The organism is Arthrobacter sp. B2I5 (genome assembly GCF_030816735.1).
Taxonomy (GTDB): Bacteria; Actinomycetota; Actinomycetes; order Actinomycetales; family Micrococcaceae; genus Arthrobacter.
Genome location: NZ_JAUSYF010000001.1, coordinates 2443238 through 2500908, shown reverse-complemented (window position 1 = coordinate 2500908; position 57671 = coordinate 2443238). Strand labels below are relative to the sequence as shown.

Genomic DNA, 57671 nt, shown 5'->3' with positions numbered 1-57671 from the left:
AGCTTCCCATCGTCCTCACGGGGGTTTCCTCCGGCATTGGTGCCCGGACTGCACAGGTCCTGGCCGCCCGGGGTGTGCCGCTGATTGGCATTGACCGCAACGCGCCCGCCGGCTTCTGCGGCACTTTCATCCAGGCTGATCTTTCCAGCCGGGCGGGCATCGACGCAGCGGCCGCTGCAGTCGCCGCCGCAGCGCCGCAGGGCCTCGCGGGACTCGCCAACATCGCGGGTGTCCCTGGTACGGCCCCGTGGCGCACAGTGTTGTCCGTCAACGTTTTTGGTGTCCGGGAACTGGTGCGGGCCCTCGCGCCGCTGCTCGGCGAGGGAACCACCGTCGTAAACCTTGCTTCGAGCGTTGCCGTTAACTGGCGTGAAGTGAAAGGCAAGTGTGCCGCTTTCGCGCTTGCCGCCGATCCGGCCGCCGCGCTGGATTCAGTCTTCGGGGATGAGGACATCACCGGGGAGTCCTACCTTTTCTCCAAGCAGTGCGTCCGCTTCCTCACGGAGCACCTGGCCGCGGAACTGCTGCCGCAGCGCATCCGGGTGAACAGTGTGAGCCCCGGGCCGGTTGCTACGCCGATCCTTGAGGACTTCAAGAAAGACCACGGCCGGGACAAGGTGGAGGGGGCAGGCGCGCTGCTGGGCCGTTTTGGCGAACCTGACGATATTGCCAGCGTCATCGACTTCCTGCTCCGCCCCGAGGCTGGCTGGGTCAACGGCTCAGATATCCGTGTGGACGGCGGACTGGGCGCCTACAGGGGTTCAAGCCTGGCCACCGCCACCAGCTAAAAATCTCGTTCAAGATTCGACGCCGGACCCTCCTTGCCCCTGCGGGGCGGGGCCTGCGTCGGCTTAAAATGGTGGTGCGGCATAGCGTCAATGATGCGCTGCTGCTTCCAGCGCTCAGAAGGGTGATCCATGGCTAACGCTGCCCCAAGCGGCCGGGCCGCCCGCCCCGCGTCTGCGGCCGCCAGGCCCAAGGCATCCAAGACTGCCGGGGGCGCTGCTTCCGCGCAGCAGGCAGCGAGTGTCACCTCACGGGCGCTGGCCCTGCTGGGCACCTTCGACGCCGAACATTCAGTCCAAAGCCTGAGCGCAATGGCGCGGCGCGCGGGCCTGCCGGTGACCACCGCCCACCGGTTGGCCGGTGAACTGGTGGCGTGGGGCGGGCTGGAGAAGGCCAACGGCGAATACCGCGTAGGGCAGAGGATTTGGCGCCTTGGCCTGCTCGCTCCTGCGCAGCAAAACATCGCTGAAGTTGCGGCCCCGTTCATGCAGGATGTCCTCTTCGTCACCCACAATGTGGTGAACCTGTTCATTTTGGACGGGCAGGAGGTCCTGTTGGTGGAACGGATGTCCGGTACGGGAGCAGGCCAGCCTTTCCGGCGGGTGGGTGCACGCCTGCCGCTTCATGCCAGCGCTGCAGGGAAGATCATGCTGGCCTACGGGGCCAAGGAGCTGTTTACCGCAGCCAGCCAGCGGCTGGAGCCGCATACTCCGCGCACCATCACCAGCTCCGCTGCGCTCGCTGCTGAAGTTGAGCGCGTCCGGGCAAGCGGTTATGCCACCACCGAGGAGGAAGCGGGGCCGGACAACTATGGCCTGGCCGTCCCGGTGTTTCTGCCCAACAAACAGGTGGTGGCCGCTTTGGGCATCGTCACCCGGAGCCGTCCGGCGCCGGTCGGCAGTGTGGTTCCTGTGCTCAATATTGCTGCCCGGGGTATCGCCCGGAGGCTTGGCGTGGAGCATCTGCCGCAGTGAGGGGCCGTCATGCCGTTTCTCCCTGGTCTTTCCGTTGGACGGAAAAGGGTGCCCCGGCTGTGGCCTGGAACACCTAATCTCAATTAAGCCGTAATTCAGGCCGGATCCCCGGCCCCAGGGGCCGCCGTCCAGGCGGGCCATCCCAAAGGAAGTGAAGACCTCATGACTGCATCTGCAGGAGCCACCATCGACGTTGTGGTCGATAAGGCGGACATTGTGGCGGACCGGGTGGTTTCCCTGGTCCTGCGGCGGGCAGATGGTCTGCCGTTCGAGCCCTGGCAGCCAGGCGCGCATATTGACGTCCACGTGGGGGACGGCCTAGTGCGCCAATACTCGCTGTGTTCCTCCCCCCAAGAGTTGGACCATCTGCGGATTGGCGTGCTGCACGTACCCGATTCGCGCGGCGGGTCCAAGGCTGTCCACGCCCTGCTGCAGGGAACGCCGCTGGCCATCTCGGAACCCCGCAACAACTTCCCTCTTCGCGAATCCCGCCGTTACCTTTTCATCGCCGGGGGCATCGGCATCACGCCGCTTATTCCCATGCTTGAAGCGGCGGATGCTGCCGGTAAGGACTGGACGCTGGTCTATGGCGGCAGGAGCCGGAACACCATGGCCTTCGCCCAGCAGTTGGAGGACCGGTACGGCGCTGACCGGGTCCGCATCGTTGCCGAAGACGAGGTTGGCAGGCTGGATTTGGACAAGATCCTGGGCATGCCCCGCGCTCACATGCTGGTCTATGCCTGCGGCCCCGGTGGGCTGCTGGGTGCCGTGGAAGAACGGTGCATGGGCTGGCCTCCCGGTGCCCTTCACACCGAACGCTTCGTTGCCTCCACCCTCGGTGCCGCAGCGGCCAATGCGCCCTTTGAAGTGGAGTTGGCCCGGACCGGAACCACCGTGACCGTACCCAACGACAAAACCATCCTCGAAGCAGTGGAAGAGGTGGGCGTACGGGTTCTATCCTCCTGCCGGCACGGGTTGTGTGGCACGTGCGAAACCCAGGTCATCTCCGGCGAACCCGAACATCGCGACGCCGTCCTGACCGAAGAGGACCGTGAGGCAGGGGAAATCATGCTGGTCTGCGTCTCCCGCGCCGCCGCGGGCTGTCCCCGCCTGGTCCTGGATCTCTAAACCAATCCCACAACGCCCCGCCGCCACTATTTACTTCGTTCGGCCCACGGGCCCACCACGTTTCGCCACCAGGAGAGCTCTAATGACCGTTACAACCCACGAAGCAAACGTCTTGGGTGAGGACCCTTTTGAAACCGCGAACCTCCTCGATCCCTACCCCTTCCTCGGCAGGCTCCGGGACGCAGGCGCAGTGTCCTACCTTGAAAGCACCGGCAGCTATGCCGTGGCCGGGTACCGGGAGGTGTACGAAGTCCTCACGGATTTCGAGACCTATATCTCTTCGGGTGGGCTTGGCCCCCGTGACATCCGGAAGGACGCGGGGTGGCGGCCGCCCAGCATCCTTGAATCCGATCCGCCCATCCACACTCTGATGCGCCGTGCGCTGACGGGAGTCATCAACCCCGGCACCGTCCGCGCCCTCCGGGAGCCGTTCACGCCGCCGGCCGAGGAACTGACCGAACAGCTGGCGGGCCGCGAGCGGTTCGATGCCATCACTGACCTCGCCGAGAAGTATCCGTTGCGGGTCTTCCCTGACGCGGTGGGGATTCCCGACGTCGGCCGTGAGCATCTGCTGCCCTACGGGAACATGGTATTCAACGCCTTCGGGCCGGAAAACTACATTTTCAAACAGGCTTTCGCCCAGGGCGATGAACACGCTGCCGCGGTGATGCGGAACTGCCAGCGCGAAAACCTGGACGACACTGGTTTCGGCGCCCAGATCTGGAAGCGTGTGGAGGACGGCCTCATCACCGAGCAGCAGGCCACGCTGCTGGTCCGGGCGCTGCTGTCCGCGGGCGTGGACACCACGATTTTTGGGATCGGAAATACTCTGTCTGTCCTGGCTCGGTATCCGGAAGCCTGGGCACGTTTGCGGGAGAATCCCAAGATGGCGAAGTTTGCGGTGGACGAGGCGTTGCGGTTGGAGTCCCCGTTCCAGAAGTTCCACCGGACCGTTGTAGTGGATACTGTCCTCGGCGGCGTGCACCTGCCGGCCGGGGCGAAGGTGCTGGTGTTCCTGGGCGCTGCCAACAGGGATCAGCGCAAGTGGGGAGACAACGCTGACGAATTCGATCTGGACCGCAATGCCTCCGGGCATGTGGCCTTCGGTATGGGCCTGCACCAGTGTGTGGGCCAACCTATCGCCCGGCTCGAAATGGAAATTGTGCTGCAGCAACTGCTTCAGAGGGTAGTGACCATCGAACCCGACGGAGCCCCGGTACCGATCCTCCACAACGTGCTGCGTGGCTTTGAGTCCCTGCCGGTGAGGATTACTGCCGGTTAGCCCTCTAAAAAGGGCTTTGTCCAGCCTTCCAGAAGACAGTGCGCCACGCGTTGAAGGAAGCCCAAGCTGAGCGCCTCCAGCGACGCGGACAAACAGACGGGAACAAACGCAGGCCACTCGAGTAGCGGGCTGTCCTTGCAAGACTGGCCCCAGACCCAGATCGACCTGGGGATGCTGATTTTCCTTGGATAACGGAGCTGGAGGGTCCGCCGGGTAACGGCAATCAGCACTGTGGCTGGTGTGGACTGGCGGGAGGCAGGTGACCTTTGACGGTATTTGGTTTCTCACGGTTCATGGTTTCCGGTGCTGGTGTTGACCCCGGGCTCCCCGCCGGCCTGGGCTTCGCGTGACGACTCTCCCTGGAATCCAGGACCGCGCTGGTTGGCTGCCTGCCAACGGTCGCCGATGTCCAGTGCACGGGCATCATAGTTTCATCTCCGGTCTGGCCGTTGCCGGGACTGTTTCCTTGTGGGCTACTGCTTGTGGTCACGTCATCCGGGTCAGGTTCAAGAGTTCCCGAAGGGCGGGGCGGGCTTCGAGTCGCAGCTGGACGGAGGCTGGCAGCCCATCGACAGTAATGGAGTTCTGGCTGATGTTGATGGCGATCCTGTTTCCTGCTAGGGGGACGTTGTCTATTCGGAATTGCCCGAAGCCTTTTGGCAGTTCCGGTGCCAGCCACAGCTCATTCCACGGGAGAGCAGGGTCGAACCGCATGAGCATACGGATCAGATGAATGGGAGCGGCTGCGGCCCAGGCCTGGGGTGAGCACGCCGCGGGGTATGGTACCGGCGTTGGGAATCTTGCCCGGTCAAGTCCGCAGAAGAGCTCGGGAAGCCGGCCGCCGAAGTAGTCCGCCGCTTCGAAGAGTCCGTACGCAATTCTTTGGGCGTCCTCGATGAAGCCGTATCTCATCAGACCATGGGCCACCAATGTACTGTCGTGGGGCCAGACCGATCCGTTGTGGTAGCTGAGGGGGTTGTAGGCTCCCATGGTGCTGGCCAGGGTGCGGATACCCCAGCCGGTGAACATTTCCGGGGACATCAGCCGCTCGGCTACCTGTGCTGCTTTGTCGGTGTCCACGATGCCCATCCAAAGACAATGACCCATGTTGGAGGCCAAAGCGTCTACAGGTTTCTTGTCCCCGTCCAGGGCGATGGCGAAATATCCACGGTCCGGCAGCCAGAAGCGTTCGTTAAAGGCCTCTTTCAGGCGGACCGCCTTGGCGGTCCAGAGATCCGCGGTCTCGGTGTCCCCGGCGTGGAGCGCCATGAGTGCACGCCCTACATAGGCCCCGTACGTATACCCTTGGACTTCGCAGAGCGCTATCGGCCCATGGGCCAGGGAACCATCAGCGAAATTGATGCCGTCCCACGAATCTTTCCAGCCCTGGTTGATTAGCCCGTGTTCGGTTCGCCGCTGGTACTCGACGAATCCGTCGCCATCGCGGTCGCCATAGTTCTCGATCCAGGCCAATGCTCGGTCTGCAGCTGGCAGCAGCGCTTGGACTGCATCCGTTTCCAGCCCCCACCGCCCCAGTTCACTGAGGATGGCGACGAACAAAGGGGTCGCATCAGCGGTTCCGTAGTAGACACTGCGGCCACCCAACACCGACTCCGCGCCCGTGCCCAGACGCACTTCATGGAGTATCCGGCCGGGCTCCTCTTCCGTGTCAGGATTCACCTCCTTACCCTGGTGATCCGCCAGCGTCTGCAGCGTGCCAAGCGCCAGGGAGGGGTCCAACAGGAGCGACATGAGGGAGGAAAGCAGGCTGTCACGCCCGAACAAAGCCATGAACCATGGGGCTCCGGCGGCAGCAACGACCCGGTCCGGGTGGTCCGGGTCAAAGATCCGGAGTGAACCCAGATCCTCCTGGCTCCGCAGGATCGTCTCCTGGACCGCCGCGTCGTTCAGATTGGGGATGGGCATGGACATCCGCCAGGAGAGAAGGCGCTGCTGGGCCTGAGACCAATCTCCCTGGGTGCCATATGCCCCTGAAGAAATCACCTCCTGCCCATTCAAATACGGCAGGGCGGTCAAGGTCACCGTCCATGTCCCCTGGGCGGGAATTGTCTGAGAAAAGATGAACCGGCCGCCCTCGAAAACAGCGCCTACCGCCCGGATGGCAAGTCCGTAGCGCCGGCCTGCGCGTTCAGATTCAAGGAGGAAATTGTCACCCGCGACGTTGAACTGCTGCTTTCCCGGGCTGGCAGGTCTGCCGTTCTTGACCTCGAATAGATCCGCGAAATCGGCGTTCACGGTCAGGGCGAGCGTGCAGTTCTTGGGTACGGCCAGGTGGTTTTCGACAGTGATGGTTTCAGTGAGCCCGGCGCCAATGGACCTTTCCCGTTCAATGAGCAACGGAATATCAGCCCTTTCGACCGGGCCGCACGCCCTGCAGACAAGCAAGGCCCGGAAGGGGTCCTGGACGGTTGAAGCAAGTACTTCGAGGGGAAGATCGTCGATGGTGAGGTTCCATGTAGATATGTAGCGCGTGTCATGAAAGAACGCGCCGTGGGGACTTCCAGAGATCATGTCTCCGTTGGGCGCCGTAATGCAAAACGACGAGCCGTCAAGGATTGTCAGGGCCCGGGCGCCTGCCGGGCCTGCCGCATTGTCGGTGTTCCAACCCGACATCAGGCGCACCTCCTCGCTAAAACCAGCACAGCCACTCGACAGATATTTCGGCCCGACTCCGGTATCAGAACTATGATCCCTGCCCTCAAAGGAAACAAGCCCTCAGATCCAATCCTGTCAGATCCATGTTGGGCCGCAGGAGGATCGCCTGTGTGCCTGCGGATGAAGTGGGCCTGCTAGGGATCAGCGATTTACTTCAACGGGCGTGATGCCACCCGGCGTCCGTCGGCATGGGAGTTCCGACGTCCGGCTGCGGCCTCCAGTTTCCGGTCGCCGCTTGAAGCCATAGCTAGTCGAGAGGGAGGGTGACCGCGAGGCGGAAGCCGTTGCCGGGGCTGGAATCGATAGTGATGGTGCCGCCGGCTTCATGCACGGCGATGGACATCAGACGGAGCCCGAACCCGCGGGTCCGATTGCTGGTTGCCGTGCTGTCGAAGCCGTTGCCGTTGTCGGCGATGGTCAGGCGGATGCCGTGGTAGACGGCGGCGAGCCGGATGGTGATTTCGGAGGCCTGTGCGTACTTAAGGGCGTTACTGAGTGCTTCCTGGGCTGCGTGGTAGAGCAGGGCCGCGGAGGTCGCCGTTATTTCGATGCCGTGATGTGGTGTGTCCCATCGGATCGCGGTTCCCCGTTGGCGGAGGGGGTCCGTTAGTCGGTCAATGCAGCCGGCGACGCCCAGGGCATGGAGGTCCAGGGCGCGGTGATCGGTGATGATGCCGCCGATGACAGATACTTCATCCAGGGCTGGTGTTTGAGACATAGCCGTTCCTGCTTCCACTGCTTTTTCCGTTGTCGGTGCGGCCATGACCTGTCTGGGTGCCGTGGCCTGGCTGTTGTGTCGATAGTGCAGGGTCAGCATCAAGGGTTCCGGTGCTTTTCCATAGCTCCAGTGCAGGGTTTGGGCAGGATTTAACAAGACTGCCCGACGACTTATTTCGTATTATCGGGTGTCCATTATTCGAGCGGATACCGGATGGCCTTGGCGCAAGGGAAGCTGGCTCGGTGGGCACTTGGCGACGCTATCTCGTTCCTTACCGAACGGATGGTGGATCGCTGCTCCAAGGCTGGTCGTCCCGGACGGTTGGCCCGGGATTCGTTGCTTGATATCAGTCCGCTTGCTTTACTTGTTCACCCCATAACAGAAATTCGATTCTTTCTGGTTGTATTCTTTGTTCAGGCTGACGCTGCGCTTTTCGAATTATTGAAGCGAATCGCGGTTTAGGCCTGGGTGCCGGGCTCAGCCGGCGCTTCCAGTCAAAAAAGGAATAGCCGATGTCTAGGGATGATTTTTCTCTCCCGGCGGTCACCGGCGCAGAGGTCACACCGGGTCTGGGGGGACCTGCTTTTCCGCCCCAGGCGGTGGGGGGTACTTCTCTGCGGTCCCAGGTGATGGAGCTGATCAACGATGTCCTCTCTGACCCTGCTCCCGAGACTGAATGGGCCAGAAGTCAGCTGCGGACACTTCTGGCCTCATATCCGGATAATCCCGAGCGGGCGTTTCTTGAGCATCTGATTGGGACACGGAAGCAGGCCGGGCAGCGCCTCCCCGTGAACGGCGAGGGGAGTACTCCAGCAGGTCGCCCTGTTTCGCAGGGCGCTCAGGACAGCGGAGCGACGAAGAGGATCAAGTCCGTACTGGGCAGCAGGCTGTTGCTGACGGCGTTCCAGCCAGTCCATAGATTGCCGGAAGGAGGAGTCGCCGGGGTCGAAGCCCTTACGCGTTTTGTCAGCAGCGATGGCGCCGACGCGGACACCTGGTTCCGGGAAGCGGAGAGCGTGGGTCTTGGCGTCGAGCTGGAGATCGCGGCATTGGAGTGCGCTGTATCCGCGGCGGGGAAGATCCCTTCGCATCTCTTCGTCGCATTCAACCTGACTCCCACGGCGGTGACGGAGAGCCGCACCCAGGGCCTGCTGCAGAACTCCGGGCTGGCGATGGACAGGATTGTTGTCGAACTCCGGGGCCAAACAGATGACACGCAATGGGAAAGGGTCATCCGGTCGCTGAAACCGCTCCGCAGAAGCGGGTTGCGGGTAGCGGTCGATGGGTCCGGCCCAAGCTTCACCCCGGTCGACCGGATTCTTGCCCTTCGACCGGACATCATCAAACTCGACCGGACATTTATTGATGGAATCCTCGAAGGGCCAGAGCCTGATGAGCCGGTCGTGATAGGTCTGGCCCGGGAGGTTGGAGCGGTCCTGGCGGCCGAAGGCATCGAAACAGAAACGGAGCTTGCAGCGGTCATTGATGCTGGCTTGACTGCAGGGCAGGGTTATCTGATGGGACGGCCGTCCGTGCATCCGCTGGATTGGTCGTCATGGATTATTCAACCGACTGTGGGGGTCACCGTTGAGCCATAGCAGCAGCCCAGCGCGCCCCTGCATCAGTGATTGGCTGGAACTGGCCGCGGCCGGGGAAACCCGGCTCGTCAGATACGTCAACAGCTGAAGCAGGGAACGGGTGGGCCGGATCGAGGACAAACTCGGGGGGATCAATGGAGGGGCAAGGACGGGATGACCTGCTGACGCAGTCGCTGCTGCTCGATGAGATCGGCCAGTCTGTGATCGGGATGGACAGCCGGTGGCGGGTCACTTACTGGAACCGCGCCTCCGAGCGTTTGTACGGTTTTGCTGCCTCCGAGGTGCTGGGGAAGACGCCCATTGATCTGGGCATCATCGGTCATTTCCAGACACTGGAGCCGGGGCCGACGGGGGAGGAGATCGCCGGGCAAATCGCCAGTGGCAAGGACTGGTCCGGGGAATTCTGGGTACGGGACCGGGCTGGCAGGGAGTTCCCGGTCCATGGGACGATCAGCTCGATCAGGGCCCGGCACACTGTGCCGGTGGACATCGTGGCCATTTCCAAGGACATCACCGACCGGAAACACACCGAGGCTGTCCTGCGCCGCCTCTCGGCGATGGTGGAGTCCTCCGGAGACGCCATTATCAGTGCGGATATGGATGGAAAGATCACCAGCTGGAACGCGGGCGCTGTCAGGATGCTGGGCTGGAGTGCGGCAGAAGCCATCGGGCGGGCCCCGGACCTTTTCACAACCCGCGCGCCGGAGGATACCAACGACCGAGTGGCTGAACGGATCCGCAGCGGCGCTTTCGTCCCCGGCCTGGAAGCGCGGTGGCGGCGGAAGGATGGGTCGGTCATCGACGTCGAGCTGACGGTGTCACCGGTCTACGGCCAGGATGGGAAGCTGGCCGGAGCCTCCGGAATCGCCCGGGACGTCACCGAAATCAAACGGTTGCAGTCAGAAGCTGCCGCGGAACGCCGCCGGCTGCTGGCTGCCCAGGAGATGGCCCATGTGGGAAGCCTCGAGTACTCGCCCGCCACAGGAGCGACGTGGCATTCGGAGGAGTTCGCCCGCATCGTGGGCCTGGGGTCGGGTGAATCCCCATCGTGGGAATGGATGCTGGAGCGGACGCACCCGGAGGATCGGGACGGGGTCCGGCAGATGTGGCGGAGACTGTACTCGGGTTCGGGTTTCGAGGACATCGAATACCGGCTCCTCCTGCCCGACGGCGGGCAGCGATGGCTGCATTCGAGAATCCGAAGCGTGAACGGTCCGGACGGGAAACCCTTGCAGTTCCTTGACACGGTGCTGGACGTTACCGAGCGTAAGAACGCCGAACAGGTCCTGGAGTGGCAGGCCCGCCACGACGCCCTGACGGGCCTGCCTAACAGGTACCTGATCACCGAGGTACTGCAGGGTTTCCTGGACCGCGGGTCCCGGCCGGTGGTGATGTTCGTTGACATCGACCGGTTCAAGCTGGTCAACGACGGCATCGGTCATGGTGGTGGGGACAGGATCCTGATGCTCCTGAGTGAACGCCTGCTCGGGGCTGTCAGGGCCGGGGACACCGTAGGCCGCTTCGGCGGCGATGAATTCATCATCGTCTGCGAGAACATGGGCATGCGGGCCGCCAAAATCCTCGCCGGGCGGGTTCGTGAATGCATCAGGGCGCCGTTCGAGGTCGAGGAGCGGCAGATTTTCCTGAACGTCAGTGTCGGCATCGCGCTGGCGGGATCTGAGGACACGGCACAGTCCATGCTCGGGGGCGCGGACACCGCAATGTACCGGGCGAAATCGGCCGGTGGGGACGCCTCCGTGGTGTACCACGAGAGGATGACCCGACGGGCCAGCGGGCGGTTGGACCTGGAATCGGATCTGCGGCTGGCCCTGGACAGGGGAGAGATGTGCCTGCACTACCAGCCGATCATGGACCTGGACGCGGGGGCGCCGCTTGGGTTCGAGGCGCTTCTGCGGTGGAAGCACCCCGACCACGGCGTCATACCCCCGGAAACGTTCATCCCCATCGCCGAGGAGACTGGCCTGATCATTCCGATTGGAGCCTGGGTCCTTCAGGAATCCCTGCGCCAGGTCCAGCAATGGCATCACCAGGTGGAGGGGGCAGAAGACCTCACGGCAGCGGTGAACATTTCCGGACGCCAGCTGGTAGCCAAGGATTTCCCGGACGTCGTCGAGGCAGCAATCCAGGCATCCGGCATTGATCCGGAAGCTGTTCATTTGGAGATCACGGAAACAGTCCTCATGGACGAACCGGACCTGCCCAGGGAAAGCCTGCAACGTCTTTCCCGCCTGGGAGTTGGCCTTTCCATCGATGACTTCGGCACGGGCTACTCCTCCCTGAGCTACCTGAAATGGCTCACAGCGAAGACGTTAAAAATCGACCGCATATTCATTCGTGAACTGGGACTGGACCCGCACAGCGGCACCGTCATCGAACTCGTCCTGGGCATGGCGAAGAGCCTCAAACTCGACGTCATCGCCGAAGGCGTTGAAACCCCCCGACCAGCTCAACGAACTCCGGCGGCTGGGCGTCACCCGGGCCCAAGGGTACCTTTGGAGCAAACCCATTCCCTCAGAACGCGTCCCCGCCTGGTTAAACGGCAGGCTGCGTAAACCGGCCCAACAGCCGCGATGACTGCCAATTTGGCACGTCAATGAAGAGGAGCAAATCGCCTTGACGATCCCCCGGCCGCCCCTGGCGGTCCTGCCCGATACACCCGATACGAGATTGCTGGTTGACCTGACCAGCTATGCCAGCGACGTGTCGGAAGCCTCCCACGCCCTTGACTGCGCATTGGGCGCCGGTGAGGGGTCGGAGTTATGGATGCCCCTTACCTCCCATGCCGTGACCTCCTACGTCCGGCCCTTCATCCTCTCCAAGGTCCGGAAGCGTCTTGATGAAATGCCGGGCATTGCGCCGATGCCGGCCGCTCTCCACCCCATTCACCGCGTCATCCGGGAGTATCGAAACACGACCATCGCGCATTCCCAATCGAATTTGAGCCTGCCGCTGCCCGTGGCATTTCTGGACAGCCAGGGAAAAGGCGTTGATGTCGCGGGTTGGTCCCTCATTCATCCGATGCCATTGGCCCTGGCTGAGCAGTTCGCGGACCTCATCGCCGCGGTCGAAGACATGCTCGACCTGGCAACGCAACCGGTTCTGGAGCGTCTTCGTTCCTGGTTGAAGGATCAAACGCCGGAAAAAATCAACGGCTGGGCGTTTCCCGAATTTCTTCACGCTGCCGACAAGGATTTCACGGCCTCAGAGCGAAGACGACGAACACCGCGCTTCACAACCTATTGGCGCAGTGAACAGCAACGTGACGAGGACCCGGCCTGCAAAAACCCGTTGCCCTGACCATCCGCCGTGGCCGGCAACCACCGACCATCGGCAACGGAGTTTTCCGTGCCGGAGAATTCCACTGGAGAAGCCCGCCGATGGGGGATCGACGGGCTTCCCAATAGCACAGTAGGACCGCTTCATTTGGCTGTCGAATAGACAATCAAAAAGGAGAAACGGCGGCAAAAGGAACGAATGTTCCACAGTGCGATTGAAGTGCGGCGTCTGCTCAACGGCGCCTTAATTCCAATCCTTGCGTGTGTAGCTCAAGTTTTTATCAAGATGCGCGCAGGAAGGCACGAGGGTTGGAATTTCATCATCCTGGAAATGTCGCCGGCGGGAATTTGAGGGCTCTTTTTTAGCTGGAGAATCCTGACGCCCAAGCGCTGATGTCAGCGTCTGTGAAGGTGATGACCGGCAGCTGTGCCTGGAGTGCCGCCCTTAGCCGGGCTTCAACAACAAACCGCGGCATCCCCTCCGTCGCGCGCCGGACATCTTCGATGACCCGTTCGAGGCGGAGCAGAAGACTGTTCAGCATCGCATTGGCGGCATCATCATCGGGGGCAGCGCGGGGAAGCTCTGCTTCCATGATCGGCTCCTTCCGGATGTGGCAGCAGACCGTGGGTCCGAGACCGGGGGTCCGGACCCACGGGGGAGGCCCGTGAGAATATGGTAGCGGCCGGACGGCAGCCGCCGGCAGGGGCGTGCCCGCGTGCCGTCCCGTGACTGTTGGGAATAAAGGGTGTGGCATTGGTTAATGACGTGGAGGCTTGGCGGCTGGATCCTGCCACCCTTCGTGAAGTTGTTCTGGACCGGGCCGTGATCGAGGGCCGGCTTGAGGGTTGCCCGGCACTTGAACGGGTGTGGATTTTGTCCGTGCTGGGACGTGATCAGGAAGCCGTGGCTGAAGGCAGGCTTTTGTTGGCTCATTCCCGGGACCGGTTCAGGCCGCTGCTGGTTCTCGCGCATGCCTACCAGCGGCAGTACAGGTGGCATAAGGCCGCGAAGCTGTACGAAGAAGCGCTGCGGATGGCCGGCACTGCCCCGCGTGAAGCCCTGGTGCGTCATCAGATCGGGCGGCGGCTCTTCGACGAGGCGAGATACCGGGACGCCGCAGCGGAGTTCGAGTGGGGTCATGACCTCTACCGAACCACGGGGCGGACACGGCTGGCAGAGGCCTCGCGCCAAGCGATGCTCCGGGCCCGCCAGCTTGCCCAACAGTCCTGACCCAAAGGCCATGTCCTGGGCCTCGGGGAGGCTGCGGCTGCGGCGGCGGCGGGGCCAGCGGGTCATTGTTGGTTTGCTTTTAGCTGCGCAGTCCCCGCCTGGCGGTCCGGACCTGCCGGCGGATTGGAGAGGTTTCCTTCCGGGCGACCTGGAGGTATGGGAGGAGGCCGGCACGCAACTGATCCGCGTGGGTGCTGCTGAGGTCGATTTCGTACGAGCGGCCATCGAGGCTGAACTGCACGGTCTCGGCTGCCTCACTGCCATCGAGATCGTCTACAAGGCTGCTGATGATTCTGGTTGCCACCGGCAAGACCCTACCAGCGATGCCGGCACGAAACGGTGGTGGCTGAGTTTGGCAGCGCAGGCCGGGGCCGCAGCCGTGGTCAGCTCCGGTCCTCATCCGCAGTCCTTACCGCCCCGGGCGGGGTTTCCTTGGGCGTGGGGCCTTCTTCTGGTCCTGTCCGGGCTGCACGGCGGCGCTGGCGTGCTGACCGGCCGGTTCGGTCAACCAAGTGAGGGCTTCATTGATGGAGCTGAAGAACCTGGTGGGGGTGGCAGGTTTGTGCCGGGCGGTGTAGAAGACGACGATGACCTCATCGACCGGGGAGTCCCCCAACGATTGCTGTTCTGCCGTGGGGCCATTCGGTGGCGAAGACAGAACCGGCCTGGGGAGTGAGGCCTTTGATCCCGGTCATTTCGACGAGGATCGGCAGTCCCTGCCCGTTGGTGAGTTCACGCGCCCGGGTGAGCGTTGCCCTGGCAGCAGCCTCACTGATCAGGATTCCCGGGGTCCAGCGGACCCGCAGGACCCTCCCATACAGGTCCACGGCACCGAGGTGGTCATCGTGCAGGCCTTGTCTCATCTATCTCCCCTTAGGGACCGCCAGGCGCGTGACGGACGGGCGGGCAATGCCGGTTCTGGAAGCGGGCAAAGGATGGGTATGAAAAACCCGCCCACGGGGGGACGGGCGGGTTCCTCGAGAACTTTAGACAGACCGGCGGCAAATAGCGAAACGACGGCACTCTTTCCCTCGAACAATCCGGGACTGACCCATCGAATTGCCGATCGGTCAGGGATGGCTGCCGCCATCGCCGGGTGGTCCTTCCCGCCAGCCTGCCCAGTCAGAGGGGTGCAGTGTTGGGCGCCCGAGGAGGTATCCCTGGGCTGAGGTGATGCCGGCCTGGGTGACCGTAAGGAGTTCGGCGATGGTTTCAATTCCTTCGGCCAGGACCTGGGCGCCGGTTTGTTGGGCGAAACTGACCATGGCCGCGCCCAGGGCACGTTGTCCCTGGTCCCTATCTATCCCGGCGATCAGTGTCCGGTCGAGCTTGATGATGTCCGGGCTCAGCTGCAGGATATGGCGCATTGAAGCGAACCCTGATCCTGCGTCATCTACCGCTATCCGCACCCCGTCCCTGCGCAGGGGCGCCAGCGACGCCAGGAGTTGCGCGTAGTCGGTGACGGCGTGCCGCTCGGTCAGTTCGAGCACTATACGTTCAAGGGCCACGCCCGAGCGGCGCAGCAACGCCGGCAGCCGCGGATCCATGCACGTCTCGGGGGCGACGTTGAATGAAACGTAGAGGTGGCCGGGAAGCGTGGCGCTCTTGCATAGGGCTGCGGCCAGTGCGGCGAGTTCAAGATCCGCGCCGAGTCCGACGCTGGCCGCTTCACTGAACCAATGCTCCGGGCTTCTGCCGTCGTCGCTGGGGAACCGGGCCAGCGCTTCAACCCCGGCCATGGCCCCGCTGGTCAGGTCATGGATGGGCTGGAACGCGGTGAGGATCAACCCCTCGGCGACAGTGCCGATGCGTTCCCGCAGCCGCTGCGCCACGTGCGCTTCCGCGTCCGGGGCGGGCAGCAGGCGGCTGGTCCCTTCGAAGCGCTGACCGGTTCCTTCCCGGGACGGGCAGGACTTGCCGGACATCTTCATGAGGACCGGGGTGCCGTTGCGGTGCCTGCAGCAAACGGTGACGGCGGACCAGACCGGACTGTCGTTAAGGGCGCTGGCGACTGCTTCACGTGCCGTGGACAAGTGGTCGTCGGTGATGATCAGGCTGAAAGGCCTTCCGAGAAGTTCGGATGGTTCGTAGCCGAGCAGGGCGGCGCTGGCCCTGCTGCAGAACGTGAAGATGCCGCCCGCGTCCACGGCCCACAGCCATTCCTGGCTCGTGTCCAGCACGGTGTTCATCAGGCTTGAGGTGAGGTTGTTCCGGTCCCGTTCCTCACGGTGCGCGCGGGCGCTGCGCGCGGCGGCCCAGCAGGCGGCCAGGATCATGCCCGCGGCCAGGGAGGCGAGCACGCCTGTCAGGACCGCAGGCTCCTGGACGCGGGGAACCAGGACATGCAGCCACGCCGTGAGGGCCAGAACGAAGGCTGCCTGCGCGGCGAGCACACACAGCAGAAGGCGGCTGCCAATGAATACCCGAAGGCCTGACCTGCCCCCTGCCCGTCCGCTGTCCCACTCCCGCTCCGAAGCCCGGGACCTGCTGCGGCCTTCGGGTGCCGGTGATGGAACAGTGGTCACGAGGCCACAATGTGCGGCCTTTCCGGAGACGGTGGTCATGCCTGCGAGTCCGCCGGCTCGGGCTGCGGTTCGACCTGGGCAGGCTCTGAGCCTGCCCGGTAACGGTAGGTGATGTTCTCGTCCTGGACCACGAAGGTTTCCACCCCGCTGCGGGACCAGTGAAGGACCAACAGGCCATAGCGTTCTGCCAGTTTGGCCAGGGTCGGGAACGTCGTGACATCGATGACGGGCCTGCCCTGGGGTGCCGGCATCGGGTGGACCCGCACCAGCAACGCTGCGTAGCGGCGGCGGATCGCCGCCGCCTCGTCCGCGGGGGTGCTCCGACGGGCGAAAACCAGAATGATGATTCCCGTGGCCAGGGCAGCGAGCAGGAACACGGCCGAGATGACGCGGGCGGCGGCCGCGGTAACCGTGAGCCCACTGACACCGACCATGCGGGGCACCAGGGCGGTGTGCTCCTGGGTGGCCGAATCCGTGACGGCCAAGCTGCCCGGACCGCCCGGGAGGGTGAGCTGGAGGGGTGTGAGCTCGAGTTTGAGCTCCGGCCGGAATTCTGCGCCCGCTGCTGTCCTAACGGCCGGGGTCAGGGCGACGGAGACCGGCCCGGCCGGAAGACCAGTGACCGCTGACGCGGCCTGGGCTTTGGCGTCGAGGCTTGCCAGGTCCAACCGGACACTGCCCTCATAGTCGCTGCCGTCAATCGTGACCGGACCGCTTAGAGGGAGCGTGGAATGCCAGCCTCCCGGGGTGGAGAGCTCCGCTGTCACGGTCACGGTTCCTGGCTCGCCATGATAGCTGTATCCGACATCGACAGTCCTGGCGAGTTTCCGGAAGACCGGGCCCGGTGACTTGGCCGTGGTCCCGTCGTAGGCCGCGCTTTGGCCGACGTCCGCGGTGTAGGAGAAGTTCATCCGTGTGCCGCTCTTGACCTGTGAGCTGGCTGTTTCCTCCAGGGGGCCGGACCAGGCCAGGGCGCCGAGGATAACTCCGGCGACGCCGAAGACCGCGGCCAGGGCGGTAGGGATGCGCAGTGAGGGCGGCAGGCCGCCCAAGCCCTGCCGGGCCGGGGGGCGGGTGCTGATGTGGCGGGACATGGATGCTCTCCTTCGTTTGCGGCGATGCCGTGTCGTTGCTGCGCCCCCGCCGGCCAGCAGCGCGAAGGCCAGCAGCCCCAGGATCGGGGGACTGGTCAGGGTTTCCAGCCACAACCCGCCCTGCGGGATATGAACCAGGGAACGCCCGACCAGGTCAGCCGCGGGCGGGGTGATGGGGTCAACGGATTGGTTATTGTCGCCCTTGAAAACGAAGGCTGCGTCGTTGCCGCCGATAATGCGGTGCAGCGCCACCTCGTCCCGGCCCGGCAGGTTATACGCGGCGATGTCGCCGACTGTATAGGAGGAGGCCCGGGCGATGATGACCAGGTCGCCCTGGTGGTAGAGCGGATTCATGCTGACGCCGTGGGTGATGACGATCCCGGCCTGGCCGGTGGCCAGAACAACCCCCACACACGCCCCAAGAACCGCGACCACTGCGAGGACGGCGGTGCGGAGGCGGTACGTCAGCCGCTGTGCCAAGGCCAAACCCCTCTCTGGAACGCGCCGAACTGGTTCTTGGAAAATTCTTGAGAAAAGGGTGAGTGGCCGGCCCCCAGCGGGCCGGCCACTCACGCTCCTTGTTAGACGGCGTCCGCGACGGTGACGGATGCGCCGTCGACGTCGCTTTGGCTCGTGCCCGTAGCGGCGTCACAGATGGAGAGGCCGTCAATGTCGATGGCGGTGCAGCTGAAGGCGGCGGGAGTGGCGCCACCGGCCAGGGACACATTGACCGTCTTGCCCTCAGCGCCCGGTGCGAAGGTCAGGGTGACCTTGTTGACGGCGGTCTTGGTGCCATCGGTGAAACCATATTGGAGGTTGGTCAGAGTCGCGCCGGTGACGGTCTGGTTGACCGTGCCGCCCACGAACTGGCTCGGACCTGCGGCGTTGACGAGGCCGGCACCGGTGAAGGCGGAGCCGGCAGCGAGGGCCAGGCCGGTAACGGACAGGGCGGTGACGATCTTTGCAGAAGTGCGCATGATTTCTCTTTCAGGTAGGAAGCCCGGCAGCCCCTGAGCGGGCTCCGCGGCGGTTGCAACCCCCAGGTACAACTGGATGCCGCTGCCAACGGACACGGACCGAAACATCGTCTGCATCACATCGACATCTCGAAGCTAACAGCGGCGAAACCTTAAAAATCCGTTCCTTGGATTAACTTCGGGGAACCTTTGGAAAGCTGGGAAAAAACAAGGAAATACGGCTGCAATGCACAAAAGCTGAGGAAAACCCCGGTGGCCGCCGGTGTCCCCGCAACTGGATCGGCTCAGCGAGATCCATGCACTCTCGGCCGGCTGCCACTCAAGGTGGCGCCAAGGTTTGCACAGGATCGGCCGAGGATAAGGCGTTGGGATCATGAGGGGACGTAGCCTTTAAGGCATGGCCATTTCAGCATCACCACAGGGACCGCCAGGCGGTGAAAAATCAACAGCGGCGATAACTGACGCGTGGACAGCCGCCCAGCCTGTGCATGACAACGACACCCACACGGTGCCGCTTGTGGATCCCGTGGTGCTGCAGGATCTCGAAGACGAGCTCGGGCAGCCGGAGCTGGTCACGAATTTCGCGAAGGACTATGTGCGGTTGTGGGAGACGCGGGAGCGCCGGCTCACCACATCACTTGCAAATCAGGATCGTGCCGCAGCCTTGGATGCCGTCATCAGCCTGAGAGTCTCGTCCACCATGGTGGGTGCGCTACGCCTGGCGGGCCTGGCGGTGGCTCTCGAATCCGCGGTGCGCAGGGGCGACCTTAGTGGAGGATTCTTCGGGGAGCTGATTTCAGTTCAGGGGCGGGCGACGGTCGAAGAACTCCGGGAACGGTATCTCCAGCACCGCGGATAAAGCTTGTAGAGCTGGACGGCCTCACGCTGGCGGGTTCGGAAGCCGTCGGGCCGCCAGCCGGTAACCGGCGCCGCGGACCGTTTGCAGCCACCGGGGCGATTCGGGATCGTCCCGGAGTTTCCGGCGCAGATTACCGATATGCACCTCGACAGCGCGTTCATCAGAGTCGCTGATGTAAGCGTCCTTGGGGTAGTTGTCCCCCCGGACGGCGCGAACGAGGTCAGTGCGTGAGAGGACCCCACCGGAAGCGCGGAGCATCTCATGCAAGAGATCGAATTCGCTCCGCGTCAATTGCAGTGGAGCCCCGTCCAGCATGGTGATACGGGTCCTGGGGTTCAACGTCAACCCGTTATGAGCGAGGACAGTACCCCCCGTAACAGCCAGGGCCACCGGCGGAAGCGGCTGTGGGCTCTCGTCATGCTCAACACTTCCGTTCCTTGGCCTGCGCATCATCGCCGCAACACGTGCCCGCATTTCCCGGGGCCGGAACGGCTTCGTAATGTAATCATCCGCCCCGCCTTGAAGGGCAGCCAGCAGGTCCGGCTCGTCCGTCCTCCCGGTAAGCATCACTACGTAAGCGTTGCTGAACTGGCGGATCCTGCGCAGGACCTCGAACCCGTCAATATCAGGCAGACCCACATCCAGGCTCACCACATCCGGGCGCTTCTCCCGGACCACCTCCACGCCCTGACGGCCATCGCTAGCGGTGTGCACGACAAAGCCAGATTGAAGGAACACCCCTTCCACCAGATTCCGCAGATCCAGGTCATCTTCGATGACGACAACAACACCCAGGTCGCCCACGGCCCCCCCTGTTCCGGATAAATCCCCAGCCCGCCCAGCGCCGACCGGTATTCAAACCCACTCCCTAAGCTACAAGGATTAGGTAAAAAAGCTTGATCAAGTCTTGAGGATCTTCATGGGATACCTTGAGCTTGACTGTGTATAGAGTCCCATCTCACGTTAGGATCAGCAAAAAACTGGCCTATGAAAGGTGCCTTTCTTGGATTTCGTCCGCTATCTAACCGGACTGCTGGTCTTCCTGGGGTCATCGTTTGTCATCGCTTTTATCGCCCACCTGATCCTGATGCGGCGTACAAGGCGAAAAGATGCCGCACTCTCAGGACGGGAGCAATAGGCGATGCCCTACATCGATATAAACCCACATCGACAACGCCCGAAATGGCTGGGCTATCTCATATTGGCCGTCCTGGCGGCACTGACCGCAACGGTTGTCTTCCTTGCCCTGACCCTGAACTGAGCCCGTATCGCTTCTTCAACAGACCTGGGCCCTGCTGAATCAGCAATCGCTCTCCGCGCTTATCGGCCGCCGAGGGCTGACAGCAGGTCCTTGGCCTCATGGAAGGGTACGGTTTTCAAGCCGTTAACGGTAGCCACGACGTAGGCCACCAACTAGCCGGACTTTTAGTCTTGTTAAGCTTGACTGGCCATGCCGCGCTGTTACGGGTTGGACAGCAGCGGACCGCATCTGTAGGGAGGGGCGAGATTAGTCCTACCGGCATCCACACATATGGACCCAATGGTCGTCGTCTGGCTGAAGGGACGCGACGCCCACTGCTGGACACCACGCCCATAAATAAGGCTACTTACTATTGCGGCTTGGGGTCAAAGAGTTCTCTCGTTGCTCCTGCTGCTCTCGCTGTCACCTCACATGACTCAGCAGTCGTCGACGATCTTGCCGACCACGCCTCCGATAGCGGCGCCCACAGCGGCTCCACCGGCACCGCCAAAGTAACCACCAATGACTGCACCTGCGCCGGCAAGGGTGCCTTGCCAGTTACCGCCTGACTTTTTGTAGACCACCGTAGACCCGCCGGGCTCAGTGCCGTCGCCGGACACGTAGGATCCAACGGCGCCCGAGGCGTAGGCGAGAGCAACCGGGCTCGCGTTGCCGTTGACCAGGAGTTCCTCATAGGCCTTCTTCACTTCCTGGTATGCCTTTGCTGCGTCGTGTTTTCCGCCAGTCGCCGCGTGGCCGAGCTCGCAAATATGGCTCAGCACGGGCAACTCCTTTTCCGTGATGAAATTCAGCTCATGAAGCCTGGTGAGCACAATCTTGTCGGCTTTAAGGCGGTCGCCACCGACCTCGGCCATGATGCGCTTAACTTCCCTTGACGCGGCGCTTTGCATCTCGTAGACGCCGATTCCACTAAAGGATTCTAAGCTGCTCATTGGAACGTCCTCCTGTTCGATGACCAATGCGCGGGGGACCCGCGCATTGGCAGTTTGCTCCCGTCTCGGACGCAGCGGAATACCCCAAGATTCGGGCTGCCCGAAGGGGCGCCCGGCTCCGAGGGCCGTCAACAGGATTTTCGGGAGTAAGCACTCCGAGTGTCGGTCGGAAAAGTAAGCTGGGTAGCTGGTTCAAGAGCCGCAAGAACGGGATCGCCCAATCGGTGGAACAGCTAATTGACACGCAAGTCCGTGTCAAGGAGCTGGGGCTGGGGCTTCTTTTGTATGCGAGTACCGACCAACTCGAATAGATAGGGCTACATCGCCGACGCCTACCAGCGCACCGCGCATGGATCGCAGCCGCGCCAATAGATGGTGCCAACCCGGGAGCTGACCAACGTGCCGTCTCAACCGGAAACACGCACTCAGCCGATGGCACCCGTCCAGAGCGTATCGGGCCGGGGCCGGTAGGGACAGGTGCGCGGAAACATCCAGCACGAAGCCGTTCGGTTTGGAGGAACTCCAGCCACGGCTTCGCGACATGGAAGGGTGCCCCTGGCCAGTGCGCGAGACAGTGGTAGAAAGGGGGTGGGGGCCGGCATCGGTTGGAGCGGCATCCCCGTAGAGGCCCGTGCCGCCGGCACTTGTCACCACTTACTTCTAAGGCCCTGCCCCAGCAGCAGGATCTAGGGCTTAGTCCTTGTTCAGGGCAAGTCTGTTGACTTAGACCTGCCAATGGATTCTGTGCCAAGTGGCGCGTACCGAATTCAGGACCGTCAGAGGCCAATTTGTACTGCAAAAGGGCATAGCCGCGGAAGGTCATTTCGGGAGGGGCGCTTTGGTATCGGTACCGGGGCGGGCTGTCGGAGGCTAATCGTCAGCGCCCCCTGGTGAATCGGAACTTCCATAGTTCGCGGGCTTCGAGCGGTAACTGGCTCCACCCATCACTGGGGTTCGCTCTCGCCCCTGCACGGGAAGAGGACGTGGTTGCGCTGCTGATGGTAACTTTGGCGCGGATCGCGGTCTCAGGACCGACAAGCAAAACGGAACCCAAGATGACGGCCAAGAAGAATGGCCAGATATGGCGATGGTTATGTGTGTAGTCGTAGGCCTGCATAGAAGCCTCAATTAATGTACTTCGTGGGTTTGTGGCCGCTAGTCAAGGAAATTCAGGTGTGAGCTGGGAGTGGCAGGGCCGAAGCTCAGACGAAATAGCGCTGACCGGACCGTTAGGTTTGCCAGGTGCGGCGCGATCGCTCATCTTTTGGTTCGATCGTTCACAGCTATTGTCCACCTTCGGTGGCGCTCGAGCCATACGAATAAGTACTCGCCTCGGGTGAAACCCGGGCGCCTGATGTCAGGACCAGAAGGCGGAAGCTTTCTCCGTATCTTCCTGGAGCTCGAAGACCTCCGTTACTTTCTCGCCGGCGAGGGTAAACACCAGGACCGACCGCTGATCCAAGGGCTTGCCATCACGCTCTGCATGGTTGGACTGGACCCCAAACACGTACCTGTCGCCGGCAGCCACATCTTCCAGATTGACCTTGATGGAGCCGTTGGAGCGTGACCCAAGCTCACCGAAATAGGTGAGGATGGCGTCCCTGCCCTGTTTGTCTCCCGACAGGCCGCCGCTGCCGCCGACATGCCACACGGCGTCCTCGGTGAACAGTTCCCTGAGCGTGTCCATGTCGCCAGCGTTGAATGCTTCATAGCCGCTCCGGACCAGCGCGACGTCTTCCTGTGCGCCCATTTTGGGCACCCCCGTCTTCATTGTCGGATTCCTGCGAGGTCAGGTTAGGCCTGGGAGCTGGTCCCGTCGAGGGGGACTGGCCCCCTGCTTTCCCCCTCCTTGGCCTCCTGCTCCTATAGGGGATTTCGGGGCGTTGTCGAGGTCATGGAAGGCCGCCCGGAGGTCTTGGGGTTGGATGATGGCCCTGCGGCATCCTGACGGTCTCAGATCGAGAGTCGTCACAGCCGAGTGACAGTCCTAAAACCAAGGAGAAGCATCCATGAACAAGAACGAGCTGGCCCGGTTGGGCCTCGACACGGATGACCTTACGCCTGACGCCGACTACGTCCCGAACCCCTTCACCGCCGATGACGGTGTGCACGTCGACCTCGTGTACCGCGCGTACCTGCAGCTCGAGCAGATTAACGCGCTGGGCGGTATCAGCCTGCTCGGCGGCTCGCGCGAGCGGCTGGAGGACATTTATGGCGGACTTGAGGACGGCATGGACCTGATGACGGCGGTGGCGCGCTTTGGCGACGATGAGCAGCAGCAGCGCGCCCAGCAGCTCATCGCGGCAGGGAAGATCAGCGGCTCCTGACAGGCCTCGACGGAACCCCGACAGCCCAGGCTGTCGGGGTTCTTTCTTTTCGTCATGCAGACCGAGCTGGCGAGAACCCCTGCGATGGGTATGTGTCAGCGGTACCAGCGCCGGCGGTTGGGTACTTCTATCCGCGGGATTTCGTGCGGTTTCAGCGGACGTTGGGGAACCGGGCGGATGGTGTAAGGGGTGATGCGGTCCTCCTCGTGCTCCCTCTCGATCATTTCTGCGGCGCTCCTATCAGTCCTACGGATGTGGTCCACAGCCCAGGTCAGGAGGACGTCGAGGCGATTGACTTCCGCTTCTGCAGCCAAGAGCCGTTCATGTGCAGTCACCGAGCCATACCCGCACCATTGGCGGAGGATCTCATGAATGGGCTTTTGACGGCGCAGGTAATAGTCGTATTCGAACTCTGCAGATGTAGCTACCGTTTCTCGGGTCTCCCAGTCTTCAATGGTTCCGCCCCGCTTGGACTTTTCTCCAGCCACTGCTTCCTCGGCCATGACGAGGTCCAGGACCGGGGCCGGGTTCCTCCGGCAGGCCAGCTCCACTACAGCCAGCGCCGCACGCGGCGACAGGAACACCTCGCCGTCATGAACCAGCCAGGAAAATCGGGATTGGAAGGCAGCCACGGTCTGCCCGGTGAGCGTTTCGAAGGCAACGTGATCATGGACCGTCAACGAGTCGTCGCTTGAAGCGACAGACAGCTCAGCGACCTCCGAAGGTACAACCAGCTCAAGTGCCGCCCACAGGGCCGACGCCTCATGGCCGTCGATGGACTCGGCCTTGAGACGCCTCCAGCCATCCATCGAGGCGTCGTACGGGACTACGTCTTTCCACGGCACCTTGAGCCTCGAGCGAGGAACGTTCTCTTCCCTGCCCGGTGGATGACCGTGCATGTGGCGGATGTCGACGCGGAATCTTCGACCCTCCTGGTGCACCGCCACGATGTGCACCCGCTCGGACGGCGCACCGTCACGCCGCCTGTAGGCCCACTCTTCCCCTGGGCAAGGACCGCGGGAAACCTCAGCATTTGGTTCCATAGCCGCTCATTATCCGTCCACACCAGGCTGCTGTCTCCTAGCAGATCCATGCGCCTAACAGTCAGAAGTGCGGTCCTGGTGTTCATGTGGTGTCCGCACCGTTCTACCTGATAATGCAAGGATCGCAGCACCTTCGATCACGCCGTTATTCGCGTTCCTCCGGGAGTCGGGAAGACCATGCTGGCTCCAAAACGCTGCAATATGCCCCTCTTGGTGGGAGCAGCCCAAAGAGGGGCACCCATCACGCCGCTCGATAGGACGTAGGACTCGGGCCCATTCATCTCGGCCTCCCTAAGGGGCATCCACCCCTGTCACTGTCATCTCACTGCGGTCATCGCACGTCTGGTGCTCTTGCCGCTTATATAAGGTGATCGCTGATCGAGTCATGTTGCTCCGCTCCGCAACATCCATGAACCCGTGAGCTCATCTGCTCACTCCATGGATTACGACGGACGGAGCACCAATGTTATTCGCAGCGGTGGACCCGGGGATCACCCCGAACGCGAGCTTTCCCTTCCTGGAATCGCTCAAACAGATCGGCGGCGGCATCCTCGTCGGCGCTTTCATCATCATCGCCATCGTGGCCATCATAGGTGCCGCGATGCTGCTGGCCGGCAAGCTTAGCCAATCGTCACGCCTTGCCTCGGGTGGCGGCGTGATCCTCCTCTGGACCGGCCCGGTGGCTGCCATTCTCGGCGGCATCAACGGCTACATCCTCTGGTCGCAGACCGCCTTCCCGCTTGGGTTTTAGCTCATGCCTGTTGAGTGCGACCTCAATGGATGGTGGCCGCCCGGCTGCGGCTTGGTCTCACAGGCTAACGACAACGCCCTGGGCGCAGTCACGTCTCTCTTCGCAAACATCCTCCAAAACATGGCGTCCTGGCTTTGGGCCTTCATCACTGGCGCCTTCACCGTGTCGGATGTGGACGACTCCCAATGGCTGTCGATAGAGGGGCTCACAAGCTGGTGGGTCGTCGTTATGATGACGCCGCTCGTCGTCGTGATGATCCTCCAGGTCCTGTCGGGCCTGGTCAGCCAGCAGCCCAGACGAATCGGCCGCGCGATGGTCGGTGGCGCTGCCGCCATTCCTCTCGTAGGGGCTGCCGTCTATCTGGTCCGGCAGCTGACGCGGGCGAGCGATTTGGCCTCGGCCGCCTTGCTCGAATCGATTGGTTCTGACCCATACCTCGTGTTCATGAGGCTTTTCGGGTTTGAACGGGCACCAGAAGGAAGTGGTCGGGAATGGAATTTGGTCTCGCTGGCACCTGGGACGACAGGGGGCCCAGCCGGTGCCGTCGTCGTTACAGTGATGGCAGTTATCGTCGTGTGGATCCTTGCCTTCATCCTGATGTGCTCGATGATCTTCCGCTCCTTTGCACTCGTCGTGTTGGCGGCCGTCGCGCCGGTGGCCCTGATGCTTCTGCCCTGGGACAAGACAAAGTCCTGGGCACGCCGCTGGTGCGAGGTGGTCATCGCCCTGGTGTTGGCCAAACCCCTATCCGGAACGGTCTTGGCCGTGGCGGTGAAGCTCTTTGCAGAGTCGAAGTCCTTTGCCGGGTTGGCTGCCGGAACGGTGGGCATGGCGCTTGCCTGCGGCGCACCTTTGATGGCCCTGCGCTTGGTCGGCTTCGCTGGCGGGGAACTCGCGGCAGCGGCCCAAACGGCCGGAGGCGGCCACGTTCTGTCCCGGACAAGCAGCGTTGCGGCTCGCCAGATTAGTCGGCAGACCGGTGGTCGCCTAACGCTTGCGGGCTTGGTGAATCGATCCGCCATGACTCGGCCGATCAGCTCAAGCCGTAGTATCTTCCCGACGCAAGCGTTGGCACCCGCTGTCCGGTCCGTGCTGCCGTCGCCCCAAGGTGAAGGGGGCCATCTGGCCCTAAGAACCGCGCCCTCCACCGGAGGCCCGAATACCCCGCACCCATCGGGGTCGCAGCAGGGCTTCGTGCACAGAGCTTTTCACGAAGAAAGCGGAACCGGCCCAGCACCTATGCGGCAGGCCCCACCCGGGGATGCCGAACCGCGAGCGCACCAAAACGCGACCGCACCGGCGCCTTCAAGGGTGCCGCCTCCGAAACCCCAACCACCAAAATTCAACCCTCCGAACGGAGGAATCCCGCATGTCTGACGATGCGCGTGCCCTTGAAGCCGTCAAATTTCCGAGATACGAGCGCCGCGGGTTCTTCCTGGGCCTCAAGTGGTATCAGTTGCTGATCGTTGCGGGGGGAGGGGCGGTTGCCATCGTGGCTTCCGCGAGTAGTGGGCCGGTTGGCCTGTTCTCCTCTGGGCCCCTGTGGATTGGGCTTATGTTGCTGGGGCTCCTTCAGTATTCCCGTATCCCTTATCCGGTATGGGCGAAACAGCTCGTTATGTTCTTCTATCGCGCAGCGGCAGGACAAACACGGTTCCTTGCAAAGCCCGCGGTTCCGCAACTCGCTGGTCGTCTGGCGCTCCCGGGCGGCCTCGGCAACCTGGAGATCCGAACAACCGCCAATGGTGAATGCTTCATGGTCGACCGTCACGGCAGGGAAGCAATCGCAGTCTTGCGCTGCAGCACGCGATCCTTTGCACTGCTGGATGCAGATGACAAAGCCTGGACGGTCCAGGCCTGGTCACGTGTGCAAGCCGGCATGGCCCAGCGGCCAAGCGTGGCCAGGATTGCCGTCCAGGATTACACAGTGCCCTATCCGTCGTCGGCGCTCTGGGAGTTCTACAAAGACAAGGCCAGGCTGGCGCAAGCCGACGAGAAGGCTGCGTGGGGACAACGCGCGTATGAGGACTTGCTCAGTGCAGCCGGGGCAACCATGAGCCATGAGCTGCTCGTGGCAATTGTCCTGGACACAAGCAAGGCTCGGCGGCGGATCAAGGAGTCGGGCGGGGGACTGGTAGGCCTGAAACGCGTCCTGCGGCTGGAAGTCGAGGCGATGAAAACGTCTCTTACTACACACAGCGTGAAGGTGGACGAGTGGATTGGGGAACCCGGACTGCTGAGCATCATCGGTGCCGCCTTCGATCCCGCTGCCTTGCCTACCGCCAAAGCGTCGGCGGCGGCAGCCCCGCCGTCGGACGATCCGGCAAGTAAGGCGACGGAAACCGTCCACCGTCATGGACCAATGGCCGTCGAGGAACATTGGACCTACCTGCGGACGGACACCGGGTTCCACCAGACCTTCTGGATTGCGGAATGGCCGCGCCAAAAAGTCTTCCCGGGCTTCCTACACCCCTTGATCTACGTGGGCGAATTCCGCCACACGTTCACGGAAGTCATCCGGGCAGTGCCTACCGCTGAAGCCCTCCGTGACATCCGCTCCGCTCAGGAAGCGCACGAAACCCGCCGCCGTATCAACGCCCGCTTCGACAGGCCTCTCACCCGTGAGCAAAAGGCCGAGGAAGAAGAAGTGATCCAGAGGGAGGAAGAGATCGTCGCCGGTCATGGTGACGTCCGCCCGGCGGCCTACATCACCGTCACCGCGACATCGCTGGAGGACCTGGCACGGCATCGCCAGGAACTTGAGTCCGCCGCCGCCGGAGCGTTCGTTGAGCTCCGGCTTCTCTATGGACAGCAATGGGCCGCGTTTGTCGCCGGCGGCCTGCCGCTCGGAAGGGGACTGCGTTGAAACAAGCAGTGAAAAGCTTCGAGTATCTACCGTCGGGGAAGAACCGGACGGAACGGAAAGCACGACGCCGACCCGCACCGTTCGCTGCAGGGTGGGAGAGTGCCGCGGAAGGGGAGAAGCAGCGCTACCCCCAGGGGTTACCCCTCGCGGGCGACTGGGGGAGCAGCGAGCCGAACTCCCTGCGTGGTCCTCATCGGCTGCGGCCCGCGCCCCACCGCGCATCAACCATGACGTTTGCGGCCGCCTACCCGTTTCTTACGGAGTCGGGACTGGGGCACGAGGGAACCTACATCGGTACGGATGTGTTCGGGTCCGGGGCTTTCTCGTATGACCCTTGGATCCTTTATGACAAGGGAATCATCAGCGGCCCTTCCATCGTTGTGATCGGGACAGTCGGCACCGGCAAGTCAATGTGCGGCAAGTCGCTCGTGACGCGGTCAATCACACTAGGGCGAAAGGCAGCCGTCGCGTCTGATCCCAAGGGCGAGTGGGTTGCAGTAGCGGAGGCTGTTGGTGGCAAGGTCATTTCCATCGGCCCGGGCCGCCCTGCAAGGGTGAATCCCCTCGACGCCGGTCCCCGCTCCACTGCCCTTACCGAGGCTCAATGGCAAGCGGTCGTGAGGCAACGGCGTCGTTATCTCCTTGGGGCCTTGGTCTCGCTCATGCGGCAGGGCACGCCCCTTCGGCCCGTGGAGCACACAGCCTTGGACATCGCCCTCATGGAAACTATGGCCGAGAACTCAAACCCGACCCTGCCCATGGTGCTCGACCACCTCCTCAAGCCGTCGAAAGAGATGACCGCCCTGGTCGGCGCAGATGGAGCAACCGCCGTCAGCCATTCCCTGAGACGTACCGTGTCCGGTGATCTCGAAGGCATGTTCGATGCTCCCTCCACTGTTGCCTTCGACGCTGACGCTCCCATGATGGTGATGGATACCTCGGCGCTGATCGGAGCATCGGAGCAGGCCCTTTCGCTAGCCGCTGCCTGCGGTGCCACGTGGTTGGAAGCCGCCATCACCAACCCCGACGGCGGTAAGCGCCTTGTGGTGTACGACGAGGGGTGGCGGATGCTCGCTGATCCGTACATGTTGGCAAAGATGAGTGAACAGTGGCGGTTGGCCAGAACGTACGGGATCGCGAACCTGCTGATCATGCACAAGGTCGCCGACCTTAACGAGATCGGTGACAGCACGAGTGGACACAGACAGAAAGCACTGGGCCTGCTGACCGAGGCTGACACAAGGGTCATTTACCGGCAAAAGCACGATGCGATGCGCCTGACCAAGGAAGCGCTCGGCCTGACCGAAGCGGAGTGCGAGCATGTCGAGAACCTTCCGAAGGGCGTCGGTCTCTGGAAAGTGGGCAACCGCTCCTTCATCGTTGCCAACCGAGTGACCACTGACGAGCTCGCTGTCTTCGGGACAGACGACAGGATGCTGTGAGACGGCCAGCGAGCTCGCGGGCGGCAAGCGACAACCCATTGGTGACCGCTGGTCTTGTCGGCGCGGCAGCCTATGTATGTCTTTGCGCAATGGTGCAGGCTGCAGTACATGTGGCTGGATCCTTGCAGTGTGGCACTATGCCGCCGTCGCCCTTCAACCCTGCGGCCGCCGTCGGACTTGTTGCCAACAGAATGGAGTGGATCGTTGTTCGCCGGGCTGATTGTGTGCTCGGCACGGACAGCGTCTGGTGGGTCCTGGCCCCGGCTCTCCTTCTGGTTGCTGCGCTCGCCGTCGGCGCGGTGGTCCTTTGGCGGCGGTGGAAGCAATCGGGCCGCTGGCTGCGCCAGGACATCTTGAATCGCGACGGCGTTGCCCGTCGCGCGGAGATTCTTCACGATTTTGGGGCGAGGGCCGTGCGGAAAAGAGGAAAGTTCACGCGCCCAGGACTCGCAAACCCTTCGGTGCAGGACGTGTCGTGGACGCTGGGCCGCTCCCGCGGCGTCACCGTCCATGTTTCCACGGAAGAGTCGATGGTGATTCAAGGTGCTCCGCGATCCGGGAAGGGGCTTTACGTCGTCATCAACGCCATCCTTGATGCACCGGGGGCAGTCGTCACAACATCCACGCGTGCGGACAACCTGGTGGTGACGATGAAGGCAAGGGCATCCGGAGGCCGACCCGTGACCGTCTTTGACCCACAGGGCATGTCGGGGATCCCGTCGTCGCTGCGCTGGTCACCGGTACGCGGATGCGAGGACCCGGACATCGCAACCCGGCGCGCGCTGGTCATCACGGCGGACACCGAGATGAAGGGCGAGAATGCTGCGTGGCAGAAGCGCTCGCTGATAGTTCTTCAGTGCCTGCTCCATGCTGCGGCACTGTCTGGGCAGGGAGTGACTGCATTTCGCCGCTGGTCTTCCAGTCCGGTACTGGCGCGCGAAGCTTTCGAGGTGCTGGGTCAGCCGGGCGCGGCGCTGGGTTGGCAGGCCGACCTGATGGGCATCCTGGAGGACGACCCGCGGAACACGTCCAATTCGTGGATTGGCGTTTCGGCGGCGGTGGCGCCTCTGTCCTCACCCAAGGTGCTGGCCGCGCTGAATCCGCAGGATGGGTCTGAAGAGTTTGATCCGAAAGCCTTCATCCGGGAGCGGGGAACCCTGTACCTGATTGGCACTCGGGCTGGAGCCGCTGCCGCAGGGCCGTACTTGTCCGCGCTGATTGACGACATCGACAATGCAGCGCGGGAAATGGCCTTCGTATCGCCAGGAGGACGGCTGGAGCCACCTCTTTCCTTGATCCTCGACGAAATCGCCAACCTGGCCCCATGGCCCGGGCTGCCTGTGGCGCTGTCCGACGGCGGCGGTATCGGGATCTCAACGCTCGTCGTTCTGCAGTCGTTGTCCCAGGCCCGTTCGGGCTGGTCCATTGATGAGGCATCGACCATCTGGGACTCGGCGATCATCAAAGTGATCTTTGGCGGCGGATCTGACGAACGGGACCTGCGTTCGCTCGCCGGATTGCTGGGGGAGAGGAGCCTCACCCTCACCACGCGGTCCTGGTCTTCCGCTGGCCGGCAGGACGGGGAGCAGATACGGGAAAGTCCTGTGATTGCTCTGGACGAGATTCGGCGCCTGCCCGCTGGCACCGCGCTCATGCTTGGGCGGCGGACTCGACCGATCCTGCTCGACCTACTCGAGTGGCACAAGCGTAAGGACGCAGGGGAGCTGCGCCGCTTCAAGGCGGAGATGGAGCGCATCTTGGCCGACGGGCACAGGGAGCGTCAGCAAAAGACAAAAGGGGCGTCGGATGCGCAGCCATGACGAGACCGAGGAGTTCGATGTTCCGTCTGCTGGCTCCTTCGGGGACGACGAGATCACCGCACAGTTGTTTAGATCCGCTTTTGGTGCTTCAGCGGCTTCCAAGAGCGTGACCCGCCGTTGGCGGGAAATGACTACGGAGCAGTCCCAGGAAGTCTGGGGTGCCCTTTTCTCATGGGTGCGATGGCTTGTCTCGACTTATCAGCTGACGACGTCGATCATTCCTGACTGCTGGTGGCGTCACCCCGAGATTGTGGCTGAGTTGTATGCGCTTCACCGCGCCGAGCTTGCCTCCTACACCCAAGATGACCCGGGCTTCGGACCGCTTGCCTTTCACGAAAGGCTCCCGCACGCCGTCGAACGCTTGCGGATGCACACCAGGACTGCCGGATGTGTAGGGCTGCAGGCACACAAGGAGCCTGCGCCTCGAATCCTGTCTGGTGACGACCCTGACTTTGTTGAGTGGCGGAAGGCTGCTCACCAATTGGTTGCTGACTTCTGAGTCATGTCGCTCTTGAGGTGCTTAACCATGAACAGGTGTCTGCGCAGCGATGCTGCGGTCCAAGAAGCATGAAGGGTGGCTGTCGTGGCCGCTACACCTGAAGTTCAACCTAGCATTTTGCCTGACCAGAGCTCTCAGGAAGCCAGCATCGGCGCCCGCCGTATGGCGCCCGAGGAGCGAATCGCCTCTTTGATGGATGGCCTGCACTCGATCCTGGAGGAGGCGGTCGAGTCACCTTCACATTGGCAGGTTCTGCTCGATGCCTCAGCCAATTTGTGGCGGTACTCAGGCGGCAACGTCGCCTTGCTCATGATGCAGATGGCGCAGCGGGGTACGGACGAGCCGACGCTCGTCGCCGGGTACAAGGAATGGGAACGACACGGCCGCACTGTCCTTCGTAGCGAGCAGGCCCTGTGGGTCATTGCACCTCGGACTGCCCGTGTGCAGCAGATGCTGCTGCCCGATGGTACGCGCCAGCGCATTCCTCTGGGTGACACGCTTCCCAAGGGTGCTATCGACGAGGGGAAGAAGACCCTTATCACGGGTTGGCGTGGCCAGGCAGTCTTCGACGTTTCGCAGACCCAGGGGGCTCCGCTGCTGGTTCCCAGGCCGAGGGATGCCCCGACCTTGGACGTGCGGCACCTATGGGAGTCGCTGGCCCGGGTTGCACGCACGCACGGCTTCTCGATCCAGGTCACCGATGCGCAGTTTGGGCTGACGAGCGGCTTCACTGACTTCGCCCAGCGTCAAATTCAAGTGGGCGGCTGGCTGAATGCGGAGGAGCGCGTCGCCGTCCTGGCGCATGAGCTTGGGCATGTTCTGCTGCATGGTCCGGATGACCACGTGGGCAAGCTTTATGGGAGCAGTGTGGACCACCGCGGGCTGGCTGAGGTCGAAGCCGAGTCAGTTGCGTACACCGTGCTGAAGGCGCACGGAATAGACCGGGGTCCCCAGTCAGCGAGCTACCTATCCGGCTGGGCTGACGCAGTCATTGAGGCTGAGCATTCCGCCGCGGCGCGCGACTCTTCTTCGAAGCAACCGGCCTCGCGGGTCGACATTGCGAAGTCAGTCTTGGGCCGCGTCACGGCGGCAAGCAAGGACATCCTCGAAGTCACGAATCCTCCGGGTTTTGGCGGGAAGGTCCCCGCTGCTGACGTCTCACCCAGCGTGCGGGGGCAGGATTCGTATGTTGGCCTGCAGCAGCCGGGCGAGCCCACCCGTGGCTTGGAGATCTCGGGCCCCTAGGGCATCCACCAACTGTTGGACGGGAGAGCCCCGTCTACGAATGAAAGGGCAGAAGATATGAGCACCAAGATTCCGGTCAACATTGTTGGCAATCTCGTTGCGGACCCCGAGCTCACGTATGGGGAGTCGGGTGTAGCGCATACCAAACTGCGCGTAGCGGTGAACCAGCGGATTCAGGGAGCAGACGGAAGCTGGCACGACGGAGACCCGGTCTTCCACAACGTATCCGCGTTCCGAGCGCTCGCAGAGAACGCTTCGAACTCCCTCAAGAAGGGGGACCCGGTAACGGTGTCGGGTGAACTCGAGTTCCGCGCGTTCGAAAAGGATGGTGAGCGGCGGGAAGCTCGTCGGATTGTTGCTGAAACGATCGGTCCTGACCTTCGGTTCGGGACAGCCGCTTACCAGCGCTCCCCACGGGCGGCAGCCGGCCCGGAAGCTGCGGTCGACGCGGGTCTGCAAGCGGCGCCTGAAGCGGCTCAACCTGCTTACAGCATCGCTACGAAAGGTCCGGTGGCCGCACCCCCTTTAGGCGGGCGGGCGCGGGCTGACATAAGTATGTAGCTGACCGCTGCTGTAAGTGTGATGGCCTGATCCTCTTTTGGACCAGGCCATCACTTTGTCAACGCTCCGACGCTTTCGGCAGCCGCTCTAAGACAGCCGGCGGAATTGTCCAGGCTTCACCTGCACCAGGATCGGCAGCGCGAGCTGGACCGGTGCGGCGCCGACCGGCTGGTCGAGAAGATCGTTGATCGACGTCTGTCCTCTCAGCTCACCTGAGGGATCTCTTTCCATGCCCACGACCCTAGGCACGACCGCGAGCCTTGCGTTTCTTCGAGACGCAGGGCGCCACCCGATGATTTCCTGAGCGTCGCCGGGATGGCTGCCGACTAGAGCGCACTACTGCCCTTCCACTCATCAGGCTTTACACGCCTGATGCTCGAGGAATGCGCCCAACCCATGTGGTATTTGCCGGAAGTATCCAGCCACTCGATGAGGCCGTACTTGTGGGTCCACCCGACGGCTTTGCCGTAAATTCCGCTGACGTACACAAGCGGACGCCCATACTTCGGGAAATCCCGGATGGGTGCGGGGTCGTCTATCGGCCGGCTTGCTTCGGCGTCCATGCGCATCATCATTCGCTCGACATCTTCAGGGGAGCCGGACTTAATCATGAAGCTATTTTAGAACATACGTTCGAATGTTTGTATCGCCGGAGCGTCGTAACAGCAGATGCCGCTTAGGGGCTCCTGCCTTCGGCGGGTGCCCAGGCTAAGCAGTCGGCGGCTCGAATGAAATACGTCTCTGGCCAAGGTGTGCTCGGCATTACTTGAGTGGGGTCGGGGGCGATGAGCAGGACGGATCCTGGCCATAGTGGTTCGGGTAGTGCTTCTATCCAGGCTCGCTGAACGTGGTTGAAGCGGTTCCACATGATGGTGACCCACGCGCCGGTGGGTTGCACCGCGTCGACGCTGAGGAGGGTCACCTCTGTCGTGGTCCCGCTGGCGAGCTTAGCGCTGTCGAAGGATCGCCACCTGTTTGCTGCGTTAGCCAGCCAGGTCCGCCGTCGGGCAGATCTTTTCCCCCATAACAGCGCCAGCACTAGAACAGTTGCCAGCAACAAGCTGCCAACGATGACCTTCATGACGAGAGGAAGTTCCGTGGGAGCCAAGGCTACGAATGAGAGGGCGCAGACTATGAAGACAACCGCGCTGGCTATCACTAGTCCGGTTGTCGCTACCTTGGGTCTTACCACTGGATTGACGACCATTCGCATTACCTCCCTACCAGATTAGAGCTGCCAGCCGGCACCTGTAAGGACGACTTGCTGAGAAAGGGCTGAATCCACAGGTGAGTCATCTCGTTGAGCGGTGCCACGGCGATGAGCATTGTTAATTGCTGCGTTGATTCGTTCACGCTGGCCCCGTTGTTCCCATTCGTAATCCGCGGGAGACGGACCCAAGGGAAGGGGAGAGTCCGGCAGCGCCCACCTGTCGCGAAAGACGGCAACGTCACGGACCAGCTGCCAGGTTTCGCCGCTGGTGCCATCTCCGACGGCTTCAAGCAATGCACGCTTCCACTCAGGATCGGCTGTCAGCGCTGCCATGCTCACGGTCTCCGTCCTTTGGGAGATACGTACCCTGACCTGCTGAATCATCGACGCTAAGTCAGGGCGCGGAATGGTGAGCTTTTCAACCAGAGGTTCCTCGACCGCCGTCGTCCTCCCTTTCATGAACCGGCGTAAGCGCGTGGTGAGGACAGCGCAGCGATCATTGGCAATGCTACTTTCCTGGCAGAACTGGCTCAGTATGCGCTCGGTACCCTGCCGGCTGACGGCTGTGGCTTTCCGCCATGCCGCGACAGCTGCGCCCCACGACGGAGATTGTTCGAATTCCTGCGAGGCGCCAGGGACATGTTCGTCCAACTGCCGCCTAAGATCCAGTCCTGCCGCGATCTGCGCGAGGTAGTCATACTCCGCGTAGAGCCGCTCAAGGCTGTCCGCCTTCCTAAGCTCCGCGTCACGCACCTCGTGCGCGGTCCGCTCAGCGCCTTCCGCAGCGAGCACCTCGCCGAGGATTCCCCGCCACGACAGCTCCTGGGACGGGTCGACGGCAGGATGGTCGGCGTCGTCACCTTCGCTGACGTACGCAAAGTTACCGGAACGGCCACGCGTCATGCTCACATACAGCAGCTCGCGGGTGAGTCGGCCCTGGGTGACTACCGTGTGGCCGGTGTCTACGGTAATGCCCTGGGAACGGTGGGCTGTGGTCGCGTAGCCCAGCTCGACGGATATCTCCAGATACGCCCGGGGGAGTAGGACGCGCGCGCCCGTGTCCCGCCGCCGCGCGAGCAGGGAGCCGTCACGCCGACTGATGCCTTCGACGTCGAACAGCGTTCCATTCCGCACGAAAGCACCGCCGCTGTCCACGAGCTTCCGGTCATTTCCCCGGGCGATGATGGCGTCACCGGAACCCGCACATAAGCCATCGCTGAGCAACACCGTCTGATCGGGATCGACCTCACCCCGCGCCACTCGATCCGCCTGCGCCCGTTCATTGAGCATGCTGACCGTTTCGTTGTCGGCGGCGATGAGGATGGACGACTTTCCTGCCCGGGTATCGGCCTGCCACGCGAGGTACGCCTTGTCAGCCATATCCAGGTAGCTACCGTGCCGGATCCTTCCATGGTGTGCGTAGTCGGATATAGCTGCGTAGTCACCCTTCCGAAGCTTCAGCGATGCTGTGCGCTCCCACTCCTCATGGAATCTCCAGATCGTGCTCAGCCGTGTTGCCTTCCCTTGCCGGTCCAGCCAGCCAAGAACGCCGCCGGCGTCGATGGCGTCCAGCTGCCCGGGGTCGCCGACCAGGAGGATCTTCGCGCCGGCTTCCTGGGCTTGCTGTACGAGACCTGCGAGTTGGTATGTCGAGACCATTGACGCTTCATCAACGATGATGAGCTGATTCGCATGGAAGCACCAGCGTTGCTGGGTAGCAGCGAGCTGCGCAGCCTCCTGCGCTAATGCGATGCTCCAGCGCTCGCCGATAGGAACCGTGGTCAGTTGCGACTGCACATTGAAGAAGCGCCCAGCCCTTGAACTGGCCCCCTGGCCGGCCGACTCGTGCAGCCATTTCGTGACGTTCTCCGTTGCCATAGCGAGTTCGCGGCCCAGCACTTCCGCGCTGGCAGCTGCCGGGGCGAGCCCAACAACGCTGCCGGCGCCGTACTCTGCTTCCCATACTGCCTTCACTGCACTCAACGTTGTCGTCTTTCCCGTGCCCGCTGGCCCCACGATGGCGTCGAGCCTGTGGCCGCTCAGGACTACGTCGGCAACGGCGGCACGCTGGTCAAAGTGAAGCACTCGGCTCTCTGGCTGTTGGACTTGGTCAAGGAGATCCATGATGACGTCTGCGCGGACTGCCGGGCCGCCGTCGTGGATCCTTGCCGCCATGACCGCGTCCTCACAGGCGAGCGTGGACGTATCGGTGTAGAGGCGCGACCCATGGAAGTCGAAGACGCTTCGTGGTCCATGTCGGACGTCTGCCTCGGCGCGGGCAGGGACGGTGTAGCGGTAATCATTCAGAGGCACGGACTGCTGCTCGGCTGCGGTGGCGACGGCGTCCATGAGCGTGCTCCTGTCCGCCGCCGTCCGGCAACGCACTTGGGCGCAGACGCGTTCGGCTTCCGCAAGGAGATTCCAGCGGTTCCAGGTTGAGCGTTTGTGGGCGACCCGCTCACGTGTCAGGTTTGCGACGGCGCAGATCCAGTCAGAGGTGAAATCAGTGAAGCCACATGGGGCGATTCGGGAGCGGTTGATCGTGGCCGCGATTAAGTCGTCCGGTGGGAATCCTTTGGCGGTGGCGCGTGCCTTCCATTCTGTGGATAGCTCGTGCAGGGGCGTGGGGAGCTCGGACTTGGGGACGCGTGTGGCCAGGGTCGCTTGCTGCCGCAGTTTGATGACAGTTGCTGTGCTTGGCGGATGGCCGCGTTCCATTGTCCACTCCGCGACGAGGCGGTCTGTTTCCACGTTGATCAGCCGGGACCGGTTGGAGAACTCGCGGATGAGGTCCTCTTCGATCCCGGTGAGCTGCTGGCTGGGATTGCCCGTATTGACAAGGGGGACGCGGATGTCCGTGTCGGTGCCAAGGTGGCAGTGGAGGGCGTCGAATAAGAGTCCGTTGTAGTGTTCGCTGGCGGCGACGGCGGCCTTGTATAGCGTGCGGGAGTCAAGGGTGACCCAAGCTCCGTCGGTGAGGCGCTGGATACGGTTGGCGATGACGAGATGGGTGTGAAGCTGGGGGTCGCCGGTGCGGGATTCCCAGTGATCGAAGGCGGCGGCGATTGCGCCCATTGTGCCGACGCGGGCGACGCCGTTTCGTCCGGCCCGGGTGTGGATGACCTGCTCTTCCAACCAGGCAAGGGTTGCCTCCACCGCCTCGTGGTGGGTGCGGAGAATCTGGTCTTGCGAACTGCGAGGGCTAAGCGCCCAGAGGACCGACACCGACTTCGGCACACTAAAGGTCAGGTCGAAACCTACGACGGCGTGCCTCACGGTGGGCGGGCCGGTTTTGTTTTCGACGGCGGTGGGTTGGCTATGCTGTCGGCCCAGCGGCGCGTTGGTGTCCGGATGGACGGCTAAGTCGAACACTGCTTTCGCGTCGGTTTCGGTGACGACGTCGCCGGCAGCTCTGTTGATCCCTTGTAGTCCGCTGCCGATCCATCGGCCCTGCGGTGTTCCGGCTTTCATGTAGTAGGTGGTGGCGTCCGGGGGAGTGGTAGAGAGGTCGTCCATCATCGTGGTCTTGAACAGGTAGCGCAGACCTGATTGTGCCGAGAGGCGCGCGATGGACATCGTCATGGCCGCGCCGTGCTTGCCTGGCGCTTGGATGGACGCCATCCGCGGCGGTTGAGGATGTCCAGCGATGCGGGGTCCAGGGCGACGCCTTTTGCGTTCGCAAGCGAGACCAGCCATGCTGCGAGATGCGCGAGGTCCTGCACGTTGGTTCTTTGCGCGCGCTTTAGCCTGGCTACTTCCAGTTGGAGGACATTGTTGTTTTGACGCTGCTCAGAGTTCTCGGCCTCGAGACGATCAATCTCACAGGACTGGGAGCGGAGCTTCGACTGGAGAATGTCGACACGCCGCTGAAAGATCCTTGTCCTAGTTGCCAGCTGGCGCTGCGCAGCCTTCAGCTCGTCCTTCGGAACTACGGCTCCGGCGTCAGCCTCTACCGCCACGGAGGGACGGCGGGCAGTTCGACGCATACGGTCACGTTTCTTGTTGCCGCAACGGATTGAACAGAAGCGCTGACTTTTGCGGGAAGGCTCGAAGCCACCCGCGCACTCTTCGCAAATTTTGACGGTCACGATGGTTCATCAGTCCCGGGGGCCGGTTTCGACATGACCGGACGTGAGGTGTCCTCACGCTGATGACCTTGGATGCCAGAGGTGTGAGGAGTTGATCCGTTATGAGCAGGTGGGGGGCCAGGGACAACTGTGGCATCGGTATCGAGGCTGGGCGTGTGGAGGATGAGGCGGACCGCTGAATAGTGCCACAGCTCGTGCCACTATTGCCGCAGATTCGAGGACAGGCAAGGCTCGGACAGGTAGAGCCCCGTGCAGTTCGGATTCTTAATTGTCCAGATGGCATCTGGACAATTGCGCAACACGTTGTTGCACAATTGCCAGGCACCCGCCGACACAAGCTCAGCAACAGGGTCGGCAGTCAGGTTTGAATCTAAGACTTTCACTGGGCAGGTGCAGAAACTGGCTTTTGCACCCTGTCCTGACGGTCTTTTGAGCGTTTCCTGACGTCAGGTTAAGGTGTGCCCTTCACTGACGAGAAGCCCTCGGAGTTACACCATCCGAATGCGCCGCGGGCGGTTGAAGCTTGAGTGCGCAGATCTAGTTCCCCCCAACACGATCGCCGTCAGATCCAGGTACGGCGGATGTACGTTCCTGGTTGTTGTTCTGCGACGCGCCGGCTGTGGGCTCCGTCCTGCATCAGCCACAGTAGAGATCCGTCGGCCATGACCGCTTCGACGCGGCCGCGGTCGGTTACGCTGCCGTGAGTGTGGACTTCGACGTCTTGGCCGGTCAGCACAGTCCAGTCGTCAATAGGCTGCCGCGGTGCGAAAGAGTGGATGTTTGTTTGGTCTTGATTCGGCGTCATGCTTGTTGGCATCTCGTCCTCGAGCTTCATAGCAGCAGGATGCTGAGCAAATTTGTGACGGGTAGCAAAGCGTTCGGATGATGTTTGTATTTTGAGCGCTTAGCCGAACAGGACGGCTGCTTCGTCGTAGCGGTTTTGTGGGACGGTCTTGAGCTGGCCCAGGGCCTCCTCGAAGGCGACATGTTGGATGTCTGTTCCCTTCAGGGCGACCATGGTGCCCCAGTAGCCTTCGACCACGGAGTCGATGGCGGCCATGCCCAGCCGGGTGGCAAGGACCCGGTCGAAGGCTGAGGGGACGCCGCCGCGCTGGATGTGGCCAAGGATCGTGGCACGGGTTTCGATGCCGGTGCGGGCTTCCAGCTCCGGGACCAGCTGGTCCGCGATGCCGCCAAGCCGGGGGCGGCCGAAGGCGTCCAGGCCCCGTTCAGAATGGGCCTCATCCATATGCTCGGGAACGAAGCCTTCGGCGACGACCACCAGGGGTGCGCGGCCGCGGTGGTGGGCTTCCTTTACCCACTGGGTGATTTGCTCGATGCTGACTTTTTGTTCCGGGATCAGGATGGCGTGGGCGCCTGCGGCCATGCCGGCGTGCAGCGCGATCCAGCCCACGTGGCGGCCCATCACTTCGGCGATCATGCAGCGGTGGTGGGATTCGCCGGTGGTGCGGAGCCTGTCGATGGCCTCCGTGGCGATCTGCACGGCGGTGTCGAAACCGAAGGTGTAGTCCGTAGCGTCCAGGTCGTTGTCAACGGTCTTGGGAACACCGACGATCTTCAGCCCGGCATCCGTAAGGCGCTTGGCGGCCGCCAGCGTGCCCTCACCGCCGATTGCGATGATGGCGTCGATGCCCAGGCGGTCCATGTGGGCTTTGATGACCTCCGGGCCGCCGCCGTTGTCGAAGGGGTTGGTGCGGGACGTGCCAAGGATGGTGCCGCCCTGCTTGGCGATACCGCGGACCATGGTGCGGGGGATGTCGATGATGTCGCCCTCCACCACGCCGCGCCAGCCGTCGAGGAAACCCACGAATTCGTGGCCGTGGATGGCGATGCCCTTGAGTACGGCGCCGCGGATGACCGCGTTCAGTCCGGGGCAGTCACCACCGCTGGTGAGGATTCCAATTTTCATGCGTGATTCCTAGGTTCAGTTGCCATGTTGGAAAGGGGCCATCAGAAAAGCCCAAGACAGGCATGAGGCTGATTTCGCCTATCGCCTTCGTGTACTACCAGGTTGTTCGTTCGTAGCTCATGCCGTAGGGAACATTTGGGTCAAGGCTTACGATGACCGTTCCCGGAGCCGTCCGGGTTACCAGAATTCCCTGCTTCCGGTACCTCGCACGAGCAGAGAGTTGTTGGACGGCGGCCTCCACGGCGGCCTCCAAGTGGGATCGCGTGTGGACGTGGATGGTGATGGAATCGTGCTGCGTGGGTACATGCTCGTGGAAGTCCGTGCAGGTGGAATTTTCTGTCTGCATTTATCCACTGCTCCTACAGTTCATTCGCGGTGGGATATATAGCCCTGGGGGTTGTTCTTCTGCCAGCGCCAGTGGTCTTTGCACATTTGGTCCACGGTCTTGGTGGTGGACCAGCTGAGGTCGGCCAGCGCGGAGGTGGCGTCGGCCCAGAAGGCAGGGAGGTCTCCGGCGCGGCGGCCGGTGATGTCGTAGGGGATGGGCTTGCCCACGGCCTTCTCAAAGGAGCGCAGGACCTCTAGGACGGAGGAGCCCTTGCCGGAGCCGAGGTTCCAGCGGAACACGCCGGTGGTGTCCGCGATATGGTTCAGGGCCGCTATGTGCCCTTCCGCCAGGTCCACCACGTGGATGTAGTCGCGCAGGCAGGTGCCGTCGGGGGTGTCGTAGTCGCCACCGAAGACTATGAGCTTGTCGCGGCGGCCCACAGCCACCTGGGCGATGAACGGCACCAGGTTGTTGGGGATACCCTGCGGGTCCTCGCCAATCCGTCCGGAGGGGTGTGCACCCACCGGGTTGAAATAGCGCAGCAGGGCTATGTGCCAGCGCGGGTCGGCGGCGCCGAGGTCGGAGAGGATGTCCTCAATCTGTTCCTTGGTGCGCCCGTAGGGGTTGTTGGCCCCGATCTCCATCTTTTCCACATAGGGGATGGGGTTGTGCTCCCCGTAGACGGTGGCCGACGAGCTGAACACGATGGACCGGACGTCATGCCTGTCCATCACACGGATCAGGTTCAGACTGCCTACAAGGTTGTTGTAGTAGTACTTCAACGGCTCCCGCACGGATTCGCCCACCGCTTTGAGGCCAGCGAAGTGGATGACGGCCTCGATGGCTGCGCCGGCAAAGACCTTGTCGATGGCGGCCTCCTCCACCAGGTATACCTGATGGAACTCTGCGGTCTTGCCGCTGAGTTCGGCTACGCGGCGCAGCGACTCCTCGCTGGAGTTGACCAGGTTGTCGATGACGACCACGTCGTGGCCGGCTTCCTGCAGGGACAAAACAGTGTGGGAACCAATGTAGCCCGTGCCCCCTGTGACCAAGATTTTCATGAACGGGTGCGTGTTGGGTCGACTGGTATCGCTTCAATATTCCAGCTCGCGGTATGACTCTGCCCCGGGAGGAGGACTATGAGGTCCGTCCTAGTGTTGAAGGCATTAGGCGGACAGGTCATTGGTTCTACTGCCAGGCCAGCTCTGCTGGATTCCGCATCAGGGAGGTCGGCTGTGTGTATCTGCACCCAGGGGCAGTCCCGACCCCATGTCATCGAAGTTCCGGACCCGTCCCATGTAGTCAGGCATGCGGTTGAGTAACCTTCGTTGTCACGTACGAGATCAGTGAACGCATGGTCGAGTGTTGTGGAACCGATGAGGCGGGGGGCAACAAAGTCGTAGTGTCGATCCTCTGAAACGTCGCTAACTCCTGTAGGTATCAAAAGGTCCGGGCTGACTTGCTGCACTTTTCGTGCGGGCAGTTCGAGAATCCAGTCGTCGACCCGGCCCTCCCCGGCGACCAAGTATGGGTGCCCGGCGGCCCCGTAAGGTGCTGAGCCGGGGCCGGTGTTGGTGGCTGTAACAGTGGTGTGCAGCCCGGAAAAATCCAGCTGGTAGGACACCTGTACGTCCAGGCGGAAGGGGTAACCGCTCCTCGCTTGAACGACGGTGGACAGAATGGCCGAGGACTCGTCCGATTTAACCGGGCACCAGTCTTCCCAGGCCAATAGGCCATGAAGTGCGTGGCCCCGGCTCGGTTCGTTGACACCGAGCTGGTATTCCACACCTTCGAATTCATACCGTCCCGCGATAACCCTGTTAGGCCAAGGCACCAATACTGCCCCTCGGTAGGCGGGGCGGACCTGATGTTCCGAAAAGGGGAGAATCAAGTCCCTGCCGTTGTAGCGCAAGGAGCGTAACGATGCACCGACGCTGGCTATTTCGGCGGTGTAGGGGCCGCAGCGCAGCGTGGTCTGCCTACCGGAGATCGGAACGGTATCGGCGCTCATCCTGGACATCACGAGGCTGGTCATTCGGAGGCCGCCAGGCGGAAGGTGAGCGTCCGAGCCTCCGGCGCCAAGGCGGACTCGGGCCAGACATCGGGGCCACACGAGCGGGTGCCGAGCCCGTGCTGAGCCGCGTCGAGGTATAACCATGAACGCGTGGCCGGAGGCAGCTCATGCGGGTGCCGGGCCGCGGCGAGCTCCTGGGCCGTGTACCGGCTCAGTGTGAATCCCGGCAGGCGGCCCCGCGCGTCCGCGAACGCGTCTACCCGTACCCACGGCTCCGAGCCCCGGAGCAGGTCGAGGGAGCGCATACCCCCGCGGTGACCGGTCTCCTGCGGGCGCGCATACGGCACGGCGAGCTGATCGATCCCGGCTGCGTACCGTCCCACAAGCGCAGCTTCGAGGCTGTCAGGGTAGGACTCGTGCGGTCCCAGCCCGAACCATGACGCCGCGTCCACGTCGGCGGGCAGCCCGAACCGCACACCGACACGGGGCCACACACCGTCCCAATCGGAGGACGGCAGAATGTCCACCCGCAGCCACAAACCTTCGGGGTCAAGAATCCATTGCTCCTCGACGGTGACGGTGCGCACCTGGTTCGCCGCGGCGTACCGGGTGCGTACACGGAGGGCACGGTCATCGAGCACTTCGACTGCCTCAACACGCCCGTGCAGCCGGTCCAGACCGGCTGCGTGCCAGCGCGCTGCCGACGACGGCCCGGGAGCTCCTACGCCCGGGATGCCGTCTGCGTCTGGCGCCCAAGGGTCGGTGTCGATGTAGCCGCCCCGGGATTCGCCGCGGTCATTGTCCGTGGGCGCCCGGAACAGCTCAAGCCGGGGCCCATCCACAGGGAGGCCAGCGAGCTTAACGAGCCGTCCTTCATCGAAGACTGCCGGCCCGAGCTCCAGTAGCCCGGCGCCTTCTCCCTGCGGCCAATTTCCGCCCGGGAGCCCGGCTGCGGACGGCAGCGGGCGCTTCGCGGGCGACGCGAGACGGCCCTGTGCTGAGGCGACTTCGTGCCCGGAAGGGGCCCACCCCGCATCCTGAGCGAGGACCGCTTCGACGGTCACCCATACCTCTCCAGTGCATCCCTCGGCGGACACTGGAAGGGGGACGGCGGCCGAGGCGCCAGGGGCGAGTGGACTACCGTCGAGCCCCTCGACGGCGAGCTCACCGGAGGCGACTGGTTCGCCGTTGTCCTCGATCCGCCAGCGAAAGAGCAGGTCTCCCAGATCCGCGCTGTGTCGGAGGTTTGTCACCCGTACACAGGGCTTGCCGCCCGGCTCGAGTCCGTCAAAGGCAAGTCCCACGGGCGCCACGACGGTCTTGAACTCATACAGTCCCGGCGAGGGCATGGAGTCGGAGAGGATGAGGCCGTCGAGCACGAAGTTGCCGTCATGGATTTCCTCGCCGAAGTCGCCGCCGTAGGCGAAGTATTCGGTGCCGTCCGCAGTGCGGGCGGCGATACCGTGGTCGCGCCACTCCCAGACGAACCCGCCGTGCAGCCGCGGGTATTTCGCGACGAGGTCCTCGTACAGCAATATGTTCCCGGGCCCGTTGCCCATTGCGTGGACGTACTCGCACAGAAGGAACGGCTTGGTCCGCTGCCGCGCCCCCTCGGCAGGGGAGCAGCCCAGCAGCGGTGTGGTGTCGTCGTCGCGTCCGATCGTTTCCACCTCGGGCAGTGTCGCGTACATGCGGGAGTACACGTCGGTGTACGCGCCGGCGTAGTCGTTTTCGTAGTGGACGGGTCTGCCCGCATCCCGTGCGTGCACCCACGCGGACATAGCGGCGAGATTTTGTCCTGTGCCGGATTCGTTGCCGAGGGACCACATGACGATCGAGGGTCGGTTCTTGTCCCGCTCCACGGTCCGTTCGATCCGGTCAAGGAGCGCCTCGCGCCACATCGGCTCATCGCTCGGGTTCTGGGCCCAGCCGTGCCGCTCGAACCCGTGCGTCTCGAGGTCGCACTCGAGGATTACCCAGAAGCCCATCTCGTCTGCGAGTTCGAGCAGTCTCGGGTGGGGCGGGTAGTGGCTGGTACGGATTGCGTTGACGTTGGAGCGCTTCATGAGCGCGAGGTCCTCGCGGGCGAAGTTCTCGTCGAAGACGCGGCCGAGCGTGGGGTGGGTTTCGTGGCGATTGACACCGTGGAACACCACTTTGCGTCCATTGACCAGGAATTGGTCTCCGACAATCTCTACGGTGCGGAAGCCGATCCGCAGCGACACCGTCTCGGCCTTGCTGGCCACGGTCGCATCGTAGAGCCGCGGGGTTTCTGCGGTCCAGGGCTCGACGGCAGAAACAGGTACCGGTGCAACATCACCGGGATTGGCCCACTCGACGTCGATGCCGAGCTCGGGTACGCGGAGGCGAATAGGGTATGACGATGCTGGCGCTTTCACTTCCGGTTCCAGGGTCCCGGCCCCGTCGTTGTAGCCGGTCTGGAGCCAGACGTCCTCGATGCCGCCGGCCGGGCGGGATAAGAGGGTCACGGAGCGGAAAATGCCCGGTAGCCACCACTGGTCTTGGTCTTCGAGGTAGCTGGAAGCGGACCATTGATGGACGCGGACTGCGATGGTGTTGGTACCGGTGCTGACAGCGTCGGTGACGTCGAACTCCTGGGCGAGGCGACTTCCGGCGCCCCATCCGATTTCTGTGCCGTTGACCCATACCTTGTACCGGGATTCGACGCCGTCGAAGCGCAGGACGACGCGGCTCTCGCCGCCTGTGTCGTTGGCCTTCCAGCCGTCGGGCAGCTCGAACGTGCGGCGATAGTCTCCGGTGGGGTTTTCGTCGGGGACGAATGGCGGGTCGATTGGGAACGGGAACTGGACGTTGGTGTAGATCGGGCGGCCGTACGATCCGTCGCCCTTGAGCACCCAGTGGGAGGGTACGGTCAGCGACGCCCACGAAGAGTCGTCGTACTCCGCAGCGGCCATCGCCTCCGCGGCCTCCCCCGGGGACAGCACCCCACGCCCGCCGGGTGTTCCGGGGACTCCCTTGAGGAGTCGGAATCGCCATTGCCCGTCGAGGGACAGGGACGGGGCGTCGGTGCGAAGCCAGGAACGGGCCGGTACTCGCCGTCCTTCTCCCGGGCCCGGGTCGGTGACGTAGGCGGTGGAGGCTGTGGCCTCCGCTGGACGGGGGCTCATTTGACGGCTCCTTCTGTGAGGCCTCCACGCCAGAAGCGCTGAAGGACGATCATGGCGATGGCGAGCGGGATGACAGACAGCAGTACGCCGCCGGTGGTCAGCTGGTAGAACTCCGGGAGCCGGTCTGCCTGGCTAAGCCAGTTATTCAGACCTACCGTGATGGGGAACAGCTTCGAGTCGGAGAGCATCACCAGCGGCAGGAAGTAGTTGTTCCAGATGCCCACGAGCTGGAACAAGAACACCGTCACCAGGGCGGGAGTGAGAACCCGCAGCCCCACGGAGTGGAAGATGCGAAGTTCGCCCGCGCCGTCGATTCGCGCAGCCTCCAACAGCGCCGGATCCACTGTTGCCTGCGCATAAACCCGACACAGAAACAGGCCAAACGGCGAGACGAGTGAGGGCAACAGGACGCTCCAGTACGTGTTGGCGATGCCGAGCTGGCTGAAGAACAGAAACAGGGGCAGGGCTGTGGCGGTGCCGGGGACGAGGACGCCTCCGAGGACGAGCCCGAAGATGAGACTGTTGCCCCGGAAGTTGTACTTGGCCAAGGCGTAGCCGCCAGCAGCGGCGAAGTACGTCGCGGCCAATGCGCCAACCCCTGCATACAGAATTGAGTTGAGGAACCAGCGCACAAAGACGCCGTCCCCGTAGGAGAGGACGTTCGCCAGGTTGTCCCATAGGACGAAATTAGGCGCGAACAAGAAACCGTTGGTCGCGAACAGGTCTCCGCTGGTCTTGGTCGCAGCGACCACCACCCAATAGACCGGGACCAGGAAGTAGAGCGCGGCTACGACAAGCAGCCCCGTGACAAGAATCGTTGTGGAGCCCGGGCGTCGGCGCCGCGTCACAGGTGGCTCCCCGGCGACGCTCTGGGGCCGGCTAAGGGTGGGAGTGGCAGTCATGAGGACTTCCTGTTCGTGAACCGGAGGAAGGTGAAGGAGAGGATGAAGGCCGCGAGGGCAATGAGCACGGCCTGGGCTGCGGCGACGTTGTAGTCGTTGTATGCAAAGGCAGTGGTGTAGGCGGAGAGGTTCGGGGTGTATTGGCTGTCGACGGCCGGAGCCACAGTCTGAAGGACTTGCGCCTCGGCGAAAAGTTGAAGCGTGCCGATGATCGAGAACACCGTTGTGAGCACGAGAGCGGGCCGGATAAGCGGCAGCTGAATGGTCCACGCGACACGGAAGGGCCCGGCACCGTCCACGCGCGCAGCTTCATATATCTCGCCGGGGATCGACTTAAGCTGGGCTATGACGATGAGCATGTTGTAGCCCGTGTAGCTCCACGTAACGATGTTGGCGATGGACCACAGCACGGTGTCCGGGCCGAGGAAGTTCACGGTGAGGCCTACGGACGTGGCAGCGTCCACGAGCGGGCTCAGGCCCGGGACGTAGAGAAAAGACCAGAGAATGGTCGCGATGACACCCGGCACGCCGTACGGCATGAAGTAGGCCGCGCGGAAGAACCCGGGCCACTTAGCCGAGGCCGACTCCAGCAGGAGCGCAAGGACTGTACATAGGGCGATCATGACAGGAACCTGGACCACGCCGAAGAGCAGTACGCGGCCGATCGAGGCGAGGAAGCTACCGTCCCCGAGGGCGCGGGCATAGTTCTCGAACCCCGCAAACCCGGAGTGGACGCCCGTCTCGCCGAAGAGGCCACTGCGGGTCACTTTCGTAAAGCTCGAACCGACAGCAGCGATGATCGGGAAGATGAACGTGAGGGCAAAGAGCGCCAGGAAGGGCGCGAGCAGTATCCAGGGTGCACGGGTGACGACGCGGCGCTGCTGCCTTGCCCGTCCGTGCCCCTCCCGCTGGACTGCTGACGGATGTGCTTGTGCGGTATCTGCCGTGGCGCTCATGCCTGCTCCTTCCTAATCGTCAGACCTTTGTTCCTGAAGGCGGTCATGATCTGCTGCTCGGCGGCTGCTACGGTGTCGACTAGGCTCGTGCCCGATGCCTTACGGCGGAACCCGTCGCCCAGGATGTTGAAAGACTGCGTGGTGACGGGCCACCAAGACCAGTCCATGTTCTGCGACTTACTCGCCGGCACGATCACGTCCTGGTTGTAGTTCTGCCCCCCGAAAAAGTCGGAGGGCCTCTCGCGCTTTGCACCGATGATGCCCGGCACGGGCGACCATCCGATGCCACTGTTGGCGATCTCGGCGTCGATGCCGGCCTGCGTGGACGTCATCCAGACAGCGAACTCGAGGGCCTCGCGGGGGTGCTTGCTGTTAGCCAGGACCGCCGCGGTGGAGCCGCCGAGGTAGCTTGAGCCATACCCTCTGGGGTCCCAAATGGGCATGGGCGCCACGCGCCACTTGCCCGCTCCGCCGCTGACGCTCTGCACAAGGGCATCGGCCCAGCTGCCGCTCGTGAGCGACGCGAGCTCCCCCTTCGCAGCCGCCGCGTACCAGCCGGGGGTGAAGGGTCCATAGGCGGTGGTGACGATGCCGTCGTCGATTGCCCGGTCAAAGAAACGCGCGACGTTCAGCGTTGAGTCGTCGGTCATGTTGATGACCCATCCGTCCTCGGCTGGGCGCAGCCAGGAAGCGCCAGCCTGTGCGGCGAAAGAGACGAAGTAGGAGGTGTCCGCGAGAGAAAAGCAGTCGATGTAGGCGTTGGCACCGCGGAGTTCCTTCCCAACGGCTGCCCACTCCTCCCAAGTCACCGGTGCCGCCGCGCCTACCTTGGCCAGGACGTCGGGGCGGTAGAACGTGGCCATCGGCCCCGAGTCCTGGGGGATGCCGTAGACGCCCCCGGAGAAGCTCACCTGGCTCCAAAGTGCGGGGTCATAAAGGTGTGCGTATTCACGGGCACCGTAGCGCGAGAGATCCACGAGCCCGTTGACGAGCATGAACTCAGGAACGGTACGCATTTCAACCTGCGCTAGGTCAGGGCCGCCGCCCGCCGCTAGCGCGGCGTAAAGCTTGGAGTACCCACCACGGTTGCCGCTGGGGATCCAGACCGTCTCAACCTGGACATTGGGGTGGCTCGCGTTCCAGATATCGGCGACCTTCTGAACATTCTTGAGCCAAGACCAGTACGTGAGTGTCACCTTCTCACCGGTACTGGCCGCAGGAATGGCAGGTGCGGCATTGACGGAAACAGTGCCCGGAGTGGCGCATCCGGTGAGAAGGGCAAAGGCGGAGGCGCCGAGTCCACCGCAAAGGAGTTGTCGTCGTGTCAGAGATGGCATGAGTCCCACTTCGTTATGGTCAGCGCCGCGGACACGGCGCCGGGGCCGTGCGGCCCGACGTGACAAGGCTAACACAAAAGCTGAGTGGATGCTCAGTTTTTAATGAAACTAGACTGGATTCCATGACTAAGAAGGCGAACGCACGCTCAGGCCCGCGCGGCCCCTACGCCAAGACCGCTGAGCGCCAACGGCAAATTCTTGAAGCCGCCGTAGAGGTCTTCGGGTCACGGGGCTACAACGGCGGCAGCATCCAGGACGTCGCGGACCGGGCAGGGATCAACCAGACCACGCTCCTCCACCATTTCCCCACCAAGGCTCAGCTGCTCGTGGCGGTGCTCGAGTACCGCGACCGGATCTCCACGAGCACCCCGGGCACACGGGAGCGGTTTGCCGAAACCATCGTGCGGCAGGCGAAACACAATGAGCGGATTCCCCACCTCGTAGAGCTCTACTCCGTCCTCTCCGGAGAAGCCACGACTGAGGACCACCCGGCCCGTAACTACTTCGTCCAACGCTTCGCCCGGCTTCGGAAGGAATACAGTGGGGAGCTGCGGTACCTCGCGAGCATTGGCCGGCTTCGGCCGGGCGTCGACCCAGATGTCGCGGGCCCTACCATCGTGGCTCTATGGGAAGGAATTCAAACCGAGTGGCTCCTCAATCCTGACACCGTGGACGTGCCCGGCATCCTCAAGGGCTACCTCGACCTGATCCTTGTGCCGGAAGAAAATGCAGGGTGGTCATCTGGTACCGAGACCCCCGTGGAAGCGCTGAATACACTTTGAAGACGATGCTTCACTAATCGGTTCCCGATAGAGGCGGCCGCCGTTCCCCGCCACGGGGCCACGGCAACGCCGAGAATGGATATTCGGTCAAGTAGCTATCGGGTAATGCCACGAAGCAGGAGCCGTGTGAGGGTTCCCGCACGCCTTGCCCGTAAAAGTTTCTCTGAGGTCGCCTCGCCCTAGAGCAGCGTTGGACAGGGTGACGGGGAGCGCGGGCAAGTTGCGGCGCCGGTCTGGCGTCAGAATAGCGCGAAATTCCGCATTGTTGACGGTGGCTCATGATGTTCTCAGATCCCACCCTGACAGTTGGAGGGGCAGGAAACCGAGCTGCGGTAGCCCGAGAACTATCAAAATAGTCCGAAGAATCAGGTCTTGATGGAAGTCGCTTAGCGAAGGGGCGGGTGATGTCACCTCCTGCGGTTCGTCAGGTGTCTGAGAACCAGGCCGGAGCTCCACCTACGGGGCAAGTCTTCCCACGTCAGGCGCCCCGACGTCAGGTTGGGGTGTGCTTTATCCCAACAGCCAATGTCCGAGATGGCGTTCCGGGGCATCGCTGCGATCGTCCCAATCGCAACCGGAGCTGTTCGCTACTGCCTCTGATGCCGAATTGCTACGCCAAGCATCTTTGGGCTTGATCCACCTCGTGGATGTAACCGTAAGGGACGCTCGAACTCAAGGAAACTGTGTAGCGCCGGAAGTTCAACCGAGTGATGACAATGCCCTGTTGTCCCACAGAAGTCGCGGTGGCTTTGGCAATGGCCAGGGCATTCGCAAGTTGCGAATCTCGTTCTGCAGCGGTTGTCACCGCAAAGTCTGCAATAAGGGTCTTAGGTGGCATTCTGAGGTCTTCCCGTTGACTGGTTTCATACCCTCCGCGGGCCGCGCCGTTTAGAGGGTGCTATAGAGGTTGGTGGTTATGCTCCCCGGTGCGTGGTGCGCTGCAGGGTGAGGGGGTCGAGTCGGTTCACAGTGGTCCTGCCCTTGTTTCTGTGGGGTTCGGGTAGTTGCGTTGGATTCTGCTGCCGTGACGGTTGCCCAGCCGAACCAGGTCTTAGCGTGGGGGCATGGCATACCCGACGTAGCGACCCGAAGGGTCTCCCGCAGCGTGGCACATCGCAGTCGCCGGTTTCGGCGGTGGGGAAGGCACGCCCCGGGCTTTCGTTCGGGAATTGGCGGCGTGGGGGCCGCCGGTTATCAGGCTGCAGTTTCGTTTTTGTTGAGCTCCATCAGTGGCTGGAGGGCTTCGTGGGGGAAAAGCTCCGTTGGTGAAGGCAAGGAACTGCTGCATCGGCATGGATTCGACCATTTTGAGTTGGTCGGGGTTCTGTTGGGCCCGTTCTTCGGTTATGGCAGCGGTGAGGCCAGCCATGATGGCCGGGCCCACCGGCAGGGTGGGCGAACCAGCCCCTAAGGTGGCGTCAGGTTGAGTTCCCGGACAATGTTGTCTCCGGTGAGAGTGAGGTCCTGTTGTGTCAAAGCAGGGCGCGCCCATTGGGAAGAACCCTGCGTCGGCGCCTACAGTCCCTCTCCTGTTAAAAAGCGCGGAGGATGTCTTCGACGCGTTGTTTGGCGTCGCCGAAGAGCATTTGGGAGTTGTCACGGTAGAACAGTGGGTTCTGGACTCCGGCGTAGCCTGCGGCCATGGAGCGTTTGAACACGACGACGTTCTCGGCTTCCCACACTTTGAGGACGGGCATTCCGGCGATGGGGCTGCCGGGGTCTTCTGCGGCAGCGGGGTTGACGGTGTCGTTGGCGCCGATGACCAGGACCACGGAGGTGCTGTCGAGGTCGTCGTTGATTTCGTCCATTTCCAACACGATGTCATAGGGGACCTTGGCTTCGGCAAGGAGGACGTTCATGTGCCCGGGCAGGCGTCCGGCGACGGGGTGGATCCCGAACCTGACGTTCACGCCCCGTTCGCGCAGTTGGTGTGCGAGTTCGGCCACGGGGTATTGGGCCTGGGCGACTGCCATGCCGTAGCCGGGGGTGATCACGACGGACGAGGCGTTGGTGAGCATTTCCGCTGTTGCCTCGGCCGTAATTTCACGGTGCTCGCCCTGGTCTGTGTCCCCTTTGCTGGCGGGGGCGGCAATGCCGAAGCCGCCGGCGATCACGGAGATGAAGGACCGGTTCATGGCCTTGCACATGATGTAGGACAGGTAGGCGCCGGAGGAACCAACCAGTGCACCGGTGATGATCAGCAGGTCATTGTTCAGCAGGAAGCCTGCCGCGGCCGCGGCCCAGCCGGAGTAGCTGTTGAGCATGGACACGACGACGGGCATGTCACCGCCGCCGATTGAGGCCACCAGGTGCCACCCCAGTCCGAGGGCAAGCACCGTAACAACCACCAGGAGCCAGAGCTGGGAATCATTGACGTACCAGACGGTCAACGCGACGAACACGGCGAGGGCGCCGAGGTTGATGGCGTTCTTGCCGGGCAGCATCAGCGGTGAAGATTTCATCCGGGCCGACAGTTTCAGGAACGCCACGATGGAGCCGGTGAAGGTGACCGCTCCGATGAAGACGCCGATGAACACTTCGGCGTGGTGGACGTCCTCAAGGGCTCCGGTCAGGTCCGGGGCTTGAAGGTGGCCGTTCCAGCCAACGAGCACCGCGGCCAGGCCGACGAAGCTGTGCAGCAGCGCGATGAGCTCGGGCATGCCGGTCATCTCTACCACCCGGGCGCGCCAGAGCCCGATCGCACCGCCCACCAGGATCGCGGCGACGAGCAGGGCCAGGCCGGTCAGGCCGTGGCTTGTTCCCCAGGCACCTTGCACGGTCAGCCACACCGTGGCGCCCAAGGCGATCACCATGCCGGTGATGCCGTAGATGACACCGGCCCTGGCTTTTTCGTGCTTGCTCAACCCGGCCAGGCTGAGGATGAACAGCAGGGCCGCGACGACGTAGGCCGCCCCGGCGATGGATTCCGCGGTCAGCGGACCAGAGACGGCGTCAGGCAAAGTAAGGCTCCTCGAGATGATTTCAGTTGCTTCGGTGGCGGGGCTCATGAACGTGCCTTCCCGGCCGAGAACATGGCGAGCATGCGCCGGGTCACGGCGAAACCGCCAAAGATGTTGATGCTGGCCAGGAGGACTGCGACGGCCGCGAGGACCTGCTCCACCGGGTTCTCCGAGGTGACCTGCAGCAGGGCACCGACCACGATGATCCCCGAGATCGCGTTAGTGACAGACATCAGCGGGGTGTGCAGCGCGTGATGGACTTTCCCGATGACGTAAAAGCCCACCACGACCGAAAGCATCAGCACCGTGAAGTGCTGCGGCAGCGGCGCCGGGGCCACCGCGTTGATGCCAAAGAGGGCAGCGATCCCCGAGGCGAACAGAACCGCCTTGCCCGCAGGACTAAGGCCTTCCTTCTTCTTCGGCGCATTGGTTACTTCTGCTGTGGCCGGGGCCTGGGCGGCGGGGGCAGCGGAGACCTGCACCGGGGGCGGCGGCCAGGTCTTCTCACCCTCCCGAACCACAGTCACTGAACGCTGGACGACGTCGTCGAAGTCGATTCTCAGCTGGCCGTCCTTCTCCGGGGTGAGGAGCTTTAGGAGGTTCAACAGGTTAGTTCCATACAGCTGTGACGCCTGAGCCGGCAACCGGGCCGGCAGGTCCGTGTAGCCGAGGATGACTACACCGTTTTCGGTGACGGTCCGCTCCCCGGCCACCGAGCCTTCCACGTTGCCGCCCTGGCCGGCAGCCATATCAACAATCACGCTGCCCGGCTTCATCGCGGCCACGTCATCGGCCGTGAGCAGCTTCGGCGCCGGCCGGCCCGGGATCAGGGCCGTGGTGATGATGATGTCCACATCCGCTGCCTGTTCGGAGTAGATCTCCGCGGCACGCCGGTTGTACGCCTCCGACGTTGCTTTGGCGTACCCATCCGAGGATTTCATCTCCTCCTCAACCTCTACCTTGAGGTAGGACCCGCCAATGGACTTCACCTGATCAGCGACCTCGGGCCGCGGATCCGTCGCGCGCACAATAGCGCCCAAGCTCGAGGCCGCACCGATCGCCGCCAGCCCGGCAACACCTGCACCCGCCACCAGGACCTTTGCCGGCGGGACTTTGCCCGCAGCGGTCACCTGGCCCGTAAAGAACCTGCCAAACTCGTGGGCCGCCTCAATCACGGCACGATACCCGGCGATATTCGCCATCGAACTGAGCACATCCATCGACTGCGCACGCGAAATCCGCGGAACAGCATCCAACGCCAGCGCCGTAATCGGACGCACCGCAAGAGCCTCCACCAGTTCCGGCCGCAAACTTGGGGCCAACATTCCAATCAGCGTCGCACCGTCAGCCAAACGGCCAATCTCATCCTCCGAGGGTGGATTGATCCGCAGCACCACCTCACTGCCCCACGCCTCATCAGCACCCACCACCGAGGCACCTGCAGCTTCGTAGTCCTCGTCACGGAACGCTGAGGACTCCCCCGCACCCTTCTCGACCACAACCTCGTAGCCCAACTCCAACAACCGCTTCACCGTGGTGGGCGTCGCCGCCACCCGGCTCTCGCTGCCCAACTCGGCGACAATGCCAATACGTGTCACTATGATCTCTCTCTAAGATGCGGCGCCTGGGCAATCTGATTTCGATCGCCGGGAGACAAGCCGGGGTCACTGCTTCCAGATGAAGCATCGCCCGGAATGGATCCGTCGCCGGGGCCGCCCCGGATTTCGGGGTGCCTGTTGCGAAGGGCATGCGGACCCGGCGACGGAATTCTTTAAGTCCTAAACGGTGGCGAGCTCTTGGGGTTGCCTTACCGCGAGCCTCGGTGATGCTGCGAGGCGTACTGACATCTTCGCAACCCTTTCCCCGCTTCATACCAGAGCGCTGCCACAGTCCGGTTCGAGGCGTGCAGCTACATTGCGAAGACGTCGCCCGCCCTAGAAGTAGTGGGGGAAGCGGGACCAGTCCGGGTCGCGTTTCTCAAGGAAAGCCTCCTTGCCCTCCACTGCCTCGTCGGTCATGTAGGCCAGCCGGGTGGCTTCGCCGGCGAAGACCTGTTGGCCGGCCAGTCCGTCGTCGGCGAGGTTGAAGGCGAACTTGAGCATCCGGATGGCCTGCGGTGACTGCCGGGCGATGTCAGCCGCGTATTCCAAGGCTACTTCTTCGATCCGTTCGTGGTCTACGGCTTCGTTGACGGCACCCACGCGGACCATGTCCTCGGTGGAATATTCGCGCGCCAGGAAAAAAATTTTCCGGGCTGCCTTCTGTCCGATCTGCCGAGCGAGCAGTGCCGAGCCGTAGCCGGCGTCGAAGCTGCCCACCGTGGCGTCGGTCTGCTTGAACTTGCCGTGCTGCCTGGAGGCGATGGTCAGGTCTGCCACCACATGCAGCGAGTGCCCGCCGCCGGCCGCCCAGCCGTTGACCACCGCGATGACCACCTTGGGCATGGTGCGCATCAGCCGCTGGACTTCCAGGATGTGAAGCCGGCCGGCCCTCGCGGGATCGATGGTTTCCTGGGTCTCGCCGTCGGCATAGCGATACCCGTCGCGGCCCCGGATGCGTTGGTCCCCGCCCGCACAGAAGGAGTGGCCGCCGTCCTTGGGGGAGGGGCCGTTGCCGGTAAGCAGGACGGTAGCTACATCCGGCGTCATCCGGGCGTGGTCCAGGGCCCGGTAGAGCTCGTCCACAGTGACGGGGCGGAATGCGTTGCGGACCTCGGGACGGTTGAAGGCAATCCGGACCGTGGGCAGGTCCCTGGTGGTGCCGTCCGCCGAACGCTTCACTTGGCGATGGTATGTCATGTCCTGAAAATCGAAACCGGAGACCTCGCGCCATTGGGCGGGATCGAAGGTGTCAGACACTTTAGTGGGGATTTCGTTTCTCATAGGTCCCTGGTTGTGTTGATTACGTTGATGGCGTTGAGCAGCCACGTAGAATTCGGCGGAGGGCTGATTTGAATCGTAAAAGTCAGCTTCTCCAAATCCCCTCAGCTAGGTGGTCTCAGGGAAACTGAGATGAGCATTGTCGATGAGACGAGTGGTTCCGACTCTGGCTGCGATCAGGAGTCGTGCATCCGTACCGCCGCTGAAGGGAGCGAGGTGAGCCGTTCGCAGTTCGACGTAGTCTGGTACTACCTGCGGTTGCGCTGCCAGTGTCTCTTGGGCGGCTTTCAGCGCAGCGCGGGGTCCGTTCCCGGCTGCTGCTGCTGCCGCTGTGAGGGCCTGGGAAAGAGTGAGGGCGGCGGTGCGCTGCTCAGTAGTGAGGTAGCGATTGCGTGAGGACAAGGCCAGCCCATCGGCGTCGCGCCGAGTGGGCACACCCACCACTTCAACGCCCATATTGAGGTCTGAAGACATCGATCGGACCAGGACCAACTGCTGGTAGTCCTTCTCGCCGAAGTAGATTCGGTCTGGCCTTACGATATTTAGGAACTTGGCCACAACTGTGAGGACACCTGCGAAATGTCCCGGCCGGGTTCTACCTTCCAACTGGTCGCCGAGCGGCCCGGGGACGATAGTCACTACGTCTGCATCGCCTGAGGGGTACATCTCGTCCACGCTGGGTGCAAAAACGAGATCAGCGCCCGCCTCGCAGCTTACATCGACATCAGCTTCCAGATCACGGGGGTAGCGTGCGAAGTCTTCATGAGGGCCGAACTGCAGCGGGTTGACAAAGATCGACACCACCACGGAAGTCCGGCCGTCCCGGCTGGCTTGGCGTATTAGTTCCTGATGACCGCTGTGGAGGGCGCCCATGGTCGTAACCAGCGCGACCGACCGACCTGCAGCGCGCAGCCGGGCTACGGCGGCGGCGAGAGATGAGGAATCCTCGTGAACAATTATCTGCCCTTCTTTGGATAATGCGTGCTGTTGCATTTGTGCGTTCCTTAAAGTGATCGCGCTTGGTCCCTTGGAGCAGCGGGGTTCGGGCTTGATGGGCGACTATCGAGCTCAGGGTGTGATGTAGCCGTCAAACTCATGCCCGCCGGGCAGGGGTCTTTGACGGGGCAACTTGCTATTCCTGACGGCCGAGTCATGAACAGGTGGAAAGGAGGAAACCGCGGCCCGCGACATCCCATGACAGAAGTCCTGCAAGGGCAGTCAGGGCAGCTAGTTGCTGGCCTTCTC

At 62.9% G+C, this 57671-nt stretch carries 50 protein-coding genes (2 of these 50 running past the window's edge); 19 read left to right on the top strand and 31 right to left on the bottom strand.

All coding sequences use genetic code 11. The features are described 5' to 3' along the window. The 4 genes from QFZ60_RS11745 to QFZ60_RS11730 form a co-directional block, all read left to right on the top strand. Nucleotides 1-788, top strand: the 3' portion of a protein-coding gene (locus QFZ60_RS11745) for an SDR family oxidoreductase (RefSeq protein WP_307090657.1). Its footprint begins 13 nt before the window's first position; the window shows 788 of its 801 coding nt (coding positions 14-801); its start codon lies beyond the left edge, outside the window; its stop codon occupies nt 786-788. 129 nt (nt 789-917) lie between these two features. Beyond that, a complete protein-coding gene (locus QFZ60_RS11740; RefSeq protein WP_307090656.1) occupies nt 918-1760 on the top strand; it encodes an IclR family transcriptional regulator in 843 nt (280 codons plus the stop codon). Nucleotides 1761-1922: 162 nt separating this feature from the next. Beyond that, entirely contained in the window at nt 1923-2888 is a 966-nt protein-coding gene (locus QFZ60_RS11735) for a PDR/VanB family oxidoreductase (protein ID WP_307090655.1), read from the top strand. Nucleotides 2889-2970: 82 nt separating this feature from the next. Continuing rightward, nucleotides 2971-4170, top strand: coding sequence for a cytochrome P450 (locus QFZ60_RS11730; RefSeq protein WP_307090654.1), 1200 nt, complete (start codon nt 2971-2973; stop codon nt 4168-4170). Nucleotides 4171-4656: 486 nt separating this feature from the next. Here the strand turns inward: QFZ60_RS11730 and QFZ60_RS11725 are convergent, their stop codons facing one another. Both QFZ60_RS11725 and QFZ60_RS11720 read right to left on the bottom strand, forming a co-directional pair. Next, nucleotides 4657-6804 carry a glycogen debranching N-terminal domain-containing protein gene (locus QFZ60_RS11725; protein WP_307090653.1) on the bottom strand — a complete coding sequence of 716 codons (2148 nt, stop codon included), beginning with the start codon at nt 6802-6804 and terminating at the stop codon, nt 4657-4659. A gap of 289 nt (nt 6805-7093) precedes the next feature. Then, nucleotides 7094-7564 (bottom strand): sensor histidine kinase, encoded by a 471-nt coding sequence (locus QFZ60_RS11720; protein WP_307090652.1) that lies wholly within the window; start codon nt 7562-7564, stop codon nt 7094-7096. A 512-nt stretch (nt 7565-8076) separates the two neighbouring features. Here QFZ60_RS11720 and QFZ60_RS11715 point away from each other — a divergent pair. The 3 genes from QFZ60_RS11715 (at nt 8077) to QFZ60_RS11705 (ending at nt 12480) form a co-directional block, all read left to right on the top strand. Continuing rightward, a complete protein-coding gene (locus QFZ60_RS11715; RefSeq protein WP_307090651.1) occupies nt 8077-9162 on the top strand; it encodes an EAL domain-containing protein in 1086 nt (361 codons plus the stop codon). 134 nt (nt 9163-9296) lie between these two features. Then, complete coding sequence (locus tag QFZ60_RS11710) at nt 9297-11735, top strand: EAL domain-containing protein (protein WP_307090650.1); 2439 nt, start codon at nt 9297-9299, stop codon at nt 11733-11735. A gap of 61 nt (nt 11736-11796) precedes the next feature. Beyond that, a complete protein-coding gene (locus tag QFZ60_RS11705; protein ID WP_307090649.1) occupies nt 11797-12480 on the top strand; it encodes a hypothetical protein in 684 nt (227 codons plus the stop codon). A 340-nt stretch (nt 12481-12820) separates the two neighbouring features. Here QFZ60_RS11705 and QFZ60_RS11700 read toward each other — a convergent pair whose 3' ends face one another. After that, the gene (locus QFZ60_RS11700; RefSeq protein WP_307090648.1) at nt 12821-13051 is read right to left on the bottom strand and encodes a hypothetical protein; all 231 of its coding nucleotides are present in this window, start codon (nt 13049-13051) and stop codon (nt 12821-12823) included. Nucleotides 13052-13206: 155 nt separating this feature from the next. Here QFZ60_RS11700 and QFZ60_RS11695 point away from each other — a divergent pair, with 155 nt between their 5' ends. After that, a complete protein-coding gene (locus tag QFZ60_RS11695) occupies nt 13207-13689 on the top strand; it encodes a hypothetical protein (protein WP_307090647.1) in 483 nt (160 codons plus the stop codon). A 79-nt stretch (nt 13690-13768) separates the two neighbouring features. Here the strand turns inward: QFZ60_RS11695 and QFZ60_RS11690 are convergent, their stop codons facing one another. The 5 genes from QFZ60_RS11690 to QFZ60_RS11670 all read right to left on the bottom strand — a co-directional run bounded on the left by QFZ60_RS11690 (nt 13769) and on the right by QFZ60_RS11670 (nt 18285). Next, on the bottom strand, nt 13769-13993 hold the full coding sequence (locus QFZ60_RS11690) for an Lsr2 family protein (protein ID WP_307090646.1): 225 nt from the start codon (nt 13991-13993) through the stop codon (nt 13769-13771). Between the two features lie 289 nt (nt 13994-14282). Further along, nucleotides 14283-14552, bottom strand: coding sequence for a hypothetical protein (locus QFZ60_RS11685; RefSeq protein ID WP_307090645.1), 270 nt, complete (start codon nt 14550-14552; stop codon nt 14283-14285). 207 nt (nt 14553-14759) lie between these two features. Then, a complete protein-coding gene (locus QFZ60_RS11680; protein ID WP_307090644.1) occupies nt 14760-16214 on the bottom strand; it encodes an EAL domain-containing protein in 1455 nt (484 codons plus the stop codon). A 35-nt stretch (nt 16215-16249) separates the two neighbouring features. Beyond that, entirely contained in the window at nt 16250-17788 is a 1539-nt protein-coding gene (locus tag QFZ60_RS11675) for a signal peptidase I (RefSeq protein ID WP_307090643.1), read from the bottom strand. 101 nt (nt 17789-17889) lie between these two features. Continuing rightward, on the bottom strand, nt 17890-18285 hold the full coding sequence (locus QFZ60_RS11670) for a hypothetical protein (RefSeq protein ID WP_307090642.1): 396 nt from the start codon (nt 18283-18285) through the stop codon (nt 17890-17892). Nucleotides 18286-18682: 397 nt separating this feature from the next. On the opposite strand from QFZ60_RS11670, the gene QFZ60_RS11665 reads away from it, so the two are divergent. Continuing rightward, complete coding sequence (locus tag QFZ60_RS11665) at nt 18683-19144, top strand: Hpt domain-containing protein (protein ID WP_307090641.1); 462 nt, start codon at nt 18683-18685, stop codon at nt 19142-19144. Between the two features lie 21 nt (nt 19145-19165). Here the strand turns inward: QFZ60_RS11665 and QFZ60_RS11660 are convergent, their stop codons facing one another. The 3 genes from QFZ60_RS11660 to QFZ60_RS11650 form a co-directional block, all read right to left on the bottom strand. Continuing rightward, nucleotides 19166-19948, bottom strand: coding sequence for a response regulator transcription factor (locus tag QFZ60_RS11660; protein ID WP_307090640.1), 783 nt, complete (start codon nt 19946-19948; stop codon nt 19166-19168). An 873-nt stretch (nt 19949-20821) separates the two neighbouring features. Further along, nucleotides 20822-21337 (bottom strand): hypothetical protein, encoded by a 516-nt coding sequence (locus QFZ60_RS11655; RefSeq protein ID WP_307090639.1) that lies wholly within the window; start codon nt 21335-21337, stop codon nt 20822-20824. Nucleotides 21338-22694: 1357 nt separating this feature from the next. After that, a complete protein-coding gene (locus QFZ60_RS11650) occupies nt 22695-23087 on the bottom strand; it encodes a nuclear transport factor 2 family protein (protein ID WP_307090638.1) in 393 nt (130 codons plus the stop codon). 259 nt (nt 23088-23346) lie between these two features. Between QFZ60_RS11650 and QFZ60_RS11645 the strand changes: the two genes are divergently transcribed. Continuing rightward, nucleotides 23347-23664: a hypothetical protein gene (locus QFZ60_RS11645; RefSeq protein ID WP_307090637.1), complete on the top strand. Its 318-nt coding sequence runs from the start codon at nt 23347-23349 to the stop codon at nt 23662-23664. Nucleotides 23665-23759: 95 nt separating this feature from the next. Here the strand turns inward: QFZ60_RS11645 and QFZ60_RS11640 are convergent, their stop codons facing one another. After that, nucleotides 23760-24509, bottom strand: a complete 750-nt coding sequence (locus QFZ60_RS11640; RefSeq protein WP_307090636.1) for a hypothetical protein — start codon at nt 24507-24509, stop codon at nt 23760-23762. Nucleotides 24510-25170: 661 nt separating this feature from the next. Between QFZ60_RS11640 and QFZ60_RS11635 the strand changes: the two genes are divergently transcribed. The 8 genes from QFZ60_RS11635 (at nt 25171) to QFZ60_RS11600 (ending at nt 33891) form a co-directional block, all read left to right on the top strand. After that, nucleotides 25171-25458, top strand: coding sequence for a hypothetical protein (locus tag QFZ60_RS11635; RefSeq protein ID WP_307090635.1), 288 nt, complete (start codon nt 25171-25173; stop codon nt 25456-25458). Nucleotides 25459-25578: 120 nt separating this feature from the next. Then, a complete protein-coding gene (locus QFZ60_RS11630) occupies nt 25579-26835 on the top strand; it encodes a type IV secretion system protein (RefSeq protein WP_307090634.1) in 1257 nt (418 codons plus the stop codon). Beyond that, nucleotides 26720-28324: an SCO6880 family protein gene (locus tag QFZ60_RS21685; RefSeq protein ID WP_373427679.1), complete on the top strand. Its 1605-nt coding sequence runs from the start codon at nt 26720-26722 to the stop codon at nt 28322-28324. Before QFZ60_RS11630 ends, QFZ60_RS21685 begins: the two co-directional genes overlap by 116 nt. A 227-nt stretch (nt 28325-28551) precedes the next feature. Next, entirely contained in the window at nt 28552-29766 is a 1215-nt protein-coding gene (locus tag QFZ60_RS11620; protein ID WP_251425507.1) for an ATP-binding protein, read from the top strand. Between the two features lie 137 nt (nt 29767-29903). Next, complete coding sequence (locus tag QFZ60_RS11615; RefSeq protein ID WP_307090632.1) at nt 29904-31586, top strand: type IV secretory system conjugative DNA transfer family protein; 1683 nt, start codon at nt 29904-29906, stop codon at nt 31584-31586. After that, on the top strand, nt 31573-32085 hold the full coding sequence (locus QFZ60_RS11610) for a hypothetical protein (RefSeq protein ID WP_307090631.1): 513 nt from the start codon (nt 31573-31575) through the stop codon (nt 32083-32085). Before QFZ60_RS11615 ends, QFZ60_RS11610 begins: the two co-directional genes overlap by 14 nt. Nucleotides 32086-32202: 117 nt before the next feature. Continuing rightward, nucleotides 32203-33330, top strand: coding sequence for an ArdC-like ssDNA-binding domain-containing protein (locus tag QFZ60_RS11605; protein WP_307090630.1), 1128 nt, complete (start codon nt 32203-32205; stop codon nt 33328-33330). 57 nt (nt 33331-33387) lie between these two features. After that, nucleotides 33388-33891, top strand: coding sequence for a single-stranded DNA-binding protein (locus QFZ60_RS11600; RefSeq protein WP_307090629.1), 504 nt, complete (start codon nt 33388-33390; stop codon nt 33889-33891). Between the two features lie 87 nt (nt 33892-33978). Here QFZ60_RS11600 and QFZ60_RS11595 read toward each other — a convergent pair whose 3' ends face one another. The 14 genes from QFZ60_RS11595 to QFZ60_RS11530 all read right to left on the bottom strand — a co-directional run bounded on the left by QFZ60_RS11595 (nt 33979) and on the right by QFZ60_RS11530 (nt 49805). Further along, the gene (locus QFZ60_RS11595) at nt 33979-34122 is read right to left on the bottom strand and encodes a hypothetical protein (RefSeq protein ID WP_156400252.1); all 144 of its coding nucleotides are present in this window, start codon (nt 34120-34122) and stop codon (nt 33979-33981) included. 95 nt (nt 34123-34217) lie between these two features. Continuing rightward, nucleotides 34218-34502, bottom strand: coding sequence for a hypothetical protein (locus tag QFZ60_RS11590; RefSeq protein WP_307090628.1), 285 nt, complete (start codon nt 34500-34502; stop codon nt 34218-34220). A 65-nt stretch (nt 34503-34567) separates the two neighbouring features. After that, the gene (locus QFZ60_RS11585) at nt 34568-35098 is read right to left on the bottom strand and encodes a hypothetical protein (protein ID WP_307090627.1); all 531 of its coding nucleotides are present in this window, start codon (nt 35096-35098) and stop codon (nt 34568-34570) included. Nucleotides 35099-35119: 21 nt separating this feature from the next. Continuing rightward, nucleotides 35120-38683: a MobF family relaxase gene (gene mobF, locus QFZ60_RS11580; RefSeq protein WP_307090626.1), complete on the bottom strand. Its 3564-nt coding sequence runs from the start codon at nt 38681-38683 to the stop codon at nt 35120-35122. Beyond that, a complete protein-coding gene (locus QFZ60_RS11575) occupies nt 38680-39189 on the bottom strand; it encodes a hypothetical protein (RefSeq protein WP_307090625.1) in 510 nt (169 codons plus the stop codon). Before QFZ60_RS11575 ends, mobF begins: the two co-directional genes overlap by 4 nt. A gap of 562 nt (nt 39190-39751) precedes the next feature. Then, nucleotides 39752-40024 (bottom strand): hypothetical protein, encoded by a 273-nt coding sequence (locus tag QFZ60_RS11570; RefSeq protein ID WP_307090624.1) that lies wholly within the window; start codon nt 40022-40024, stop codon nt 39752-39754. A 69-nt stretch (nt 40025-40093) separates the two neighbouring features. Continuing rightward, nucleotides 40094-41119: an ATP-dependent 6-phosphofructokinase gene (locus QFZ60_RS11565; protein WP_028271809.1), complete on the bottom strand. Its 1026-nt coding sequence runs from the start codon at nt 41117-41119 to the stop codon at nt 40094-40096. A gap of 94 nt (nt 41120-41213) precedes the next feature. Beyond that, nucleotides 41214-41465: a hypothetical protein gene (locus QFZ60_RS11560; RefSeq protein WP_043438973.1), complete on the bottom strand. Its 252-nt coding sequence runs from the start codon at nt 41463-41465 to the stop codon at nt 41214-41216. Nucleotides 41466-41485: 20 nt separating this feature from the next. Continuing rightward, nucleotides 41486-42508 (bottom strand): UDP-glucose 4-epimerase GalE, encoded by a 1023-nt coding sequence (gene galE / locus QFZ60_RS11555; protein WP_307090623.1) that lies wholly within the window; start codon nt 42506-42508, stop codon nt 41486-41488. Continuing rightward, nucleotides 42505-43458: an aldose 1-epimerase family protein gene (locus QFZ60_RS11550; RefSeq protein WP_307093296.1), complete on the bottom strand. Its 954-nt coding sequence runs from the start codon at nt 43456-43458 to the stop codon at nt 42505-42507. The genes galE and QFZ60_RS11550 overlap by 4 nt, the downstream gene beginning before the upstream one ends. 20 nt (nt 43459-43478) lie before the next feature. Continuing rightward, complete coding sequence (locus QFZ60_RS11545; RefSeq protein WP_307090622.1) at nt 43479-46610, bottom strand: glycoside hydrolase family 2 TIM barrel-domain containing protein; 3132 nt, start codon at nt 46608-46610, stop codon at nt 43479-43481. Further along, on the bottom strand, nt 46607-47512 hold the full coding sequence (locus tag QFZ60_RS11540) for a carbohydrate ABC transporter permease (protein WP_028271805.1): 906 nt from the start codon (nt 47510-47512) through the stop codon (nt 46607-46609). Before QFZ60_RS11540 ends, QFZ60_RS11545 begins: the two co-directional genes overlap by 4 nt. Continuing rightward, nucleotides 47509-48468: a carbohydrate ABC transporter permease gene (locus QFZ60_RS11535; protein WP_028271804.1), complete on the bottom strand. Its 960-nt coding sequence runs from the start codon at nt 48466-48468 to the stop codon at nt 47509-47511. The genes QFZ60_RS11540 and QFZ60_RS11535 overlap by 4 nt, the downstream gene beginning before the upstream one ends. Further along, nucleotides 48465-49805 carry an ABC transporter substrate-binding protein gene (locus QFZ60_RS11530; protein WP_028271803.1) on the bottom strand — a complete coding sequence of 447 codons (1341 nt, stop codon included), beginning with the start codon at nt 49803-49805 and terminating at the stop codon, nt 48465-48467. Before QFZ60_RS11530 ends, QFZ60_RS11535 begins: the two co-directional genes overlap by 4 nt. 122 nt (nt 49806-49927) lie before the next feature. Here QFZ60_RS11530 and QFZ60_RS11525 point away from each other — a divergent pair, with 122 nt between their 5' ends. Next, nucleotides 49928-50587 carry a TetR/AcrR family transcriptional regulator gene (locus QFZ60_RS11525; RefSeq protein WP_028271802.1) on the top strand — a complete coding sequence of 220 codons (660 nt, stop codon included), beginning with the start codon at nt 49928-49930 and terminating at the stop codon, nt 50585-50587. Nucleotides 50588-52119: 1532 nt separating this feature from the next. Here QFZ60_RS11525 and pntB read toward each other — a convergent pair. The 5 genes from pntB to QFZ60_RS11500 all read right to left on the bottom strand — a co-directional run. Further along, nucleotides 52120-53595, bottom strand: coding sequence for a Re/Si-specific NAD(P)(+) transhydrogenase subunit beta (pntB, locus tag QFZ60_RS11520; protein ID WP_307090621.1), 1476 nt, complete (start codon nt 53593-53595; stop codon nt 52120-52122). Further along, nucleotides 53592-55145 carry a Re/Si-specific NAD(P)(+) transhydrogenase subunit alpha gene (locus QFZ60_RS11515; RefSeq protein WP_307090620.1) on the bottom strand — a complete coding sequence of 518 codons (1554 nt, stop codon included), beginning with the start codon at nt 55143-55145 and terminating at the stop codon, nt 53592-53594. The genes pntB and QFZ60_RS11515 overlap by 4 nt, the downstream gene beginning before the upstream one ends. Before the next feature lie 336 nt (nt 55146-55481). Next, complete coding sequence (locus QFZ60_RS11510) at nt 55482-56429, bottom strand: 1,4-dihydroxy-2-naphthoyl-CoA synthase (protein ID WP_307090619.1); 948 nt, start codon at nt 56427-56429, stop codon at nt 55482-55484. Nucleotides 56430-56534: 105 nt separating this feature from the next. Continuing rightward, entirely contained in the window at nt 56535-57419 is an 885-nt protein-coding gene (panC, locus tag QFZ60_RS11505; protein WP_307090618.1) for a pantoate--beta-alanine ligase, read from the bottom strand. Nucleotides 57420-57653: 234 nt separating this feature from the next. Further along, nucleotides 57654-57671 carry the 3' portion of a FadR/GntR family transcriptional regulator gene (locus tag QFZ60_RS11500; protein ID WP_307090617.1) on the bottom strand. Its footprint extends 756 nt past the window's final position, so only the last 18 of its 774 coding nucleotides appear in the window; the start codon falls outside the window, past its right edge — the gene reads right to left on this strand; it ends in the stop codon at nt 57654-57656.

Bases quoted from the DNA above. Each gene is read 5' to 3' on its own strand.
- QFZ60_RS11740 (WP_307090656.1), top strand. From the start codon at position 918: ATGGCTAACGCTGCCCCAAGCGGCCGGGCCGCCCGCCCCGCGTCTGCG.
- QFZ60_RS11735 (WP_307090655.1), top strand. From the start codon at position 1,923: ATGACTGCATCTGCAGGAGCCACCATCGACGTTGTGGTCGATAAGGCG.
- QFZ60_RS11730 (WP_307090654.1), top strand. From the start codon at position 2,971: ATGACCGTTACAACCCACGAAGCAAACGTCTTGGGTGAGGACCCTTTT.
- QFZ60_RS11725 (WP_307090653.1), bottom strand. From the start codon at position 6,804: ATGTCGGGTTGGAACACCGACAATGCGGCAGGCCCGGCAGGCGCCCGG.
- QFZ60_RS11720 (WP_307090652.1), bottom strand. From the start codon at position 7,564: ATGTCTCAAACACCAGCCCTGGATGAAGTATCTGTCATCGGCGGCATC.
- QFZ60_RS11715 (WP_307090651.1), top strand. From the start codon at position 8,077: ATGTCTAGGGATGATTTTTCTCTCCCGGCGGTCACCGGCGCAGAGGTC.
- QFZ60_RS11710 (WP_307090650.1), top strand. From the start codon at position 9,297: ATGGAGGGGCAAGGACGGGATGACCTGCTGACGCAGTCGCTGCTGCTC.
- QFZ60_RS11700 (WP_307090648.1), bottom strand. From the start codon at position 13,051: ATGGAAGCAGAGCTTCCCCGCGCTGCCCCCGATGATGATGCCGCCAAT.
- QFZ60_RS11685 (WP_307090645.1), bottom strand. From the start codon at position 14,552: ATGAGACAAGGCCTGCACGATGACCACCTCGGTGCCGTGGACCTGTAT.
- QFZ60_RS11670 (WP_307090642.1), bottom strand. From the start codon at position 18,285: ATGCGCACTTCTGCAAAGATCGTCACCGCCCTGTCCGTTACCGGCCTG.
- QFZ60_RS11665 (WP_307090641.1), top strand. From the start codon at position 18,683: ATGGCCATTTCAGCATCACCACAGGGACCGCCAGGCGGTGAAAAATCA.
- QFZ60_RS11655 (WP_307090639.1), bottom strand. From the start codon at position 21,337: ATGAGCAGCTTAGAATCCTTTAGTGGAATCGGCGTCTACGAGATGCAA.
- QFZ60_RS11650 (WP_307090638.1), bottom strand. From the start codon at position 23,087: ATGGGCGCACAGGAAGACGTCGCGCTGGTCCGGAGCGGCTATGAAGCA.
- QFZ60_RS11645 (WP_307090637.1), top strand. From the start codon at position 23,347: ATGAACAAGAACGAGCTGGCCCGGTTGGGCCTCGACACGGATGACCTT.
- QFZ60_RS11635 (WP_307090635.1), top strand. From the start codon at position 25,171: ATGTTATTCGCAGCGGTGGACCCGGGGATCACCCCGAACGCGAGCTTT.
- QFZ60_RS11630 (WP_307090634.1), top strand. From the start codon at position 25,579: ATGGCGTCCTGGCTTTGGGCCTTCATCACTGGCGCCTTCACCGTGTCG.
- QFZ60_RS21685 (WP_373427679.1), top strand. From the start codon at position 26,720: ATGCCGAACCGCGAGCGCACCAAAACGCGACCGCACCGGCGCCTTCAA.
- QFZ60_RS11620 (WP_251425507.1), top strand. From the start codon at position 28,552: ATGACGTTTGCGGCCGCCTACCCGTTTCTTACGGAGTCGGGACTGGGG.
- QFZ60_RS11615 (WP_307090632.1), top strand. From the start codon at position 29,904: ATGCCGCCGTCGCCCTTCAACCCTGCGGCCGCCGTCGGACTTGTTGCC.
- QFZ60_RS11610 (WP_307090631.1), top strand. From the start codon at position 31,573: ATGCGCAGCCATGACGAGACCGAGGAGTTCGATGTTCCGTCTGCTGGC.
- QFZ60_RS11600 (WP_307090629.1), top strand. From the start codon at position 33,388: ATGAGCACCAAGATTCCGGTCAACATTGTTGGCAATCTCGTTGCGGAC.
- QFZ60_RS11595 (WP_156400252.1), bottom strand. From the start codon at position 34,122: ATGGAAAGAGATCCCTCAGGTGAGCTGAGAGGACAGACGTCGATCAAC.
- QFZ60_RS11590 (WP_307090628.1), bottom strand. From the start codon at position 34,502: ATGATTAAGTCCGGCTCCCCTGAAGATGTCGAGCGAATGATGATGCGC.
- QFZ60_RS11585 (WP_307090627.1), bottom strand. From the start codon at position 35,098: ATGGTCGTCAATCCAGTGGTAAGACCCAAGGTAGCGACAACCGGACTA.
- mobF (WP_307090626.1), bottom strand. From the start codon at position 38,683: ATGACGATGTCCATCGCGCGCCTCTCGGCACAATCAGGTCTGCGCTAC.
- QFZ60_RS11570 (WP_307090624.1), bottom strand. From the start codon at position 40,024: ATGAAGCTCGAGGACGAGATGCCAACAAGCATGACGCCGAATCAAGAC.
- QFZ60_RS11565 (WP_028271809.1), bottom strand. From the start codon at position 41,119: ATGAAAATTGGAATCCTCACCAGCGGTGGTGACTGCCCCGGACTGAAC.
- QFZ60_RS11560 (WP_043438973.1), bottom strand. From the start codon at position 41,465: ATGCAGACAGAAAATTCCACCTGCACGGACTTCCACGAGCATGTACCC.
- galE (WP_307090623.1), bottom strand. From the start codon at position 42,508: ATGAAAATCTTGGTCACAGGGGGCACGGGCTACATTGGTTCCCACACT.
- QFZ60_RS11550 (WP_307093296.1), bottom strand. From the start codon at position 43,458: ATGAGCGCCGATACCGTTCCGATCTCCGGTAGGCAGACCACGCTGCGC.
- QFZ60_RS11545 (WP_307090622.1), bottom strand. From the start codon at position 46,610: ATGAGCCCCCGTCCAGCGGAGGCCACAGCCTCCACCGCCTACGTCACC.
- QFZ60_RS11540 (WP_028271805.1), bottom strand. From the start codon at position 47,512: ATGACTGCCACTCCCACCCTTAGCCGGCCCCAGAGCGTCGCCGGGGAG.
- QFZ60_RS11535 (WP_028271804.1), bottom strand. From the start codon at position 48,468: ATGAGCGCCACGGCAGATACCGCACAAGCACATCCGTCAGCAGTCCAG.
- QFZ60_RS11530 (WP_028271803.1), bottom strand. From the start codon at position 49,805: ATGCCATCTCTGACACGACGACAACTCCTTTGCGGTGGACTCGGCGCC.
- QFZ60_RS11525 (WP_028271802.1), top strand. From the start codon at position 49,928: ATGACTAAGAAGGCGAACGCACGCTCAGGCCCGCGCGGCCCCTACGCC.
- pntB (WP_307090621.1), bottom strand. From the start codon at position 53,595: ATGAGCCCCGCCACCGAAGCAACTGAAATCATCTCGAGGAGCCTTACT.
- QFZ60_RS11510 (WP_307090619.1), bottom strand. From the start codon at position 56,429: ATGAGAAACGAAATCCCCACTAAAGTGTCTGACACCTTCGATCCCGCC.
- panC (WP_307090618.1), bottom strand. From the start codon at position 57,419: ATGCAACAGCACGCATTATCCAAAGAAGGGCAGATAATTGTTCACGAG.